Consider the following 57,671-nt stretch of genomic DNA (forward strand, 5'->3'; position numbering starts at 1 on the left):
CGGGCGCTCTGGTGGCGCCCGGCCGGAGCGGGTGTCAGACGGCCGTGCTCACCCCGCCGTGGTGGCGAGCACGGTCGCCCGCGCCTCGTCCCACGGGGCGGGCGTAGCGATCGCGGCCCGCAGGGCGCGCACCTGGCGCGGCGGCAGTCCGATCGCGAGCACGCCGGTGGCCTGCCCGTCCCGGCCGTACAGGGCCACCGTGCGGCGCGTCTCCGCGTCCAGCACCGTGACCCGCACCCGGTCCGCCCCGGCGAGGAGCCCGTACGCCTGGAGCTTCAGGCCGTACTGGTCGGACCAGAAGTACGGGACCGGGGCGAAGGGACGCCGCTCGGCCCCGTCCGCCTCCGCCTCCGCCGCCAGTTCGGCGAGGAGGTTGCGGGCGGCGGCCATGCCCTGCTCGGTGGCGTTCGTCCGGTGCTCCACCCGGAGCGGACGCCCGTAGACCGGGTGGTGCCAACGGGCCACGTCCCCGGCCGCGTAGACGCCGGGGGCCGCCGCGCAGTACGCGTCGCAGCCCAACCCGTCCGCGGTGTCCAGACCGGCCGCGCCGTCCAGCCAGCCCACGCCGGGCACCGAGCCGATGGCCACCAGCACCGTGTCGGCGGGCAGCCGGGTGCCGTCGGTGAGGCGGACGGCGGTGACGGCGCGGGTGCCGGGGGGCGTGGCGTCCGTGCCTTCCGCGCCCTCGGCCGTGCTCTGGGCTGTGCCCTCAGTCGTGCTCTCGAAGCCGTCCACCGTGCCGGTCAGCAGGCGGACGCCGCGCGCCCGGTGCTCGGCGGCGAGCAGTTCGCCCACCTCGTCGCCGACCATCCGGGCCATCGGGACCGGCTCACGCCCGACGAGCGTGACCTCGTGCCCCAACTCCCGCGCCACGGCGGCGGTCTCGCAGCCCAGCACCCCGTTGCCGACGACCACGACCCGGCCGCCGGGCCCGTTCAGCCGGGCGCGCAGTGCCAGCGCGTCCTCCAGGGTGCGCAGGGTGTGCACGCCCTCCAGGCCCGTCGCGCCCGGCAGCGTCCGGGCCGCCACACCGGTCGCGACGATGACGCCGTCGCAGGCCAGTTGCTCGCCGCCCTCCAGGGTGACGGTGCGGGTGGCGGTGTCCAGCGCGGTGGCGCGGGTGCCCAGTCGCAAGTCGAGGTCGAGCGCGTCGAGCTGTTCGGTGGTGCGCAGGCCGAGCCGGTCGGCTTCCCACTGTCCGCCCAGCAGTTGCTTGGACAGGGGCGGCCGGTCGTACGGGAGGTGGGGTTCGTCGCCGACGAGGGTGAGGGCGCCGCTCCAGCCGAAGCGGCGCAGCGCCTCGGCGGCGGCGAGCCCGGCCGCGGAGGCGCCGACGACGGCGATGCGTCCGGTGGTCACTCGTGGACCTGGATCGCGGCGGCCGGGCAGATGGCGGCGGCCTCGCGGACCGCCTCGTGCTGCTCGGCGGGCGGCGCGGCGTCCAGCAGGACGACGACGCCGTCCTCGTCACGCTGGTCGAACACCTCGGGGGCGACCAGGACGCACTGACCGGCGGCGCAGCACTTGTCTTCTTCGAGGGTGATCTTCATGTCAGGACTCCGTGATCTGAGAGGGGGTGAAGGGTGGTTGCTCGGGGGCCGCGGGCCCCGAGAGGCCGACGGGTGTCACCAGGTGACGGGCAGGGCGTGGCAGCCGTAGATCGCCATGTCGGTGCGGAAGGGGATCTCCGCCAGGGGGACGGCGGGCCGCAGCGTGGGGAAGCGGCGCAGCAGCGTCCCGATGACGACCTGGAGTTCGACGCGGGCCAGCGCCTGACCGAGGCACTGGTGGATGCCGTAACCGAAGGCGACGTGGTGCTGGGCGTTGGGGCGGCACACGTCCAGGCGGTCGGCGTCGGGGAAGACGGTCTCGTCGCGGTTGGCGGAGGGCACCGCCACCACGACGCCCTCACCGGCGCGGATCACCTGCCCGGCGATCTCGATGTCCTCGGTGGCGACCCGGCGCGGACCGTTGCGGATGATGCTGTGGAAGCGCAGCAGTTCCTCGACGGCGCCGCGGATCAGGGCCGGTTCGGCACGCAGCCGGTCGGCCGTCTCCTGGTCGCCCATCAGCGTGAGGGCGCTCAGGCCGATCATGTTCGCCGTGGTCTCGTGCCCCGCGACGAGCAGCAGGGCGCAGAAGGCGACCACCTCGTTGTGCGTGAGCTCCCCCGCGGCCTGCTGCTCGGTGATCAGACGGCTCAGGATGTCGTCGCCCGGCGCGGCCTCCTTGGCGCTGACCAACCGGTCCAGGTACGACCACAGTTCGCGCCGGGCCACGTCCCGGTCGGCCTCGTCGATGGTGCGGGACAGCAGCTTGCCGGTGAGGTCCTGGAAGACCGCGTGGTCGTCGTACGGGACACCGAGCAGCAGGCTGATGACGAGCGAGGGCACCGGCAGGGCCAGCGCCTCGACCAGGTCCACGCCCTGCTCACCGGAACCGGCGCGCTCCATCGCGTCGCACAGTTCGTCCGTGATCCGCTGGATCTCCGGGCGCATCGCCTCGACCCGCTTGACCATGAACTCCCGGGTGACCATGCGGCGCAGCCGGGTGTGCTCGGGCGGATCCATGCGGATGAAGCCGCGGTTCTCGGTGTTCGCGCCGCCGGTCATGCCGCTGAGCGGGTAGCCGGGCCGGGTGGTGTCGGAGCTGAAGCGGGTGTCGCCGAGGATGGCGCGGATGTCGGCGTACCGGGTGGCCAGCCAGGCCCAGCTGCCGTCCGGCAGCGAGATCTTCGTCAGCGGCTCCTCGATGCGCAGCCGGCCGAACTCGGCGGGCGGGTCGAAGGGGCAGCCGCTCGGCGGCTCCACCGGGAGGGGCGCGGGGGCAGCGGGGGAAAGTGTCATGTCGCTCCTTGTGAGCACGCCGGCAGGGGGCGCACGCCATGGATCGCGTTCGCCTAACGCCCGTAAACTTACATGTGTAATGCGCAGGTAAACGGGGTGGGGGTGCCCGACGTGACGCACCGTCAGGCGCCCGGCCGTCGACCGGAAGACCGGTGTGGGGATGTACGCGCATGAGGTGTCTTATGCGGTGCATTTCCAGAAATGAGAGCACTGGCCGGACTTAAGCCCTAATCGACGGCAGAACGGTGATATTCGGGCGAATGGCCCGCCCCCGAGGGCTGCCCTGTCAAGCCGGAACCCGCCTCCTGGGTTGCACGCGTGAGGGCCTGGCGTCGGGCGGGATGGCGGAGGTGGTCGACACAAGGGCAGCCGGACAGCGGGCGACCGACCCCCACCAGTCAGCCGGATATATCAGTGTATTTCCGGCACCACAGGCACCTGCGGGGCCTCCCCCACCCGCCCGGCTCACCTCTCCAGCAACAGCCCCAGAATCTCGTCCACGAAGCGGTCCAACCGCCGGGTGTCCTTGGGGCTCGGCATGACCTGCCAGATCATGACCCGGCCGTGCACCGCCGACCACAGCATGTAGGGCGCCTCCGAGCGGGAGCAGCGCACCCGCCAGCCCGCCTCCTCGCAGGCGGTCAACGCGTCGTGCCAGCTCCGGACGACCATCCCGGCCGGGTGGCCGGCCAGCCGCTCCGGCCCGACCGGGGTCTGCCGGGTCTCGTACAGCAGCCGGTACTTCGCCGGGTGGCCGATGGCGTACCGGCAGTAGGCGCGCAGCTGCGCCCGCAGCCGCTCCACCGGTTCGTCGTCGCCCGCGGCGACGGCGGCGGCGTCCGCCTCGGCCATCGCCGCGGCCAGCCGCTCGTAACTGACCTCCAGCGTCGCCCAGACCAGCTCGGTCTTGTCGGCGAAGTGCCGGTAGATGCTGGGCGCGGCGACACCCGCCTCGCGGGCCACGGCCCGCAGCGACAGCGCGTCCTCGCTGCCGACCTCCTCCAGGAGGCGCTCGGTGGCCCGCAGCAGCTCCTCCCGCAGGCGCTCGCCCTGCCCGCGGGGGTTGCGGGACCGTACGGCCGCACTCTCCTTCACCGCCGTCATGTCCCTTTCGCGCTCCGACCGGGGTGGGTCACCGGTCCCGTGACCAGGGTTTCACACTCCGGAAACGGATCACCGTACGGGAGGTGACCCGCGCCTTCCGGCCGCCGTCCGGACGGGCCCGCCGCTCGGCTCGGGGAGGGAATGCGGGGGGTGACGGACGAGGTGACGGACGGGAGGGAATGCGGGGGGTGACGGACGGGAATGGCGGCCCCCACGAGAGGCCCCATCAGCCCCCCATCGTCAGCCCGTCCTTCGCCGCGCCGCGGCTGAGCACCGCCTTGCGGATGCCCTCGCGCACGTCGTCGTACCCGGAGGTGGCGGTCAGATCGACCATCCTCAGCGGCGGCCCGACATCGCTGAGCTGCGGCAGGAACTCCGCCTTGGTGACCCGCCACCGCCCCTCCCCCTCCGTCGGCGGGGCGAAGGTGAACCGGGCCAGGGAACCCCAGTTGCCGCGCGGGCTCAGCAGGCGCCCGGCGACCTGGTCGCCCATGCCGTACACGACCCAGGTCCCGTTGATCTTCTCGTAAGGCTGCGGCGTGTGCGCGTGCGTGCCGACGATCAGATCGATGTCCGGGCGGCCGGCGGTCCGCGCGGCGGTCAGGGCGCGGGCCAGGTGGAGTTGCTGCGCGTCCGGCTCGGTCTGGTACTCGGTGCCCCAGTGCGGACTGACGACGACGATGTCGGCGCCCGCCCGCCGCGCCGCCCGCGCGTCCGCGATGATCTTCTTCTCGTCCAGCAGGTGCACGGCCCAGGGTTGGCCCTCGGGCCGGGGAATGCCGTTGGTGCCGTAGGTGTACGAGAGTTGGGCCACCCGTGCGCCCCCCGGCGCCGTGAGCAGGGCGGGCCGGGCGCTCTCGGCGGCGCTGCGGGCCGAGCCGACGTGCCGCAGCCCGGCCCGGTCCAGCACGTCCAGAGTGCGGCCGACGCCCTCGGCTCCGTCGTCGAGGGTGTGGTTGGAGGCGGTGGAACAGGAGTCGTAACCGGTGGCCTTCAGGGCGTCGGCGATCTGGGGTGGTGCCTTGAAGGTCGGGTAGCCCGTGAAGGGTCCGTCGGGCGCGCCGATCGGCGTCTCCAGGTGACAGATGGCCAGCCCGGCCGCCGAGACGACGGGCCGGACGCCGTCCAGGATCGACCGGTACTCGTAGCCGGACCCGCCCGCGTCCTGCTGGGCCGTGCGCAGGACCGAGGGGTAGGAGGGGATGACGTCCCCGGAGGCGACGAGGGTGAAGGGCGCGGCGGCCGGCGATCGGGCGGAGGAGGCGTCGGCGCGCGCGCCGGACGCGGGCTCCCGGTGCCGCGCCGTGTCGTGCCGGGAGCCACAGCCGGCGGTGGTGAGCGCGGCCAGAGCGGCCAGGGCGGACAAGGTGAGGAGCGGGACGGCCACTGCGCGCCGTGGATGCGTCATGAGGAAGACATAACATCCTTATCGTCGGAAAAGATGACTTAATCGGAAGTGTCTTCGCTCATCGCTCGGATGGACGGGACGCCGGCCGGAGAGGAAGGCCGACAAGGGCTTGACCTGCCGCCTCCGCCGTCCACCACCGGCGCGCGTCGATGCTTTCGGGGCCCGAGGCCATCAATTCCAGCCCGTCCGGCGATTGAGGACACGGTGACGGGACCGAGCACCCGTCGCACTTGCCCCACGGCGTCAGACGGCAGGGCCCCTCTCCGGACCGGGCTCGCCCATTCCAGCCCGTCCGGCGCTTGAGGACACGGTGACGGGACGGACGACCCGCCGCACTTGCCCAACGGCATCAGGAGGCAGGGCCTACCCTCGTCCAGGCCGGGCTCGCCCATGCCAGCCCGTCCGGCGATTGAGGACACCCCGGTGAGCGCGCGGGCGGGCTCAGGGACGGGCGGCGGGTGATCTTTGGGCGCCGGTGAGGCTCGCCCATTCCAGCCCGTCCGGCGATTGAGGACACCCCGGTGAGCGCGGGTACGGGCTCCGGGCGGGTGGCGGGTGATCTTTGGGCGCCGGTGAGGCTCGCCCATTCCAGCCCGTCCGGCGCTTGAGGACACCCCGGTGAGCGCGGGTACGGGCTCCGGGCGGGCGGCGGGTGATCTTTGGGCGCCGGTGAACGCCAGAGACGTTGTCCTCAATCGCCGGACGGGCTTGAAATTGCCGGGCCACCGTCCATTGGTACGGGCCGCACGGACTTGATTTGCCGGGCTGCGGCTCATCAGCCGGGCCGGACGGGCGCTCCTGGCTCCTCGGCCCGGGGCCGTTTTAGGCTGCCCGAATGGCGTATACGTACGACGATCTCCGCGACGAGCGGCATACGGGAGGACCGGCTCCCGACGACCGGTCGGACGGTCAGTCGGACGACCGGTCGGACGGCCTCTTCCCGCCGGATCTGCCGGTGTTCCGCGAGATGGGGCGGACCGCCGCCGGGTGCGCCTGGCTGGACCGGCTGCCCGGCATCGTCCGCGACATCCGGGACGCGTGGGACCTGCGGCTGGACCCGCCCCTGCACGGCGGAAGCTGCTCCTGGGTCGCCCCGGCGCACCTCCCCGGTGGCGGAGTCGCCGTGCTGAAGGTGACCTGGCCGCACCGCGAGGCCGCCGGGGAGGGCACCGGACTGCGGCTGTGGGGCGGGCGGGGCGCGGTGCGGCTGCTGCGGCAGGACCGTGAGCGGTACGCCCTGCTGGTCGAGCGGTGCGACCCCGGGACGCCGTTGACGGAGGCGCCGTCACCGCCCGCCGAACGGTTGCGGTCCGCGGCGGCGGTGCTGCGCGAGCTGTGGGCGGCGCCGCTGCCGCCGGACGGTGAGCTGGAGCGGGTGGCGGACGTGTGCGCGGAGTGGGCCGACCTGCTGGAGGAGCGCCTGATCCGGCTGCGTCCGGACTACGACCCCGGGCTGGTGGCGCTCGGCGCCCGGCTGCTGCGCGAACTCCCCGCGACCGCCACCCGCGAGGTCGTGGTGCACGGCGACTTCAACCCCGGCAACGTCCTGGCCGCGCGGCGCCGTCCGTGGCTGGCCATCGACCCCAAACCCATGGTCGGCGACCCGGCCTACGACCCGTGGCCGCTCCTGGAGCAGGTGGACGACCCCTTCGCGTACGACGATCCGCGCCCGGTGCTGCGCGAGCGGTTCGGCCTGGTGGCCGAGGCGCTGGACGAGCGGCCGGAGCGGCTGGCGGCGTGGGCGGTGGCGCGCGTCGTCGAGAACGCGCTGTGGTGTGCCGACCACGACGACACCGAGGGTGGCGCGGAGGAGATGGAGACGGCCCGGGTGCTCGCGGAGGTGGCGGGGCTGTAGCGCGGAAGCGGCTGGGGCTGTGAGCGTGCGAATGACGGGCCCGCAACGCGGCCACCGGGACCGGCCGGAGCCCGGGCGGGTGCTCAGGGGCGCCCGCCCGGACGCGGCCGGGGCGCGCCCCTCGTGTGGGCGCGCCCCGTGGCAACACTGCCGGTCACTCGGGCACTGCCGGTCACTCGGGCCGGAGGGCGGCGAGTTGCTGGGCGAAGGGGACGACCGTCTCCGGCTCGTCCACCGTGGCCGGACGGCCGCGCAGGAGGGCCGCCAGCTCGCCCGCCGCGCGGTTCACCCGGTCGGTGAGGCCGCCGCCGGTACCGCCGTTCGCCCCGGAACCGTTCCCGGACGCCTCCGATCCCCAGTCCTCGGCCGCCGCGTAGACGGCGGTGGGCACCACGACGGTCCGCAAATAGGAGAAGAGCGGGCGCAGGGCGTGCTCCAGCGCCAGGGAGTGGCGCGCGGTCCCGCCGGTCGCCGCGATGAGGACGGGCTTCCCCACGAGGGCGGTCGGATCGATCACGTCGAAGAACGACTTGAACAATCCGCTGTAGGAAGCGGTGAAGATCGGCGACACGGCGATCACGCCGTCCGCACCCGTCACGGCCTCGATCGCGGCGCCCAGGGCGGGGGCGGGGAATCCGGTCACCAGGTTGTGCGCGATGTCGGTCGCCAGCTCCCGCAGCTCGACGACCTGGACGTCGACGGGACGCCCGTCCCCCGCCAGGTCCCGCGCGGTCGCCTCCGCCAGCCGGTCGGCCAGCAACCGGGTGGTGGACGGCTGGCCCAGCCCCGCCGAGACGACGGTCAGCTTCAGGGGCTCCATGTTCGTTCTCTCCCTCTGTGGTCCTGCGATGGTGCGCGTGCGGCCGACGGCGGGGGCGGCCCGCCGCCGGCCGGGTGGGGTCAGGCCGCGCTCGGCGTTCCGTCCACCGTCGTGGTCCCGTCCGCGTCCGCCCCGGCGTCCGCCTGCTTGCGGGCGACCAGCGCCGCGTGCGTGGGGCCGTCCGGCACCTCGGCGGGCCGGCCGGCGGCGAACTCCTTGCGCAGCACGGGCACGACCTCCTCGCCGAGGATGTCCAGCTGCTCCAGCACGGTCTTCAGCGGCAGTCCTGCGTGGTCCATCAGGAACAGCTGCCGCTGGTAGTCGCCGAAGGACTCGCGGAAGCTCAGCGTCTTCTCGATGACCTCCTGCGGGCTGCCGACCGTCAGCGGGGTCTGCGCCGTGAACTCCTCCAGCGAGGGTCCGTGGCCGTAGACGGGGGCGTTGTCGAAGTAGGGGCGGAACTCGCGCACCGCGTCCTGGGAGTTCTTCCGCATGAACACCTGTCCGCCCAGGCCGACGATCGCCTGCTCCGGGGTGCCGTGCCCGTAGAAGGCGAAGCGCTCGCGGTACAGGCCGATCAGGCGCTGGAAGTGGTTCTTGGGCCAGAAGATGTTGTTGGCGAAGAAGCCGTCACCGTAGTAGGCGGCCTGTTCCGCGATCTCCGGGCTGCGGATCGAGCCGTGCCAGACGAACGGGGGGACGCCGTCCAGCGGCCGGGGCGTGGAGGTGAATCCCTGGAGCGGCGAACGGAACCGGCCCTTCCAGTCCACCACGTCCTTGCGCCACAGGTCGTGGAGCAGGGCGTAGTTCTCGATGGCGAGCGGGATGCCGTTGCGGATGTCCTGCCCGAACCAGGGGTAGACCGGTCCGGTGTTGCCGCGGCCCATCATCAGGTCGACGCGCCCGCCGGCCAGGTGCTGGAGCATCGCGTAGTCCTCGGCGATCTTGACCGGGTCGTTGGTCGTGATCAGCGTGGTGGAGGTGGACAGGATCAGGCGCTCGGTCCGGGCCGCGATGTAGCCGAGCATCGTCGTCGGCGAGGACGGGACGAACGGCGGGTTGTGGTGCTCACCCGTGGCGAAGACGTCGAGGCCGGCCTCCTCCGCCTTCTGGGCGATCGTGACCATGGCCTTGATGCGCTCGTGCTCGGTGGGCGTCGTGCCGTTGGTGGGGTCCGTGGTGACGTCGCCGACCGTGAAGATCCCGAACTGCATCTTCACACCTCCATGCATTGGTTGAATCGTGAACTACATGCCCCACAACCAGATCACCTCCAGGGCTATTCCCGACCTCGCCATGCGTTGCCGGAACGCCTTCGCAGGCCCGCTGACCTGGGCCGATGGGTCAGCGGACAGGAAGCGGCAAGCTCCGGCGGCGATGCCCCTCCGGCACCCCGACGGGGCCTCCGTTGCCCCCGGCAGGCTCCGGCTGGCTCGGCGGGCTCCGGCCGGGCCACGCCGGCACCCCGCCCACTCGATCCCGGGTCTCCACGGCCGGCCGAACAGGCCGCCCGGCCCGCCCGGCCGCAACGCCCCCTCGCGGCCACCCCGCACCCTCAGCCCCGGGAGACGCACGCCACGCGCCCTTTCCCCCGCTCAGCCCCAGAGAAGCGCTCGCCCGCGCGCCACCAGCCCGAGGACGCTCGCGGCCTCGCCTCCCTCTCCCCCTCTACTCGCGCCCCACCCGAGCAACCCTCTAGAGCGCGTGCCCCGCGCCCTCAACCGGAGGGCACTCGCACCGCGCCCCCAGCCGGAGGGCGCCCTCTCCCCCGCTCCACTCACGCCCCGCCCTCTCGCCACCCTCTCGGCCCTGGAGAAGCGCTCGTACCCCGCGCCCTCAGCCCCGTATCACTCGCCCCGCGCGCGCCCGAGCCCATACGAGCATCAGCGCGGCCAGCACCCAGCACCCCGCCACGGCGCCCCAGCCCGGGCCCGCGCCCAGCAGGACGGTCAGGCCCGTGACGGCCACCACCGTGCCGATGCCGTACCAGACCGCCACCACCAAGGGCGCGGACTCGGCGCCGCTGGCCAGGACCCACATCGGCACCGGGGAGCGGTACGCGTTCAGCAGCCCGCCCGCGACCAGGACCGGCACCGCCGCGACGCCGTACAGCAGCGCCCGCGGCCCGTACCCGGGCACGGCGGGCAGGGATATCAGCGCGGCCATGGCGGCCAGGACGACGGCGGGCGTCGCGGCGTGCGCCACGGCGTGCCGGCCGTACCGGAGCGGGGACCAGGACGTGCGGCGCGGGTCGTCGGCGTCCAGTCGCGCGCTCTCCAGGAGGTGTCCGGCGGCGAAGCTGCCCAGGAGCGCGCACAGCGCGGTGAGCCCGTACGCCGCGCCGCCCCGCGTCCCCGCGCCGAGGGCCGCGACCCCGGCCGCCGTCACCGACAGCAACAGGGCCAGCCCGGCCCTTCGCGGAGCGTGCAGCAGCCCCACCGCGTCCCGCCAGGGAACCAGCAGCCATGGCGAGCGAGGCGGCCGGAGCCGGGCGGCCCAGCGGACCGCGCGCCCCGGCCGGGCGCCGTCCGCCGCGCGGCCCGCCCCTACGGCACCGGCCGCCGTCAGCCGGACGGCACGCGGGTTCATCGTCATCACGCCGGTGGCGACCCCGCCCGCGGCGCGGGCGCGGGCCCGCAGGGCGGCGGCCGGGATGGTGGTCACGACACGGACCGCGCACAGCGCCGCGGCAAGTGTGGCCACGGCCAGCAGCCCGAGGGCGAGCGGCCAGTACGGGGCCGGACCGCCGGCCGCGGCGAGCGCGGGCTGCGCCGCCCATCCCCAGGGCCCCAGCCACAGCTCGGCGCTCTCCAGCCACCGCACCCGGTGGCCCCTCGCCGCCAGCGCCGTCTGCGCCGCGAGCGGCAGGAGGACGACGAGGACGGCCGGTGTCCCCCGGCGGACCAGGCGGGCGAGCCGGGCGGACCGCTCGACGGCCGCCGCGCCCACCGTGCCGAGCACCGCCAGGCACCCGGCCGGGACGCAGCACGCCGCGGCCAGCCCGCCCAGGTCCCCGAGCCCGGCTGCCGTCAGCAGCAGCGCGCCCAGGAACCCGGCCAGCACGGCCGCGGCGACGGCTATCCCGAGGGAGAGAGCGAACCAGGGCAGGAGCAGGGGGCCGCGCCGGACGGGCAGGGCGAGCAGCCAGTCGGCGTCCGCCCGGGGCGGCGTGACCGGTCCGCGCCACAGGGCGTCCCGGGCGGCGAGCAGCCCCACCGCCAGGACGAGCAGCGCCGCTCCCGAGGGGAGGGCGGACAGCAGGCGGTCGGCGTACGCGGCGAGCGGGTGGCCTTCCTGGATGCGGACGTAGAGCCCGAAGGCGAAGAGGCCGTACCAGCCCGCGACCATGACGACGCCGAGGTAGGCGGCGTAGAGCACCTTGCCGGTCCGCCCGGCGCCGCGCCGCTCCCGCAGCCAGGCGGTCGTCCGCCGGGTGACCGCCGAGTCGTCGTAGGCAAGGGGGGCGGGCGGAAGCCGCTCGTCCTCGGCCCCGTGGCCACGCGCCTGCGGGGTCGCCCTCTGAGCGCCGCGCGCCGGGGCGGTCATCGGTGGGCCTCCGCGCCCACAACGAGATCAACCGGGCCGCAGGGGCCACTCCGGCGGTATGAGGGGTGGCTCGGGGGCCTCACAGCTCCACCCCCGCGAGCACGCTCTCCGGGCCGCCCTCGGCGATGACCGCGCCGTCCTCCAGGACCAGCACGCGGTCGGCGGCCTCGCGTGCCAGTCCCTGATGGTGGGTCGCGAAGAGGACGGTCGTGCCGCGCTCCCGCTCGGCGTGCAGCAGGTCGCGCAGGCGGCGCCGGGCGGCCGGGTCCAGGCGCTGCTCGGGTTCGTCCAGTATCAGCAGGTCGCGCGGGCGTATCAGGGCCGCGGCGAGCAGCATGGCCTGGAGCTGGCCGGAGGAGAGCGCGTCGGGGCGGGCGTCGCGGTGGTCGGTGAGCCGCTGCTCGGCCAGGGCCCGTTCGACGCGGGCGGCCGGGTCGGGCAGTCCGTGGCCGACGGCGACGAGTTCGAGGTGCTGGCGCACCGTCAGATCCGGGTAGCAGTGGAGGATGTCGCCGACGACGGCGACCCGGCGGCGCAGGCGGGGGTCGTCCTCGTTCATCGGCAGGCCGTCGAACTCGACGGTCCCCGTGGTCGGCCGCTCCCGGCCGGCGGCGATGCGCAGCAGCGTGGACTTGCCCGACCCGTTGTGCCCCAGCAGCGCCAGGCACGCCCCGTCGGGCACCTCCAGGTCGAGGGGGCGCAGCGCCTCGCGCTCCCCGTAGATCCGGCTCACTCCCCGCATGCGCAACATGCTCAGGAGACTATCCGTGACCACTGACAGCCCCGCCGCCGCCCGGACTCCGGGCCTTCCCCTCCCCTGGTGGTGCGTCTCCGCCGTGCGTCGCGGCGCCATCGCCGCTCCGCGCTCCTATCCTCAGGGGACATGAGCCACCAAAAACGCGACGAAAGCGGAAACGACAAAGGCAAGGAGCAAACAGGGAGTGACAACAGCAATCAAAAGGCAGCGGGCGACCCTCGGGCGGAGCACGCGGACATCCTGCGCAAGCATGGTGAGGCCATCGCCCTCTTCGGTACGCGGGTGCACGCCGTGCGGCCCGATCAATGGGACGCGTCCACCCCGTGCACGGACTGGTCGGTGCGTGACCTGGTCAACCACCTCACCGTGGAACAACTGTGGGTGCCCCGGCTGGTCCGGGACGGAGCCACCATGGAGGAGGTGGGCGATTCCCTGAACGGTGACCAACTCGGTGACGACCCGGTCGCGGCGTGGGACCGCGCGGCGGCGGGCGCGGTGGCCGCCTTCCGCGAGCCCGGCGCGCTGGACCGCACCGTCCACCTCTCGTCCGGCCCCGGACCCGCCGCGCCCTACTGCACCCAGATGACGATGGACGCCGTGGTGCACACCTGGGACCTGTCCCGGGCCATCGGCGCGGAGGAGGAGCTGCCGCCCCACCTGGCCACGGCCGCACTGCGCGAGGTCGAGCCCTACGCGTCCGAACTGAGTGATTCCCCGATGTTCGCCGACCCCGTCGAGCCCCCGGCCGACGCCGACGACCTCACCCGGCTGCTGTGCCTCCTCGGCCGCCGTCCGTAGGACGATGACGAGGGCGGGCGGGGGCGCACGTACGCGCGCGACCCCGGACGAGGGCCTCACGTGTACACGGCTCCCGGCGCACGCCGACGGCCGCCCGCCGCACCGGGCCGGACGGCCGTCAGGGATGGCTCCTGCGTCACCGCTCAGTCGATGCCCCGGAAGATGTGCGGCTCCGCCGGGTCGTCCTCGCAACCGGCGAGCCGGACCGGCACGCACCGGCCCCATACCTCCAGATTGCGGACTTCTCTGATACGACCCGGTCGCTCACGCCGCTTGGGACGGGGCTGCTCGCGCTGCGCGTTCTCCACTGCCACCACGCACTCCTTCATCGAGGGACACGTCCGACGCGGTGGCGCCGTATTCACAAACCGGGAGGTCGGCCAAGGTTTGTGGCGTTTCCCGCGACGGGCCGGGGTGTCGGCGTCTCCCAGACAGGTCGTCCGTCCCTTTCACCATAACGACCGTTCTCGTGGTGCGCGCGTCAATTACTCGTCAATTACTGGACAATTACTTGTGATAAGGACAAGAAACGGAAACCGCAGGAACCAGGATGTTTTCCCTGCTCAACGGGCGGTGAAGAACCCCACCCGCCCCAGGGCTGCCCGCGGCTCGCCGGCTCACTTCAGGAAGCGGGAGGTGCGGCGGTCGGCGAGCGGCTTGCCACCGGTCTGACAGGTGGGGCAGTACTGCAACGAGGAGTCGCTGAAGGACACCTCAAGGATGGTGTCCCCGCACACGGGGCACGGTTCCCCGGTGCGCCCGTGCACCCGCAGCCCGGTCTTCTTCTCCCGTTTCAGCGACCCCGCGGCCAGCCCCCGGGAACGTTCGACGGCGTCACGCAGGGTGTTCCGTACCGCCGCGTACAGGTGCGCGGTCTCCTCCGCGCTCAGGTTGGCGGCCGGTTTGTACGGGGACATGCGGGCGGCGTGCAGGATCTCGTCGGAATAGGCGTTGCCGATCCCGGCCACCACGTTCTGATCCCGCAGCACGCCCTTGATGCGGCGGCGCTCGCCCTTCAGGAGCGTCGCGAACGCCTCCTCGGTGAAGTCCGCCGCGAGCGGGTCCGGGCCCAGCCGGGCGACGCCGGGCACCTCGACGGGGTGACGCACGCAGAAGACGGCCAGGCGTTTTTGCGTACCGGCCTCGGTGAGGTCGAAACCGGGCCGCCGGGCCTCGTCCGCCTCGTCCCCCGCGGACCGCTCCCCCAAGTGGACCCGCAGCGCCAGCGGCCCCTTCCCCGGGCGGGGCGGCGCCTCCGGCAGCTCGTCCTGCCAGCGCAGCCAGCCCGCGCGGGCCAGGTGGATCACCAGGTGCAGGGCTCCCACGGTGAGGTCCAGGAACTTGCCGTGCCGGTCCACCGCCGTGATCACGCCGCCCTCCAGATCGGTCAGCGGCGGGTCGTACGTCTTGAGCACATTGATCGCCACCGGTTGGACGCGGACCACGGGGCGGCCCCCGGCCCGCTCCACGAGGAATTCCCGCAGCGCTTCCACTTCGGGCAGTTCGGGCATGCTCCCAGCCTGCCCGGCGGCCCGCACGGCCGCGACCGCAGCCGCCACCAACGGGCCGAGCCGCGGGACCGTCCGACGCGGAGCGTCCGTGGCGCAGCGGAACACCCGGGCCGGAAAAGCGGGCGCCACGCCCATGTCCCGCATGGCCCCGCCACGCCGCGCCCCCGCGCTGCGCTCCGCGCGGGCGGTCGCGGTGCTACGGATAGGGCGTGGAGTGGTTCACGGAGTCCTCTTACTGGCTGAGCCGCCTCGTCTTCCAGCGCGCGCTCGCGGTGCTGTACGTGGTCGCGTTCGTGTCGGCGGCGCGGCAGTTCCGGGCCCTGATCGGGGAGCGGGGGATGCTGCCGGTGCCGCGGTTCCTGCGGCGGGTGCCGTTCCGTCAGGCGCCGGGGGTCTTCCACCTGCACTACTCGGACCGGTTCTTCGCCCTGTGGGCGTGGACGGGGGCCCTCCTGGCCGCGGCCGTCGCCGCCGGGGCGGCGGATGCCGTGCCCCTGGGGGCGGGGATGGCGATGTGGGCGGTCCTGTGGGCGATGTACCTCTCGATCGTCAACGTCGGGCAGCTCTGGTACGGGTTCGGCTGGGAGTCCCTGCTGCTGGAGACGGGGTTCCTGGCGGTGTTCCTCGGCAACGACGCGACCGCGCCGCCGGTGCTGGTGCTGTGGCTGCTGCGGTGGCTGCTGTTCCGGGTGGAGTTCGGCGCGGGCCTGATCAAGATGCGCGGGGACTCCTGCTGGCGCGACCTGACCTGCCTGCACTACCACCACGAGACCCAGCCGATGCCCGGCCCGCTGAGCTGGTTCTTCCATCACCTGCCCGGGCCGCTGCACAAGGTGGAGGTGGCCGCCAACCACGTCGCCCAGTTGCTGCTGCCCGTGCTGCTGTTCACTCCGCAGCCGGTGGCGAGCTGGGCGGCGCTGGCCATCGTGGTCACCCAGCTGTGGCTGGTCCTGTCGGGCAACTTCGCGTGGCTGAACTGGCTCACGATCGTCCTGGCGGTGCCGGCCGTGGACTGGTCGTCGGTGGCGGGCGACCGCGCACAGCCCGCTCCGCCGGTGTGGTTCGAGGTGCTCGTCCTGGCGGTGGCCGTCCTCGTCGTCGTCCTGAGCTACCGGCCCGTACGCAACCTCCTGTCGCGCCGCCAGGTGATGAACACCTCCTTCGACACGCTGCACCTGGTGAATTCCTACGGGGCGTTCGGCAGCATCACCCGCGTGCGCCGGGAGATCGTGGTGGAGGGGTCGGCCCAAACCGGGAACGGGCCGGACACCGAGTGGCGCGAGTACGGCTTCCGGGGCAAGCCCGGTGACGTGCGGCGGCTGCCGCGCCAGTACGCGCCCTACCACCTCCGGCTCGACTGGCTGATGTGGTTCGCCGCGCTCTCCCCCGCGTACGCGCGCAGCTGGTTCGGCCCCTTCGTGGAGCGGCTGCTGACGAACGACCCGGCCACGCTGCGGCTGCTGCGGCACAACCCGTTCCCGGACACGCCGCCCGCGCAGGTGCGCGCCCGGATCTTCCGGTACCGGTTCACCACCTGGCGGGAACTGCGCGAGACCGGCGCGTGGTGGCACCGGGAGTACGTACGCGACCTGGCCCCTCCGGTTGGCCTCGCCTCACCGAACGAGCCGCACACGCGAACCGGAACTGAATGAACCAACCCCCGGCACCAGGTGCCGGACAGCCTCGGTGGATCTTGACTACAGGTTTTTCACCATCACCGAGTACAAAGGCGCGTCCTCGAAGGGCCTCGATTCGGCGATCTTGCGGTACCCCCAGCGCTCATACAGAGCTTGAACCTTCGGGTGAGACGAGTCCACGAACAGCGTCACGGCGTCAGCCTCCAGGTCCCTGATCAACTCGGCATGAATCTGCTCCGAGGCCCCCGTTTTGCGCCACTTCGGAACGATCATGAGTTCGGACAGGGCGAATACCCGAGTCTCCTCCGTGAGCCAGTCAGGCGTTTCGACGCCGCGCCACCATCCACCAGGACCGAACAACGCACCATAGGCGAATCCGACCGGTTGCCCCTTAGCGAAACCGACGACACAGGACCATGCCTCCTTGCTCGACCACGCGTCAACGAACTCGGCAAACCGGTCGCGTGCGTGGAATTCGTCGGGGTCGTCGGCGTACGCCTCATCGTGTATGTCCAGGAGCATGGCCCTGATGTGCCGTGCATCTTCATGACCATAGCGTGTCAATTCCACTGCCGAGATCTCTCAATCCATTCCGTGATCGCGTGCACCTTTGATCCGGACGCGACCAGAATCTTCCGCACATTCCCCAGCGTGTCGACAGTCCGCTTCGAGCCGGCCCCCTCTGGCAGCAGCTCGTATGCGGACAGACCCGTGGCGCAGGCAAGCTCAAGCTCACCTTGGTTCGCCTGGGACAGCGCCAGATGCGCTGAGTACAGCGCTCGATTCCGAACCATGTCGGGCCGGATACCGGAAAGCGCGCGATGAAAGAAGGATTCGGCTCGATCATAGGCTCCCAAGCCGAACCAGACACTTGCCGCCAAACCATTCACTTCGCTCTGATCGTAGAAAGCCAGCCACGCAGGACGCCCCTTGCCTTCCGCCCGCGCGAAAGCACTCTCCGCCACGGACAGGGCCCGAAGGGTGTCGCTCCGCAGGTTCGTCTTGACCAAGCACCGAGCGTTACGCATATGCGCAAGAGACGCGTACAGGGGGTCCCTACGGGCGACGGAGGAAGCCTTCATGATCTCCGCGGCCGCTACACCCTCACTGAAATCCTTACGCTGGCATGCCGTCATGGCAAGGTGGTTCCACACATGGAATTGCGTCTCGCTGTCCCCCGAAAGACCGGCGAACGTCACTGCTCGGTCGAGATGATCGCGGGCCCGCTCGGTCGACTTGGCGTCGATGGCAGCGAAGGCCGCCGAGCACGACGCGTCCGAGGCCAGGCAGAGAAGCCTTTTGCGAACACGGCTCGATGCCGTTCCCATGGACAGGGCCGACCGAACCCTCAGGGCTAATTCGGCAGCCCGGTTCTCCACGGATCTCATACCGCCTACGCGCCAGTCCTGCTCAAGGATGCGCTCATACTCCGCATGGAAGCGGTGAGCGTCACTCATACCGAGTTTGCCGCCGCCGGAACCGACAACAGCCAGCACGGTACCGCCTGCGGCGGTGACAAACTTACGGCGGTGCACAGACTCGCCCTCCGGGAATGCGGTTGCACTTCGCTTGCGCCGAGGAATGAACCCTAGTTCTTCGGACGTCGCATGAAGAACCTTCTCGGCGCAAAGCCTGATGCGGTCCTGCGGCCATTTCGTCTCACCACGAAGCCAGCGCCGGATGTCACGGTCGGCGAGGCACCCAGGCGAGCCGGTCAGCACTTCGATCTGGCCGTTGATCTGCCGCGCCAACTCGACCTGAGAGAAGCCCAGTTCTTCAATACGGGCCGCCAACTTGATGTTCTCGGTCACATCACAACGGTAGCGCGGCGCGATCACCTGACGAGAGTCCGAAGGTAAAAATCACCGGGGTCACGCGACGACGCCCCCACTTGATTCACCTGTTACCCGACCCGCGCGTGTCGTTCACTTGGAGTCACCGGACCCGGTCCAAGTCCACCTCAGGAAGGAACTACCCCTTTGCCGCAGGGGCCTTGCCGACAGCCCTGTACTTCCGAGGGCAGCCATGAAGAGCCTCCCGTCCCCTGACGGCCAGTGCACCGGAACGCTCCTGGCGTTCTGTGTGATCGGAACAATTCTGGGCGTGCCGACCGCGATCGCCTTTCCGGCCAAGACACCCGAGCCTCGGTGGTCCACAAGGCCCGTCCATCGGGGTTCGGGGCAAACTCCCAGCTTCTTACTGGATGGCTCCCACCCCCACCGAGGAGCTGGGCCAACCCGGTTCCATCCCATCAGAGGAGCGATGTGAAACTGATCGAGGCACTTCCACTCGGGCGGCCGTCCCCGGTCGCCGCCCGCCCTGTGGGCCTGCGTCCGTACGCGCTGGAAGGGGCGAGGTATCACAGCATCGCCTTGACGCATCCGCGTACGGAGACCCGCGTTTACGACCCGGTGACGCAAACCGCCTTCTCGGAGGACGGAACGCCGCTGGTGGCAATGGCCACCAGCCAGAAGACCAACCCCGATGGCGACCCGAAGAACCCTCCCCCGCACGACGAGGGCGACGACCCCGGATTCATCGAGTGACCGTGCTCGTAGTGGACGGCCCGTTCGATGCCGGCACCGACCTCATCGTCGGTGAGCTGGCTTCGGCGGGCCTCCCCGTCTTCCGGATGGACACCGCTCGGTTCCCTGTTGAACTGGAGTTCCGCGCGAGCTTCAACGACGGCCGCTGGGAAGGTGCCCTCGCCAACGCGCACCGCTCCGTCGAACTGGCGAACATCAAGGCTGTCTACTGGAACCGTCCCGGCACGTTCCGGTTCCCCGGCCTCTCAGAGGCCGACGAGCACTTCGCGCGTGGGGCTGCTCGGATCGGTTTCGGTGGGGTTCTGGTGAGCCTCGACGCTCCCTTCATGAACCACCCCTCCCAAGCGTCCGCTGCCGAGTTCAAGCCCCGGCAACTCCAGGTGGCCGACATGGCCGGCTTCGCGACTCCGCGGACTTTGGTCACGACGGACGCGCAGGCCGTCAGGCGCTTCGCCGAGCTCATCGCCGCGCCTCTCGTCACCAAGCCGCTGGGCATTCCCGTCGTGTCCCATGAGGACGGCTACGAGCAGATGTTCACGAGAGCCGTGAGCCTTGACCATCTTGCCGGGGTGAACGTGACCACCCACTTGTTCCAAGAGCGGATCGTCAAGGACTACGAGGTTCGCACCATGCTCATTGGACAGCGCTGTTGCAGCGCCCGAATCGATGCTGGAAGCGAAGAGGCCCGCATCGACTGGCGAACCGACTACGACGCGCTCGCGATCACACCGATTGAAACGCCGGGCTCAGTCGAGTCCTCGCTCAGGCGCTACGCCGCCGTCATGGGGCTTTCCTACTTGGCGGCCGACTTCATCGTCCAGCCCTCTGGGGAGTGGGTCTTCCTGGAGGCCAATCCTTCCGGCCAGTGGGCCTGGCTCAACTCTCCCGGCCTCCCCTTGGCTGCCGCGATCTCCCGCACTCTGGAGGACTGGTGCACAACGTGAACTGGGAACGCCACGCTCGCATGCTCGCCACCACACTCGAAGAATCCGGAGACTTGACGTCATCGCGGCTACGAGAGGCTGTGATCAGCACGCCTCGCCATGTCTTCCTGCCCCACTACTTCGAGGCCTCCGGGGGATCGCCAACTCTCTGGGTGGAACGAAAAGACACCGACGGCGACGCCTGGCTGTCACCGATCTACTCGAACACGACTCTGGTCACAGAACTCGACCCGAAGACCGCCAAGCAGGTGGAAGGCGGCTGGAACGGGCACCCCACCTCTTCAAGCACTCAGCCTGGTCTCGTCGTTCGGATGCTCGAAGCACTCGGCATCAGGCCGGAGCACGATGTCCTCGATGCCGGCCTGGGAACGGCATACCAGGCTGCTCTGATCGCTCACTGCCTTCGCGACTCTCATCAGTTGACCGCCGGCGATATCGGTACCACCGAGCCGGCTCACAAGCGCTTGGACGAGTTGGGGTACAGCCCCACGGTGATCCGGGCCGATGCCACGAAGTGGGACTGGAAAAGGCAGTTCGACAGGATCGTCTTCTCCTTCGGCCTGCCACGAGTGACGGACTCGATCCGGTGGGCTGTAGCTCCGGGCGGGCGAATCATCGCGAACATCTTCGGTCCGATCAGCTCGGGACTGGTGGTTCTGGACGCCAAGAAGAAAGGAGCCCTTGAGGGCCCCTTCCTGAAGCGTGGCGGCTCCTTCATGCCTGCCAGGCACGAGCAGCAGGACATGCCCCAGGCCGACCTGTCATCGACGGCCGAAGGGTGGACGGACGTGCCACTGGCCGACTTCGGCAACCACCACTTCCTGTTCCTGCTCGCCGCGCACCTGCCCGGTGTCAACCTCCAGTTCGGCACCGATGGCGGCCGGACAACGCGTCGCCTGGTGCTGCCCGATGGGCGCTGGGGGGAAGCCGTGTACACGCGGCAGGAGGGGGCTCGTCCCGTCTTCCGTGAGCAGGGCGAGAGCGTCTGGGAAGACGTCGAGAGGGTTTGGACCTGGTGGGCTGACAACGGTCGGCCGCACTGGGACAAGTTCGGACTTACGGTCGGCAACGACGGGACGCATCGCCTCTGGTACCGGAGCCCTGAGGGCGATTCGTGGGTCTTGCGCTGATCTGGCAATACTGCCGCCGATATCGCGATCGGCACGCTGAGACGCGGTGCCGTCGTCCTGCGCGGCGGGGCCGCCGTCCGGCGACTCGTCGCGCTGCGCGCAATTCATGTGGGGGCTCTTGTCCCGGGTGAGCGTCCGGGCCACCCTGTCTGCCACGTCCACGACAAGCGAGGCCCGGAAAACAAATTTGACGGGGTGTGGCATGAGCAGGGCAGCACGCACGTGGTTCGACCGCCGGCGCTTCCTCGGGACGCTGGCGGCCGGGGCCCTGGCGCCGGCCGTGGTCGGGGACGCGGCGCCCGCGCAGGCGCGCCCTGTCACGTCCCCGGTCCCGCCGCGCCGGGACCGGCCGCTGTTCCTGGGGACGTACACCTCGGGTCCCGGCGCCGGCACCGGGGTGGGGCTGGGCACGTACGACGCGGTGACCGGGGAGATCACCGCCACCGGTGTGCTGACGGGCGTGCCGGACCCGTCCTACCTCGCCCTGTCCGCCTGCCGCCGGACCCTTTACGCGGTCAATGAGCGGGAGGAGGGCACGGTCACCGCCATCGCGCTGCGCGCGGACGGCCGGCATCGGGTGCTCGGCAGTCGTTCGACCGGTGGTGGCGGGCCCTGCCATCTGTCCGTCCACCCTAGCGGGCGGTGGTTGCTGAGCGCCAACTACGGGTCCGGCAGCGTCGCCGTGCACCCCATCGACGTGCTCACTGGGGCGTTGGGAGACCGGACGGACCTGGTCGCGCACACCGCTCCGCCGCCCGGCCCTGGGCAGAGCGGGCCGCACGCCCACCAGATCGTCACCGCGCCTGACGGGCGGTACGTGCTCGCCGTCGATCTGGGCAATGACACGGTCTACACCTACTGGTTGCACGGGCTGAGCGGGCGGCTGCGCCGGGTGTCGGCGGTGACGCCGCGGCCGGGGGCCGGTCCCCGGCACCTCACCTTCCACCCGTCCGGGCGCTACGCGTACCTGGCCAACGAGGTGGACAACACGGTGGTGGTCTGCGCGTACGACCCTGCCAACGGGCGGCTCAGTCCGGGTGAACCGCAGTCCACCGGGACCGGGCCGGGGACCAGTTACCCCGCCCAGTTCCTCGTCACCCGCAACGGGCGGTTCGCCTTTCTCGCCAACCGCGGTGACAACAGCCTCACGCGGTACGCGGTGGAGGCGGGCGGCGGCCGGTTGCGGCTGCTGGGCACCGTCCCGGTGGGCGGGGACTTCCCGCGGCACCTGGCCTTCTCGCCCGCGGGCGACCTGCTCTTCGCCGGGAACCAGCGGTCGGGGACGGTGACCGTGTTCGCGGTGGACCCGAAGCGCGGCGAACTCCGGCGGCTGGGCGAGCCGTTCGCGGCGCCGTCGCCGGTCTGCGTGGTGCCGCTGTGAGGCATACGCCGGTCCAAGACGTGGGCCGGTCCGAAGCGTGTGCCGGCGGCTCACTCCCTCCGCGTGGCGACGAACTGGGTGGCCGCCACGAACACCACCAGGATCACCGCCGCGATCAGCAGCATGCCGGCCGTCGGCCCCAGCAGCTTCGCCGCGTCGGGGGTCGTCGCCATGAGGGTGAACAGGCGGTTCACGGGCGGCATGCCCTTGGCGAAGAGGGCGGCCATCACCAGCGCGAGTGCGGCCACCAGGGCGTAACCCTGGCGCTTGAAGAGCAGCCGTGAGCACGGCACGCCGATGGCGATGCCGACGAGGGCGCAGGTGAGCTGTGCTTCGACGCCCAGCAGGAGATCGTTCGCGGTGACGTCGTAGCTTCCGATCAGCAGTGGGAAGACGAGGCCGAAGACCATCAGGACCAGGCAGCTCAGCAGGGCGGTCGCGATGGCCGCGAGCAGGACCTTCAGGGATCGGCCGCCGGAGCTGACGACGACGATGGCGCGCTGGGGCGGGTCGTCCAGGCTCATCAGGGCGATGGTCAGCCACGTCGAGCAGACGAACAGCGCGCCGCCGGACGAGGCGTAGGCGGGGGGCAGCGGGCCGCTGCCGTTGACCGTGAGGATGCCCAGGAAGCCCATGAACAGGAGCAGCGGGGCGACGTAGCGCTGGGTGTGCAGCACGGTGGCGAACGTGTAGCGGATGAGCGCGATCACCGGGTGCCTCCCTGGGCGACGACGTCCGGTGTGCGGTGGTCCGCCGTCGTTCCCGTCGTCCGTGTCACGCGTTCGACGGACCAGCCGTGTCGGAGTGCGGTGAACAGGAGGGTGTCGCTTCTCTCGCGGGCCACGGTCATCCTGATCGCCGCCTTCTCGCGGCGCACCGTCAGCACGCCGTCCATCCGCGCCCAGTCCAGGTCCCGGGGCGCGGCGCCCGTCCGGGCCGGGGTCAGCACGATGTCGGACGAGGGCCGGGGCGCGGTCCGCTCGGGTTCGGGGCCGCGCAAGGAGACGCGTCCCTCGCTGACGGTGTAGGTCCGCGTGGCCCGGGCCCGGGTCACCGATTCTCGGTGGTCGGTGAAGACGACCGTGCCGCCGGCGGCGGCGACCTCGGTCATGATCTCGGCGAGGACTCCGTGGGCGTCCGCGTCCAGGCCCGACCACGGTTCGTCCAGCACGAGCAGCCCGGGCTCCACCAGCAAAGCCTGGGCGAGCGCGACCTTCTGTGCGTTGCCCTTCGACAGGCTCCGCAGCGGGGCCTGTCTGCCGCCCACCAGGGCCAGCCGGTCCAGCAGCCGGTGGGCGCGCGTGGCGGCTTCGGAGGTGGTCAGTCCGCGCACCCGGCCCATGTGGGTCAGGTAGGCCACGGCCGACATCCGTTCGTTCGGGGAGAAGCGGTCGGGGACGTAGCCGACGACCGGTGGCCGGGCGGCCACCTTGCCGCCGGTCGGCCGGGACAGCCCGACCGCGATGCGCAGCAGGGTCGACTTCCCCGAGCCGTTCCCGCCCGCGAACGCCACGACGTCTCCCGCCGGGGCCTCCACGTCGACGTCCTTCAGAATCCAGTCGCCACGGCCGTAGCGCTTGCTCACTGCTTCAAGTCGTAACAAGTGAACTCCTTTGTCCGTGCGGAGGGCGCCGAGTGGGGTGCAGATTACGGCGCCCGTCCTCCGCTCGGCACAAGCCGCGGGGGCGCGGTGCGCACACGGCCTCGCACCGCGAAGAGGGCGGCGAGCCGGTCCGGCCCGTCCTCGATCCGCGCGCCGGCGAGCGAACCGACCGAGGGTGCGCCCCCGCGACGCCGCCCCGCACGACCGCAACACTGCGGCAACAGCCCCGCAGGATTACCGGATTAGCCTCGCCCCACATGAGTACCGGAACGTCACCCCAGGCCCCGGCCGCCGTACCGCCCCGGCCCGCCCCCGGCGAGCTGCGCCAGGGCCTCAAGCGCCGCCACATGAACCTGATCGCGCTGGGCGGGGTGATCGGCGCCGGCCTGTTCGTGGGGAGCGGCGTGGTGGTGCGGTCGGCCGGGCCCGCGGCCGTGCTGTCGTTCCTGGCGGCCGGGGCGCTCACCGTTCTGATCATGCGGATGCTGGCGGAGATGACGGTGGCGCGCCCGGCGCTGGGCTCCTTCTACGCGCACGTGCGCGAGACGCTGGGCCACCGCGCGGGCTTCACGGTGGGCTGGCTGTACTGGTACTTCTTCGTGATCGTGGTGGCCGTCGAGGCGGTGGCGGGCGGGCGGATCGTCCAACTGTGGCTGCCGGGCGCGCCGTTGTGGGCGGTGAGCCTGGTCCTGATGGCGCTGCTGACCGCGACCAACATGGTGTCCGCCCGTTCCTTCGGCGAGTTCGAGTACTGGTTCTCGTCCGTGAAGGTGCTCGCCATCCTCGTCTTCCTCTTCCTCGGGGCGCTGTACGTGCTGGGGCTGTGGCCCGACTCCCCGGGCGGCCTGGCGAATCTGACGGCGCACGGGGGCTTCGCGCCCGCGGGTGTCGGGGCGGTGCTCGCCGCCGTGGTGCCGTGCATCGGGTTCTTCACGGGGGCGGAGATCGTCACCATCGCGGCGGCCGAGTCCGCCGAACCGGAGCGCGCGGTGGCGAACGCCATCCGGTCCATCGTGCTGCGGGTGGTGGCCTTCTACGTCCTGTCGGTCTTCCTGGTGGTGGCGGTGGTGCCGTGGACGTCGCGGGCCATCGAGGTCAGTCCGTACGCGGCGGTGCTGGAGCGGCTGGCGGTGCCCGCGGCCGGGACGGTGATGAACGCCGTCGTCCTGGTCGCCGTGCTGTCCTGCCTGAACTCCGCGCTCTACACCTCGTCGCGGATGCTGTTCGCGCTGACCCGCAACGGTGACGCGCCGCGGGCGTTCACCGCGGTCAGCCGGAGCGGGGTGCCGCGGCGGGCACTGCTCGCGGGGACGTCGGTCGGCTACCTGTCGGTGATCGCGGCGTGGGTGTCGCCCGACGTGGTGTTCGAGTTCCTCATCAACTCGTACGGGGCGATCGCCCTGTTCGTGTACCTGGCGATCGCCGTCGCCCAGGTCCGGATGCGGCGCACGCTCGAACGGACCGAGCCGGAGCGGCTGACCCTGCGGATGTGGCTGTTCCCGGGGCTGAGCTGGGTGACCATCGCGCTCATGACCGCCGTCATCGGCGCGATGGCCTTCCTTCCGGACAGCCGTACGCAGTTCTGGCTGAGCCTGCTGACGGTGGCCGTCGTCCTGGCGGGGTACGAGCTGCGGCGGCGACGGGGGACGAGCCTCCGGGGGCCGAGGACGGGGCGGAGTGGGGCTGCGGTCGGCGAGGCGGACGGATGTGGCCCGGTGGCCGAAAAGCGGTGAAGTCGGCGGGAAAACCCGACAAGGGATGCGAAAAGCCGCCTCGGAATTCCTCCGGAAAGACGGTTTCACGGTGCGCCACCCGCGCATTGCATGCCCTTTCCGGGCGCCTGCCGTACTCTTTCCAGGAACCTGCCATGCCCTTTCCGGACATCGCGGAACCGCCGCACGCCGGTCGTCGCGGGACTCGGAATAATCCCGGCGAAGGCGTGCGGCGGATTCACCCGCGCGGACTCAGAGGACGCCCGGAACGATGATGCGCACGCCCGGCAGGATGATGTGCGCATTCACTCCGATCAGCCGTCGGTTCAGCCGGTGGAGTTCCCGCCAGTCGACGCCGTGCGCGGACGCGATGCCGCTGAGGGTGTCACCGGGCTTGATGACGACGTGAATTCCGGACGGCTTGGTGAATGCCGCGTGGCGCTCGTGCGTCGTTCCGGTGTGCGAGCGCCGGGCCGGCGCGTCGGTGCCGCGCGCGGCCGACGCGACCTCGGCCGCGGCCGGCCGCGCGCCGGCCGAGCGCAGGCCCAGCCTGGCCGAGCAGGCCGGCCAGGCACCCCAGCCCTGACGGGCCAGAACGCGTTCGGCGATGCGGATCTGCTGGCTCCGCGTCGCGTGCGCCGCACGCCTCGCGTACGCCCCACCGCCGAACGCCCGCCAGGTGGAGTGGCTGAACTGCAGCCCGCCCGAGAAGCCGTTCCCGGTGTCGATGTGCCACCTGCCCCCGCTCTCGCACACGGCGAGCCGGGTCCAGATCCCGCCCCCGCGGGCTTCGGCCTGGTCCCCGGCCACGAGGGTCAGCGTCCCCGCCCCCGCGAGGACGGCCAGCGCGGCGAAACCGCTGAGAACGCGATTTCCGTATTCGCCTCGGACAGTCGGTTCCGTTACCTGGTTTGATGTCATGCAGGTACTCCCTGTCACTCGCCGTTCAGTTTCCTGACGGCAGTTCGGAAACGCGGCGGTGCCGTTTTCCCGGACGCCCGCATTCGCCGTCCGGTGAGCCGCCGCGAATTCTCGACGAGTAAGAGACAAGCACGCACCGATATGGCATCGGGAGAGCGCGCGGAAGCGCCATGGACAGCCGACCTGCCTCCCCCCGCCGGGATGGCGGACAAAGGCGTCGCATGACGCGCCTATCGACGGGAAGGGGCGCACCTTTTCCGCGAAGGCGCACACCGGAGTTCCCCTTCACGGCCATCCGGAACGCCCACCGCCGGACACCCCGAATGAGCCGGGTGGTCCGCCGCGTTCGTCCGCCGGACCCGGTTCACGCGCGGCGGAGGTGCGCACACACCGCGCGCGAGCCCTACGCGGTGGCGGCTGCGCACCGGTGGGTGCGGGCCCGTCTCGCCGCGCGCGGAAACTGTCGCACGGGGGCCGGGTCCCCGGGCCGTACCCCTCATCCGACGTGTCGCGCACCGGGGCCGGGGGCCGTCGCGGCCAGCGGACGCGCGCGCCCCGGGCGTCCCCCGCACACGCCGTATCGCGTTCCCCCGGGCGCCCCCGGGCCGGGCGGGCGGCGTGCCTCCGCCGGAGGTTTCCCGAGCGGCGGCTCGGCGCGGCCGTCGGGGGGCTGGAGGTCGGGGCGGGGCTTCGGGGTTCGCGTCCGGGTCGTGGGCCGGGGCTCGTGAGGGGCTCGGGGCTGGCGAGTTGGGCTCGGGGCTCGTGCCCGGGCCATGGGCTCAGCCCTTGTGACGTGCGCTCGGGCCGTGGGCTCAGCCCTTGTGACCTGCGCTCGGGCCGTGCAGCTCACGCCCGGCTTCTGACCTCGGCCCCGAGCGTCGCCTCACACCGGCACGAGCGTGACCTCGGTGGCCTTGGCGCTGATCCAGACCTCCATGTCCTCGCCCAGGCGGAGTTCGGCGGCGGCCTGCGGGGTGACCTCGGCGACCAGGTCGGGGACCTCGGACGAGCCGACGAGCACCCGCAGGCGGCTGCCCAGCGCGGTGATCTCGCGGATCTTGCCCGGCCAGACGTTGCGCGGACTGCCCGACGGGCGCTCGCGGTGGACGGACACCGCCTCCGGTCCGATGACCGCCAGCGCCTCGGTGCCCTCGGGCAGCGGATCGGCCGCCACCAGACGGCCGCCGCCGGCCACCTCCAGACCGTCCCCGGTGGCCGTCCCCGACCAGGCGTTGCGTCCCAGCATCCGGGCCACCCAGGGAGAACGGGGGTGCCGGGTGACCTCGGCGGGCGCCGCGTCCTGGAGGGGACGCCCGCCGTCCAGGACGAGCACCCGGTCCGCCAGCGACACCGCCTCCACCGGGTCGTGGGTGACGATCAGGCACACGCCGCCGAAGCCGTCGAGGTGGCGGCGCAGGGTGTGGCGCACCTGGGTCCGGGTGGTCTGGTCCAGTGCGGCGAGCGGCTCGTCGAGCAGCAGCAAACGCGGACGCGCGGCCAGCGCGCGGGCCAGCGCCACCCGGCCTGCCTGGCCGCCGGAGAGCTGCGCGGGACGGCGGTCCGCGAGGTGCCCGACGCCGAGCCGGTCCAGCCACCCCTGCGCCTCCCACCGGGCCTCCGCCCGGGACGTCCCGTGCGCGCGCAGCCCGTACGCCGTGTTGCCCAGCGCCGTCAGGTGCGGGAAGAGCGCGCCGTCCTGGGGGACCCAGGCGATGTCGCGGCGGTGCGGGGGAAGCACCGTGACGTCCCGTTCGCCGAGGGTCAGCGCGGCGTGCGCCCTCGGGGTGAGGCCGAGCAACGCCCGCAGCAACGTGGTCTTGCCCGCGCCGTTGGGCCCGACGACCGCGATGGTGGTGCCGGGTTCGGCGTCCAGCGTGAGCTGCGTGAACCCGGTGACGTCGGCGTGCAGGGGCCGGCGCGCGGCGGCGGCCTCGTCCGTGCGCCCCCGGTGCGGGACGGACGGCCGCGGACGTGCGGGGGTGGGCGGGTTCGCCTCAAAACCGTTCGCCTCGGGGCCGTCCGCGTCGGAGTGACCGGCACCCGGCTGATCCACGGGACCGCCGGTCGTGGTCCGCACGGCCGTCGCCGTCCCGTGCGTCCGCACCCCGGCGTGGTGCCTCCCCGCACCGGCGTCGTGCGCCGATGCCCCGGATTCCGCCCCGTTCCCGGCCCGCTCCGCGCGGCCGTCCGTCCGGTCGTCCCGGGCGTCCATCAGGACGCCCCCGCCGCCCGCCCCGCCGTCCCGGCTGTCCGGGGCGCCGCTGCGCGTGCGCCCCTTGAGGGTGCCGCCGACGGCCCACCGGCCGCGCAGCGCGACGAGCACCGCCATGGCGATGGCCAGCAGGAGGAGGGAGACGGAGGTGGCGGCCTCCGGACTGTCCTGGAGGAGCAGGTAGACCTGGAGGGGCAGGGTCTGGGTGGTGCCGGGGAGGTTCCCCGCGAAGGTGATCGTGGCGCCGAACTCCCCCAGCGCCCGCGCCCAGGTCAGCGCCGCACCGGCGGCGAGCCCGGGGGCGACCATCGGCAGCGTGACGGTGCGGAAGACCCGGACCGGTGAGGCGCCGAGCGAGGCGGCGGTCTCCTCGTACCGGCGGTGCAGCCCGGCGAGCGCCCCCTCCAGGCTGATGACCAGGAACGGCATCGACACGAAGGTGGCGGCGACCACCGCGCCGGCGGTGTGGAAGGGCAGTTGGAGGCCGAACCAGTCCTCCAGCCACCTCCCCAGCAGCCCCCGCCGCCCGAAACCGAGCAGCAGCGCCACGCCGCCCACCGTCGGCGGCAGCACCATCGGCAGCAGGACCAGGGACCGCACAAGCGCCTTGCCCGGGAACTCCGCACGGGCCAGCAGCCACGCCAGCGGCACCCCGAGCAGCAGCGAGAGCCCCAGCGCCCAGAACGACACCACCAGGGAGACCCGCAGCGCCTCCGTGCTCTGCGGCGCGGTGAGGTGCGCCCCCAGCTCCCCCCAGGAGGTGTGGGTGAGCACCCCGGCCATGGGGATCAGCAGGAACGCCACCGCCACCGCGGCGGGCAGCGCGAGCGCGAGCGGGGCGCGGCGTTTCGGTGCGGTCCTGCGGGTGCGGGGTTCACGGGTCATGACGGGCCGTGCCTTTGGGTGTGGGCCTTGGGGTGCCGGGCTTCGGGTCAGGACTTGACCGAGCTTGATCAGGATCGGTCAGCGCTTCTCTTCCGTTCGTCGTAAACGATCTGAAACGGACGGAGGGCGCCGGGGCGCTCACGACGGGCGCCAGGGGGCGCGCCGACCGGGCCCGGCGCCCAGGGGCCGGCGGATCAGGGCTTCTGGAACCCGGCGTCCCGCAGGATGCGCTGCGCCTCCGGGCCGCCGAGCCACTTCACGAACGCCTCGGCCTTCTTGCCGTGCTCGGAGACCTTGAGGGTGGCCGCCGGGTACTCGGCGACGGCGTTCTGGCTGTCGGGGATCTTCACGGCGTCGACCTTGCCGGGGGCCGTCATCGCGTCCGTCGCGTACACGATCCCGGCGTCCGCCTCGCCCAGCTCCACCTTGCTGAGCACCCCGCGCACATCCTGCTCCTGGGAAAGCGGCTCGACGTGGAGGCCCTGCTGGTCCAGGACCTTCTTGCTGTAGCGGCCCACGGGGACGGCGGGCGCGGCCAGGACGACCTTGAGGTCCTTGTCCGTCAGGTCCTTCAGGCTCTCGATGTGCTTCGGGTTGCCGTCGGCGGTGGCGATGACCAGGCGGTTCTTGGCGATGACGGTGGGTTCGGAGGTCTTGGCCGCGAGCCGGTCCATGGTCTTGGTGTCCGCGGTGACCAGGGCGTCGGCCGGGAAGTCCTGCTTGACCTGCGCGGCGAGCTGCTGGGACCCGGCGAAGGAGAACTTCACGACGGTGTCGCGGTGCTCCTTCTCGTACGCGGCCCCCGCCTTGGCGAAGACGTCGGTGAGCGAGGCCGCGGCGAGCACCTTGATGGTGGTCTTGCCGCTCTCCTTCCCGGCGTCGTCGTCCCCGCCGCCGCACGCCGTGGCGAGCGGCAGGATCAGCGCGGCCGTCACCACAGCGGCGGCTGCGCGCCGCCGGGCGGACACGCGTGGGCCGAGGACACGGGCGGAGGTGCGGAACATGGAACGGCTCCTTTGGGACGAGCGAATGAGCGGACGAGCGAAGGCCGTCCGGCCCCATGCGGGGAAGGCGTCACCCTCATTGCGGGGGAAGGCGTCACCCCCATGCGGGGGAGGCCATCACCACCCATGCAGGGGGCATCACCGTTCGGGCACGGCGCCGCACGCCGGAGCGCGGAGCAGGCACGGAGACGGCGCCGCGTCAGACGCGGTCGATGTGGACGTTGGTCGACTTCACGCGGGCGGTGGCCCGCATCCCGACCTCCAGCCCCAGTTCCTCCACCGCTTCCCGGGTGAGCAGGGAGACCAGCCGGTGCGGCCCCGCCTGGATCTCCACCTGGGCCGCGACGTCGCCGAGCTTGATGGCCGTGACGATGCCGGGGAAGGCGTTGCGGACGGAGGTGACGGAGGCGTCCTCCTCACCGTTGCCGTTCCGCGCCAGTTCGGTCGAGAAGGCGGCCAGGTCACGGCCGTCGATCAGCCGGCGGCCGGTCTCGTCCCTGAGGGTGGGGATCTTCCCGGCGTCCGCCCAGCGGCGGGCCGTATCCGGACTCACGCCGAGCAGACGTGCCGCCTGACCGATGGTGTAGGACTGCATGTGCGGCACCGTAGGGCAGATCACCGCTCATCTGCAATTAATCAGGTGGAACACACCTGGCAGGTGCGAGGGGGCTTGGAGGAAGTGCCAAAGCGCTGGCTCGGACCTGTTCCCTGACCGAGGGTCTTGGTGTGCGCCATGACGGGCGTCGTCCCCGGCGTTGCCCTCACCGTGCGGTATGCCCCATGACGGGCATCGTCCCCGGTATGCCCCTTACGGCGCGGTGTACCGCCGCAGCGACTCCCCCAGCTCGGCGGCGAACGTGTCGTAACGGGAGCGGAGTTCGTCCCCCGGCCAGTCGGCGGGCAGCAACGGCTCGGGGAGCAGCGGGTCGGCGACGAGGTGGCGCAGCGCCGCCGCCGCGACCGTGAACCGCTCGGGCAGAGGGCCGTCCCCGGCCAGCGCATCGGACAGCGCGTGCGCGCGCCGGGCCCACCCGGCCAGGTCCCACAGGCCCCGCGCCAGTTCCGCCGGGTCTCCCTCCGGGGCGGCGGTGAACCAGGTGCACGAGCCGCTGACGACGGCGGGCCGGGCCCGGTCCAGGTTGGCCGGACGCAGCCACGTTCCTTCACGCAGTTCGGCGAGCCGCAGGTCGGACATCGCCTGGCGGAGCGCGGTGCGCTCGGCGGCGGGACGGCGTTCGGCGGTGACCACGGCGACCTCCCACTCCCCGCTCCAGTGGCGGACCCGGGGCGCACGGCTGTCGTCCTGGCGGGCCTGCCGCTCCCGCAGGCGGGCGGGGAGCGCGTACGCGCCGTCGTCGTACCGGAGGTCTCCCGCGGCGACCATCCGCGACAGGGCGACGCGGACGGTGCCCTCGGCGACGCCGAAGAGCTCGCCGACCCGGACCAGCGCCCGCGCGGGCAGCCGGGGCGGATGGTGGCCGAGCAACGTGCTCAACACGATGGAGCGCGCGGTGAGCGGCCGGAGCCCCAGGGACTCGCCGTCGTCCGGCGGCTCGTTCCCCCGGGCGAGCGCCCGCTCCGGGGCCGGTTCCCGCCCACTGCTCCGCGGCTGCTCCCGCCCGCTGTCCTTCAGCCGCCCGCCCACGTACCCCTCACCCTCTCCCCCGGCATCGCCTGTCCCCCTCCGCCCCGCCACTTTCGGGTGCACCCGAACCGGTACGGCCGGGGAGGGCTTCCGGCCGCGCGCCTCGCCGGTCCCGTTCCGTTCCGTCCGCTCGCGAGCTCCGTTCCACCGGCTCGCCGATCCCGTGCCGTCCACCGGCCGGTCCCATTCCGCCCGGGGGTCGCAGGTCCCGGCCCCGGACGGACCCGCGTCACCCGCCCGGAATCCTAGCCATTACAGCCTTTCCACGCCTGTCGGCTTTCTGTAACGTCCACCATATGACCGTCACCCACGGAGGCCGTCCGACCGGCCACATGACCGTCACTCCCGAAGGCCACCCGACCGGCCGCACCACCGTCACCCACGAAGTCCTCAACCAGGCGCCCCCGCTGACCGGTTTCAGCACCGCGGACGAACCGGCCCTCTTGGAGGCGCTGCGCCGCGAGGGCGCGGGCTGGGGCGAGCGGGAGCTGCGCGAACTCGGCGCGCTGGCCGGTACGGAAGCCGTGCGGGAGCAGGCCCGCATGGCGGAGGAACAGCCTCCTCGGCTGCGCACCCACGACCGGTTCGGGCACCGGATCGACGAGGTCGAATTCCATCCGGCGTGGCACCAGTTGATGACCGCCGCGGTCGAGAACGGCCTGCACGCCGCGCCTTGGGCGGACGCGCGGCCCGGCGCCCACCTGCTGCGCGCGGCCAAGTTCTACGTGTGGTCGCAGGCCGAGCCGGGCCACGGCTGCCCGATCTCCATGACGTATGCCGCCGTGCCCGCGCTGCGCGCCGCGCCCGAGCTGGCGGCGCGGTACGAACCGCTGCTGTCGGCCCGCACGTACGACTACGGCCTACGGCCCCCGCTGGACAAGGCCGGGCTGATCGCGGGCATGTCGATGACCGAGAAGCAGGGCGGTTCGGACGTCCGGGCCAACACCACCCGCGCGGTGCCCGCCGGCGACGGCACGTACCGGATCACCGGTCACAAGTGGTTCACCTCGGCGCCCATGAGTGACGTCTTCCTGCTGCTCGCCCAGACGGAGGAGGGGCCGAGCTGCTTCCTGCTTCCCCGCGTGCTGCCCGACGGCACCCGCAACCCGATGCACCTGATGCGCTTGAAGGACAAGCTGGGCAACCGTTCCAACGCGTCGGCGGAGATCGAGTACGACGGGGCGGTGGCCTGGCCGGTCGGTGAACCGGGGCGCGGGGTGCGGACCATCGTGGAGATGGTGAACATGACCCGGCTGGACTGCGTGCTCGGGTCGGCCGCCGGGATGCGGGCGGGCCTGCGGCAGGCGCTGCACCACACCGCGCACCGCCGGGCGTTCGGCCGCGCGCTCGCCGACCAGCCGCTGATGCGGGCCGTGCTGGCGGACCTGGCGATCGAGTCGGAGGCCGCCACGGTGCTGGGGCTGCGGCTGGCGGCTGCGGTGGACCGTTCGCTGGCCGGGGACGCCGCCGAGGCCGGGCTGCGCCGGCTGGGCCTGGCCGCCGGCAAGTACTGGGTGTGCAAGCGGGGCAGCACGCACGCGGCCGAGGCGCTGGAGTGCCTGGGCGGCAACGGGTACGTCGAGGAGTCCGGGATGCCGCGCATCTACCGGGAGGCGCCGCTGCTGTCCATCTGGGAGGGCTCGGGCAACGTCTCCGCGCTGGACGTGCTGCGCGTGCTGGCCAAGGAACCGGCCGCCCTCGACGCCTTCTTCGCCGAGGTGGACGCGGCGGCGGGCGCCGACCGCCATCTGGACGCCGCGGTCGCGGGGCTCCGCACGGCACTGGGGCACGCCACCGACCCTGAGCGGGCGCAGTTGATGGCCCGCACGCTGGCGGAACGCATGTCCCTGGTGCTCCAGGGCTCCCTGCTCGTCCGGCACAGCCACCCGGCGGTCGCCGACGCCTTCTGCGCCTCGCGGCTCGGCGGCGAGTGGGGGCACGCCTACGGCACGCTGCCGACCGGGGCCGATCTGACGGCCATCCTGGAGCGCGCCCAAACCACGTCACCTGAAGAGACGGCCCGAACCGCGTCCCCTGAAGGGACAGCCCGCGTCGCGCCCTCTGAAGAGACGGCCCGTATCGCGCCCTCCGAAAAGACGGCCCGGTGACCTCCGTACGCGTCGAGCGGGCCGGGCCGGTGACGACGGTGGTGCTGTCCCGGCCCGCCGCCCGCAACGCCGTGGACGCGGACACCGCCGCGCGGCTGGCCGACGCCTTCCGCGCGTTCGACCGGGACGAGGGGGCCCGCGCGGCGGTGCTGTGGGGCGAGGGCGGGACGTTCTGCGCGGGCGCCGACCTCAAGGCCGTCGCCGCCGGGCGCGGCAACCGCGTCGCCCCGGACGGGGACGGGCCGATGGGGCCGACCCGGATGCGGCTGGCCAAGCCGGTGATCGCGGCGGTGAGCGGCCACGCCGTCGCGGGCGGCCTGGAACTCGCCCTCTGGTGCGACCTGCGGGTCGCGGAGGAGGACGCGGTCTTCGGGGTGTTCTGCCGCCGCTGGGGCGTGCCGCTGATCGACGGCGGGACGGTACGGCTGCCCCGGATCGTCGGCACCGGCCGGGCGCTGGACATGATCCTGACCGGTCGGCCGGTTGCGGCCCCGGAGGCCCTGGACATGGGCCTGGTCAACCGGGTCGTGCCGCACGGCGAGGCCCGGGCGGAGGCCGAGCGGCTGGCGGCCGGGCTCGCCCGCCTGCCGCAGGCCTGCCTGCGCAGCGACCGGGCGGCCGTGCTGGAGCAGGAAGGGCTCCCGGAGGCCGAGGCGCTGGCGGTCGAGTTCCGGCACGGAAGCGGGGTGCTGGCGGAGGCGGCCGAGGGCGCGGCGCGGTTCAGTGCTGGAGCGGGTCGGCATGGGGCCGCGGACGAGTGAGGGACGCCAGCCATGCCCCCGCCTTGTTCCCCCAACCCCTCGGCCCGTCAGCCCCTCGGCCCGTCAGCCTCCCTCACTCCGCGAACGACCCGGTCACGACCTCGCCGGCCGGTTCGTACGTCCCCATCACGACGCCGCTCGCGAAGACCTCGTGGTGGACGAGTCGCAGACCGGCGGGCTGGGTGCCGTCCGCGAACAGGCGCTTGCCCGTCCCGAGGACGAGCGGGAAGATCCACAGGCGGTACTCGTCGATGAGGCCGTGCGGCAGCAGCGTCTGGATCAGGTCGGCGCTGCCGTGCACCTGGAGTTCCGGGCCGTCCTCCTGCTTGAGCGCCGCGATGCCCTCGACCACGTCCCCCTCGATCAGCACCGAATTGCTCCACGACAGCGCGGGGCGGCTCCGCGACGCGACGTACTTCGTGGCGTCGTTGAGCGGCTTGGCCTCGGCGGCGTCCCCGGCGTGCGGCCAGAAACCGGCGAAGATGTCGTAGGTCCGGCGTCCGAGGACGAGGGCGAACGGCCTGGACAGCGCCTCGATCATGAGCTGCTGCATCCGCTCGTCCCAGTAGGGCACCGTCCAGCCGCCGTGCGCGAAGCCACCGCTGACGTCCTCCCGCGGCGCGCCCGGGGCCTGCATGACCCCGTCGAGGGACAAGAAGGTGTTCACGGCGAGCTTCCTCATCTTCCGCGTCCTTCCGCTCGGGTTCTCCGCTTGGTGCGTGGTTGCGTTGTTAGCGGCAGCGTGGGGTGGGCGGAAGGGGCCCGGACGCGCGACACGCGAAAAGCGGACACGGCGTCTTCCCTTCCTGATCCCGGCGCTCATCGCCCTTCCGAACGACCGTTTTGATCGTTCTTCGCGCACCCTTGAGCGTTCGCGCCCCGTCGGGTTTCATACGGGCACGCCGCGTCCGTCGGCGCGCTCCCCCACCTCCCGTTACGGAGGCCCCATGACGCGTCCGTGGTCCCGCCGTTCCCTCCTGTTCACCGCTGTGCCCGTCCTCGTCGCCGCCACCCCGGGGCTCTCCGCCGCGGCTTCGGTCCGGCGGGCGCCCGGGCCCGACGCGTTCGCCGCCCTGCGTGCCAAGTGGCGCGGACTCCTGCTCGGCAGCGGGTTCGGCCCCACCGAACAGCCGTTCAAGGACCGGCTCGCCGCGCTCGGCGCCGAGGCCGCGCGGCTGCGCGCCGCCATGGCGCCGGTGCCGGGGTCGCTGTGGCCGGACGCGGTGTTCGCCGACCCCGAGCCGGACACCGATCCGGAGTCCTTCGCCCACTCGGAGAACCTGCAGCGCAGCTACGTCCGGCTGCGCACGATGGCCGAGGCGTACGCCCAGCCCGGTACCGGTCTGACGGGTGCCCCCGCGCTGGCCGAGGCGCTGCGCACCGGCCTGGACCACCTCTACGAGCAGGTCTACAACGAACGGACCACCCGCTACGGCAATTGGTACAACTGGCAGATCGGCGCGCCCCAGGCGCTGCTGGACGTCTGCGTCCTGCTGGACGGGGCGCTGCCCGCCGACCGGCTGACGCGCTACCTCGCGGCGGTGGACGCCTTCGTCCCCGACTCCGCCGTCGGCTCCTACACGGGCACCAGCACCGGCGCCAACCGCGTGGACCTGTGCCGGGTCCTCGCCCTGCGGGGCCTCCTCGGTGGCGTCGCCGCGAAGGTCGCACTGGCCCGCGACGCGCTCTCCCCGGTCTTCCCGTACGTCACCTCGGGTGACGGCCTCTACGCCGACGGGTCGATCGTGCAGCACACCTGGGTGCCGTACACCGGCTCGTACGGAGCGGTCCTGATCGACGGCCTGAGCAGGCTGTTCGCGCTGCTCGACGGCTCCCCGTGGGCCGTCGCCGACCCGAACCGGAGCGTCGTCCTGGACGCCGTCGAGCACGCGTACGCGCCGTTCCTCTTCAACGGCCTGATGATGGACGGCGTGTCCGGACGGGCCGTCAGCCGGGGCGTCTCGGCCTCCGGCCCGGCCTCGGTGCGCACCAGCGACCACACGCGCGGGCACCCGGTGATCGCCTCGATCCTGCTGCTCGGCGAGGGCGCGGACGAGGCGGCCCGGGCCCGCTGGCAGCGGCTGGCCAAGGGCTGGTTCCAGCGCGATCACTACGCCCCGGTGCTGGAGAACCCCACGCTGTCGATCGCGGCGCTCGCCCGCGTCAAGGGCGTGCTGGACGACGACGCCGTGACCGCCCTCCCCGAACCGATCGCCCACCGGCAGTTCCCCGGCATGGACCGGGTGACGCACCGCCGCCCCGGCTGGGCCGCGTCCCTGTCCATGGCCTCCCGGCGCATCACGTACTACGAGCACGGCAACGGCGAGAACGTCCGCGGCTGGCACACCGGCGCCGGAATGCTCTATTGGTGGGGCGATACGTTCGCCAACGGTCAGTACAGCGACGCGTTCTGGCCCACCGTGGACCCCTTGCGGCTGCCCGGCACCACCGTTTCGCGCAAGCCGCTCGCGGACGGCGAGGGCGGCGCCTGGGGTGTGCCCCGGCCGGACGCGGCCTGGGTGGGCGGCAGCGACGACGGCACGTACGGCTGCGCCGGGCAGCACCTCAAGGGGCTGTCGAGCACGCTCGAAGCCCGGAAGTCCTGGTTCTTCCTGAAGGACGCGGTGGTCTGCCTGGGCGCGGGCATCTCCGCCCGCGATGGTCGTCCGGTCGAAACGATCGTCGACAACCGCAACCTGGGCTCCTCCGGGCGTGCGGCCCTGACGATCGACGGGCGGCCACGCCCCACCGCCTACCCGTGGTCGGCCACGCTGCCCGGCGCCCGCTGGGCGCACCTGGCCGGGCACGCCGGGTACGTCTTCCCGGGCGGCACGACGTTGACGGCGCTCCGCGAGCGGCGCACCGGCGCGTGGCGGGATATCAACCAGGGCGGTTCGCCGGCCCCGATCGAACGCCGCTACCTGACCCTGCTCACCGGCCACGGCACCGATCCGGTCGCCGGTTCGTACGCGTACGTGCTGATGCCCGGGGCGAGCGCCGCCCGTACGGCGGCACGGGCGGCGGACACCCGCTGGCTGCGCGTCCTGGCCAACACCGCCGCGGTCCAGGCGGTGGCGGTGCCCTCGCTCGGCTTCGCCGGCGCCAATTTCTGGGAGGCGGGCACGGTCGGCGGCACCGCGGGGCCTCTCGCCGCCGGATCGCCCGACGGCGGATCACTCAATGCCGGATCGCCCGACGCCGGATCGCTCAATGCCGGATCGCTCGACGCCGGATCGCTCAGCGTCGACGGTCCCGCGAGCGTCATGGTGCGCGAGCGGGGTGACGGCACCGCCGTGGTGTGCGTCAGCGATCCGACGCGCTCCCGCACCGGTCTGCGGCTCACCTGGAGGCGCCCGGTGACCGCCGTCCTGGCCCGGCCCGCCACCCTCCTCACGGCGGCCACCGGCTCCCGGTTGTCCCTGACCTTCGGCGATCTCACCCGCACGGCGGGGGTGACCCAACGGGTCGTCGTACGGCTGGCTCAGGCGCACGGACCGGCCCGAGTACCTGCCGGTCCCTGACGCCGCGAGGCATTCCCAGGACGCGTACCGTCGGACGTACCGACCGCTGTACGAAAAGGCGTCCGCACACGCCCGGCGTACCACAAGGAGCAACCGCCATGACCGACGCGCCTCCGGGCCACGGCCCCGCCCTCACGTACGCCGAGGAAGGGGCCACCCGGCGCTCCCCGCTGCCGCCCGGTTACCACCACATCCATGAGGCGACGTGGATCGGGCACGGCCGGTCGGTGTTCGAGACCGCGGGCGAGGCGGTCACCGCCTTCCGGATGCACCGGGCGGCCGGGCTCCGGGTGAGCCCGGCCGGGGCGCGGGCGGTACCCGGCGCGGTGGTGGAGTGCGCGCTGGGCATCGGCCCGTTCCGCGTGACCGCGCCGTGCCGGGTGGTGTGGTCCGTGCACGAAGACGACCGCATCGGCTTCGCGTACGGGACGCTGCCGGGCCATCCGGAGTGCGGCGAGGAGTCGTTCGTGGTGACGCTGCGGGCGGACGGCTCGGTGTGGGTCACCGTCACGGCGTTCAGCCGACCGGGGCTCTGGTACACCCGGCTCGCCGGACCCGTGGGCCCGGCCTTCCAACGGGGCTACGCGCGCTACTACGGGAAGAGCCTGCGAAGGCTGGTGGGCGGCTGACTTGGTGGGCGGCTGATCCTGATGGTGCCGCCGGACGAGTGACCAGGTCGCCGAGCGTGACGACGGCTTTCACTCGCGCCCCGTCCCCACAGGGGCGCAGGCGCTCGCGCCGCGCCCGCACCGCCCGGCGCACGGCGTCGCCACCCGCCCGTCGTCCACGCGCACCGTGCACCCATCCGCCCGTGCACCCACCCGCCCGTCCGCCCGGACGAAGGAGGGCAACAACGCCCCCTCCCGGCCGTCCACCGGCCCCGCCACCCCACCGCGTGCCGCCCCAGCGGCGAAGTGCGCAGGTCGAACCCCCGGCCTATGGTGAGCCCAGGGTCGCTCGGCGGCTGAGATCCCCGCCGGCCGGCGACTCGCGACCGCTTCCGCCGCGCGGTTCCGGCACCCGGACGCGCGGTACGGGTGGCGACCCCGCCCCGGAAGCGGCCGACCCGCCTCTCCCGGGCCCGTACCGCCGGTCGCCCCCGGCAGCGCCCGCGACGGCGGGAACCACCGAACGGAGGGGCAGCGCGCCATGACGGAACGGGACGGCAGGCCGCCGGGCGGCGGCCACCCGAGCGGCCCCCGGCCGCCGGGTGAGCCACGCCCCGGGCAGCCCGCGCCCGGCACACCGCGCCCCGGCCGGTGGGACGGCGGCGCCCCTCGGCAGGGCGACCGCCCCTCCCCCGACCGTCCCCCGCACGGCCCCGAGCGCCGCCCCATCCCCCTTCAGGAGCGGCTGGTCCTCAACCGCATGGGCACCTTCGACTGGGACCTGGTCCGCGGCGTCATGGAGCTCGACGCCGGCGCGCTGGAGGTCTTCGACGTGACGGAGGACGAGTTCGACGGGTCACCGCTGTCCCTCTCCTCCCGGGTCGAGCCCGAGGACGGCCAGCGGCTGGACTCGGCGCTCTCCCGCGCGCTCCACGAGGAGTTGCCCACCTACGCGTCGTACTTCCTGGTCCACCGCCGGGACGGCTCCGCGCAGTGGTCGCACACCCAGGGCCGGGTGCTGCGGGACGAGCACGGCCGTCCGTACCGCGTCGTGGGCATCGTCCGGGAGGCGGCGGCCGAGCTGACCGACTCGCCGGTGCCGCGCGGGGTGCGCGAGGACCGGGAGCGGCGGACCGTGCTGGTGCAGCAGACGACCGCGGAGCTGTCCCGGGCGCTGTCCGTCGAGGACGTGACGCAGGTGCTGACCGGCATCGGCGGGGCCCGGCGGTTCGGTGCGGACGCGCTGATCCTGGGGCTGTCGGACCACCTGACCTTCCAGGTCATCGCCGCGACGGGGCTGCCCGCCGAGCCCCCGGACGAGGTGATGCGGGCCCCCATCGACCCCACGTACCCCCTGTCGGACGCCGTGCTGACGCGGCGCCCCTTCTTCGCCACCTCGCGGGACGAACTGCTCGACCGCTACCCGCGGCTGCGTCCGCACGCGAGCTGCCTGCCCGCGGGGGCCGCGGCCGTTCTGCCGCTGGTGGCGCAGGACCGGGTGGTGGGCGCGCTGGGCCTGTTCCACAACAAGCCGCGGGCGCCGTCGGTGGACAACCGCAACCTGGCGCTGGCGCTGGCGGGCGTGGTCGCGCAGTCGCTGCAACGGGCCATGCTCTTCGACCAGGAGCGCGAGTTCGCGCGGCAGCTCCAGGAGACGATGCTGCCGCGCCGGGTGGCCTCCGTGGCGGGCGGCCGGGTCGCGGTGCGCTACCACGCGGCGCGCACCGGCCGGGACATCGGCGGCGACTGGTACGACGTGATCCCGCTGCCGCAGGGCCGCATCGGCCTGGTCATCGGTGACGTGCAGGGCCACGACACCCACGCGGCGGCGGTGATGGGCCAGTTGCGCATCGCGCTGCGCGCGTACGCGACGGAGGGCCACACCCCGGAGACGGTGCTCGTCCGCGCCTCCCGCTTCCTGGCGGAGCTGGACACCGAGCGCTTCGCCACCTGCACCTACGTCCAGGCCGACCTGGAGTGCGGCGCGCTGTACGTGGCGCGGGCGGGCCACCTGGGGCCGATGATAAGCGACGGCGACGGGCGCTACGACTGGCCGGCCACCCGCGGCGGCCTGCCCCTGGGCCTGGCCTCCTCCTTCGGGCACGACCACTTCCCCGAGACACAGCTGTTCCTGGAGCCCGGTTCGACGCTGCTGCTGTGCACCGACGGCTTGGTGGAACGCCCCGGCGAGGACATCTCCGTCGGCATCAAGGCGCTGACCACCGCCGTCCAGAACGGCCCCGCGGACGTGGACGCGCTGGCCGACGAGCTGTCGGACGACCTGTGGGCGCGTTCCGGCTCGGACGACGACATGGCGCTGCTCCTGCTGCGCCGCTCGCCGTGCCCGGGCGAGAACGGCCAGCCCCGCCTGCGGCTGCGCGTCCACCAGGCCGACCCGGCGGGCGCGGCCGAGGTCCGTTCGGCACTGCGCCGGACGCTGGACCAGTGGCGGGCGGGCGAAGTGGCGTACGACATCGAGGTCGCGGCCACCGAACTGATCACCAACGCGCTGACCCACACCGAGAGCGGCGCGCTGGTGTGCATGGAGCTGATGGACTGCACGCCCCGCCGCATCCGGCTGGAGGTCGAGGACCGCTCCAGCGAACTCCCCCAGGTCCGCGCCCCGGGCGAGACCGCCACCTCCGGTCGCGGACTGCTCCTGGTGCAGGCGCTCTCGTCGGACTGGGGCGCGGAGCCGCGGGGCGCGGGCAAGGCGCTGTGGTGCGAGTTCGAGGTGCCGGACAACGGGGAGTGAGCGGGGGGCGCCTTATGGGCGGAGGGCGGGGGTGACGGCCCGGGGCTCACTTACGGGCGGGGCAGGCGCGGCGGCGGGCGTGACGGCCCGGGGCTCACCCGCCGCGACGAACGGCCGACGGCCCCGGCGCCTCCCCGAGCACCGCCGGCCGAGCACCGTCACGCTCCGTACCACACCGTCGTCACGTTGCAGAACTCCCGGATGCCGTGCGCGGACAGCTCGCGCCCGTAACCGGAGCGCTTGACGCCGCCGAACGGGAACGCCGGGTGGGAGGCCGTCATCCCGTTGAAGTAGACCCCGCCGGCCTCCAGGTCGCGCACCAGGCGCCCCTGCTCGGCCGTGTCCTGGGTCCAGGCGTTGGAACTGAGCCCGAAGGTGGTGTCGTTGGCGACCTCGATCGCCTCGTCCAGGTCCGCCACCCGGTAGACGGCGGCCACGGGGCCGAACGCCTCCTCGTGGTGGATGCGCATGTCCCGGGTGACGTCGGTCAGGACGGTGGGCTCGTAGAACCAGCCGGCTTTGAGGTCCGGTGGCCGCTGTCCGCCGCAGCGGGCCGTGGCGCCCCGGCGGACCGCGTCGTCGACCAGTTCCTCCAGGTCCGCGCGGCCCTGCTCACTGGCCAGCGGGCCGACGTCGGTGTCGCCGTGCATCGGGTCGCCCACCCGCAGCGCCGCCATCCGCTCGGTGAACCGCTCGGTGAAGGCGTCGTAGACGTCCGTGTGGACGATGAACCGTTTGGCGGCGATGCAGGACTGGCCGTTGTTCTGGACGCGCGCCGTGACGGCGGTGGACGCGGCCCGGTCGACGTCGGCCGAGGGCAGGACGAGGTAGGGGTCGCTGCCGCCCAGCTCCAGCACCGTCTTCTTGATCTCGTCCCCGGCGACGGCGGCGACCGAGCGCCCCGCGCCCTCGCTGCCGGTCAGCGTGGCCGCCGCCACCCGGCGGTCGCGCAGGATGTCCTCGATGGCGCTGGACCCCACCAGCAGGGTCTGGAAACAGCCCTCCGGATAGCCCGCCCGGTGGAACAGCCCCTCCAGGTAGAGGGCCGTCTGCGGCACGTTCGACGCGTGCTTGAGCAGGCCGACGTTCCCCGCCATCAGGGCGGGCGCGGCGAACCGCATCACCTGCCACAGCGGGAAGTTCCACGGCATCACCGCGAGGACCGGGCCCAGCGGCCGGTAGCGCACGTAGGCCCGTTCGGCGCCGGAGTCCTTGACGTCCTTGGGGTCGGGGTGCTCGTCGGCCAGCAGGTCCGCGGCGTGCTCCGCGTACCAGCGCATGGCCTTGACGCACTTGGCGGCCTCGGCGACGGCCGCGCCCAGCGGCTTGCCCATCTCGGTGGTCATGGTGCGGGCGATGTCGTCCTGGTCGGCCTCCAGCAGGTCCGCGGCCCGGCGCAGCAGTTCGTTGCGCTGGGCGAAGGACGTGCCGCGGTAGGCGCGGAACGCCTCCTCGGCCCGGGCCAGGCGGTCTTCGATCTTCCCCGCGTCGTACGCGTCGAAGGTCTTGAGCGTCTCGCCGGTGGCCGGGTTGACCGTGGCGATGGCCATGGGAGCACCTCCTGAGGGAAGCGGGTGGCCGGGCCGGTTGCCCGGTGGCTTTCAGGGTGACGGGAGAACGGGCGGCGCGTCTTTAGGGGCGCGGGCAGGTGGACGCGTCCATATGGGGCGCGTCCTGGTGGGCGCGTCCATAGGGAGCGCCCATAGGGAGCGCGTCCTTTGCCGGCGTCCTTGGTGCCGGTGCCTTACGTGGGCGGGTGCCTCGCGTCAGCGGGTGTCTTACGTGCGCGGGTGCCTTACGTCAGCGGCCCCGGTGCCGGGGAGGGATCGGGGATCGGGTCCGGGTTGGGTGTCGGCGGGCGCGGCACCGGGGGCGGCGGCACGGGATCGGGCGGGCCGGGCATCGGCCCGGGCGCCGGGCCCGGCTCCGGGCCTCCGGGACCCGGCGGCGGGGTGGGCGCGGGCGGCACGGGCGGGGCCGGTTCGCGGTGCCGGGCGGGTGCCGAGGGGGCGGGCCGCACGTCCTCGCGGGGCGGGATCGGGGCGCGGGGCGGGCCCGGTTCGGGGGCCGGGACGGGCGTGCGGACGGGGGCCTGGCCGGGGCCCGGGGCGGGCGTGCGGGCCGGGACCGGCTCCGGGGCCGGGCCGGGCGTGCGGGTCGGGCGCGAACGGTGTTCCACGGCGGCAACCTCCGGAACGTGACGAGGGATGAACGGCTCCTGCCCCCGTACCCGGGTTTCGCCGCTCTATCGCACCGGCGTGCGAAAGATATCCGTGAGCTGGTGCCTCCCGGCGCCGCGCCCGTGTGTCCACCCGGAGCCGGTGCGGCGGGGCCCGGCGGCGTCCGGCTCACCCCGCCCGGCGCCCGGCTCACCCAGCCCGTCGTTCGGCGCGGCACACCCGCATAACCGCTCGTACGGTGGAGAGGCGATCCACGATCGCCGAACGCCGCTGCCGTACGGAGGCCCCATGGACTCCCCCCAGCCACTCACCGAGAGCGACCTGCACCAGCTCGACGCGCACTGGCGGGCCCTGAACTACCTCGCCGCCGGGCAGATCTACCTCACCGGGAACCCGCTGCTCACCGAGGAGCTGCGCCCCGAGCACATCAAGCCCAGGCTGCTGGGCCACTGGGGCACCTGTCCGGGGCTCAACCTCGTCTACACGCACGTCAACCGGCTGATCAGCGAGCGCGGCCAGGACGCGGTGTGCGTGTGGGGGCCCGGGCACGGGGGGCCGTCCGTCTTCGCCGGGGCCTGGCTGGAGGGCACCTACGGGGAGCTGGACCCGGATCTGGGGCGGGACGCCGCCGGGATGGCCCGGCTGTTCCGGCAGTTCTCGTTCCCCGGCGGAGTGCCCAGCCACGCCGCGCCCGACGCGCCCGGCTCCTTCCACGAGGGCGGCGAGCTGGGGTACGCGCTCGGGCACGCGTACGGGGCGTCGCTGGACAACCCGGACCTGCTGGTGGTCTGCGTGATCGGGGACGGCGAGGCGGAGACGGGGCCGCTGGCGGCCTCCTGGCATGCCAACAAGTTCCAGGACCCGGTGCACGACGGCGCCGTCCTGCCCGTCCTGCACCTGAACGGCTACAAGATCGCCAACCCCACGGTGCTCGCCCGGCTTCCGGAGGACGAACTCGACGCGCTGCTGCGCGGCTACGGCCACGAGCCCCTGTACGTCGGCGGCGACGACCCGGCGGCGGTGCACCGGGCGCTGGCCGCCGCGATGGACACCGCCCTGGACCGGATCCACGCGATCCAGCGCGCCGCGCGCGAGGGCGGCGAGCGGACCCGCCCCCGCTGGCCCCTGATCGTGCTTCGCACGCCCAAGGGCTGGACCGGACCGTCCGAGGTGGACGGCAAGCCCGTCGAGAACACCTGGCGCGCCCACCAGGTCCCGCTGTCCGGGGTGCGGGAGAACGAGGCGCACCGGCAGCAACTGGAGGCCTGGCTGCGCTCGTACGCCCCGCAGGAACTCTTCGACAGGGCGGGGCGCCCGCGACCGGACGTCCTGGCCTTCGTCCCCGAGGGCGACCGGCGGCTCGGCTCCTCACCGCACGCCAACGGCGGGCGGCTGGCCCGCACGCTGCCGCTGCCCGAGCCGGAGCGGTACGCCGTCCCCGTCGACCGGCCGGGCGCGCGCTCCCACGAGCCGACCCGGATCCTCGGCGGCCTGCTGCGCGACCTGATGGAACGCACCGCCGACCGCCGCGACTTCCGCCTCTTCGGCCCGGACGAGACCGCGTCCAACCGGCTCCAGGACGTGTACGACGCCACCGGCAAGGCGTGGCAGGCGGACGTGCTGCCGACCGACGAGCACCTGGCGCGGGACGGACGCGTGATGGAGGTCCTCTCCGAGCACCTGTGCCAGGGTTGGCTGGAGGGCTACCTGCTCACCGGGCGGCACGGCCTCTTCTCGTCCTACGAGGCGTTCGCTCACATCGTCGCGAGCATGGTCAGCCAGCACGTCAAGTGGATCCGGACGGCCCGCGAGATCCCCTGGCGGGCCCCCGTTCCGGCGCTGAACTACCTGCTGACCTCGCACGTCTGGCGGCAGGACCACAACGGCTTCTCGCACCAGGACCCCGGCTTCGTCGACCACATCCTGAACAAGAGCCCGCACGAGGTGCGGGTCTACCTCCCGCCGGACACCAACACCCTGCTCGCCGTCGCCGACCACGTGCTGCGCACCCGCGACGTGGTCAACGTCGTCGTGGCCGGCAAGCAGCCCTGCTTCGACTGGCTGGACATCGAACAGGCGCGGGCCCACCGCGCGCGGGGCGCCGGTGTCTGGGAGTGGGCCGGCACCGAGCGGCCCGGGCAGGGGCCCGACGTGGTGCTCGCCTGCGCCGGCGACGTTCCGACGCAGGAGGTGCTGGCCGCCGCGTCGCTGCTCCGGACGCACCTGCCCGACCTGGCCGTACGGGTCGTCAACGTCGTCGACATGACGCGGCTGCTGCCCCACGAGGAGCACCCGCACGGCCTGACGGAGCGGGAGTTCGACGCGCTGCTGCCACCGGACACGCCGGTGATCTTCGCGTACCACGGCTACCCGTGGCTGATCCACCGCCTGGCGTACCGGCGGGCCGTGCACCCGAACCTGCACGTCCGCGGCTACAAGGAGATGGGGACGACGACCACGCCCTTCGACATGGTCGTCCGCAACGACCTGGACCGCTACCGGCTGGTCATGGACGTCATCGACCGCGTCCCGGGCCTGTCCGTCCGGGCCGCCGGCGTGCGCCAGGCGATGGCGGACGTCCGCTACCGCCACCACGGCTGGATCCGCGCGCACGGCACGGATCTGCCGGAGGTGGCGGAGTGGCGCTGGCCGGGGTGACAGGGCCGGACGGGGGCGGGGCTCCGGCCCGGATTGGCCGCGGAGCGCGGTGAGGGTCCCGGCGGGGCGGGGCGACGGGTCCCGGGGGAGGGACCGGCCTTGGGCACCGCAGGCGCGGTGAAGGGCCGCCCGTCGTCCGCTCAGTGCCTCAGGGCTTGGGGTCGCGGGCGTCGTAGCGCAGGAAATCGCGGCGGCCGAGGCCGAGCAGCGCCACCACCAGGACACAGGCGAGACCGCCGCCGACGATCGCCACGGCCGGCGAGGCGAGGTCGGCCGCCGAACCGGCCAGGAAGTCCCCCAGCCGCGGCCCGCCCGCGACCACGACGATGAACACGCCCTGCAGTCGGCCGCGCATCTGATCGGGCGTGGCGGCCTGGAGCATGGTGCTGCGAAACACCATGGAGATGGTGTCCGCGCACCCCGCCACGGCCAGGAAGAACAGCCCCAGCCACAGGTGCCGGGCGAGCCCGAAGGCGGCGATGGCGGCGCCCCAGGCGGCGACGGACAGCATGATGGCCAGCCCGTGCCGGCGGATGCCGCCCAGCCAGCCGGAGAACAGCCCGCCCAGCACCGCGCCGAGCGCCGGGGCCGCGACGAGCAGGCCGACCGTCTTGGCGTCGCCCCCGAACCACAGGGCCGCCACCGCCGGGAACAGGGCGCGCGGCTGGGCCAGCACCATGGCCGCCATGTCGGAGAAGAAGGTCATCCGCAGGTTGGGACGGGTGGCCAGGAAGCGCAGGCCGTCCAGGACGGAGGCGCGGCGCCGCGGCCCGTCACCGTCGTGCTCGGGGCGCATGGCGGGCAGCCGCCACATGGCGTAGAGGGAGCCGGTGAAGGCGGCGACGTCGATCAGGTACGCCGCCTGGTACCCCCACAGCCCGACGATGACCCCGCCCAGCATCGGACCGCCCATCAACCCGAGGTTGCTGGTCAGGGAGTTGAGCGCGTTGGCCGCGGGGAGCTGCTCCGGGGGCAGCAGGCGCGGGATCATCGAACTCCGGGCCGGGGAGTTCATGGCGAAGCAGACCGCCTGGAGCGCGACGACCGTATACAGCAGCCAGACCTGCCGGAAGCCGAGCAGCGCCGCGCCGGCGAGGACGACGGACATCAGGGTGGCACCGCCCGCGCTCACCAGACCGAGCTTGCGGCGGTCCACGGTGTCCGCGATGGCACCGCCGTACAGCCCGAAGACGATCAGCGGGACGAGCGAGCACAGGCCGACGAGTCCGACCGAGAAGGTGGACCCGGTGATCGCGTAGACCTGCAGGGACACCGCCAGGGCGGTCATCTGCTGGCCCATCCAGGAGACGGTGTTGCCGAACCACAGACGCCGGTAGTCGGGGGAGGTCCGCAGCGGCGTGATGTCGGCGAATATTCGGGATCGGAGTGGTGGGCGGGGTTGATCAGTCACGGTTGGAGGCACGCGGCAGTGTAAAGCACGTCCAGCGCAAACGGTCCTTACGGATAAGGGCCGGGGGGCGGCAAAATCAAGCCCGTCCGGCGATTGAGGACAACGCCCCCGGCGTTCACCGGCACCCAAGAATCACCCGCCACCCGCCACCGCGCCACCGGCGACGACCGACGGTCCGGCAGGCGGCGGACCGGCCGACGGACCAGCAGGCAGGGGGACCGGCGGGCGCGACCTGCCCGAACCCTCAGTCCTCCCCGAGGCCGTACACCCGGCGCGCATTGCCGGCCGCGATCAGCGCGCCGACACGCCCGGCATCCGCGGCCGACCAGGCTCCGGAGCGGACCCAGCCGCTCAGCACCCCGCCCAGCGCCGTACGGAAGAGCGCGGCGCCGATGACGTACCGCTCGGGGAGGCCGTGCGCGTCGGTGGAGAACAGGAGCTTGCCGAACGGGGCCAGCTCCAGGAACTCGGCGAGCACCTCCTCGGCCCGCGGGCCCGTGTGGGAGACGGCCAGGCCGACGTCCGCGTAGGCGTGCGGGAAGACGCTCGCCAGGTAGGCGGCGTGGCGGTGGTACGGGTAGCCGTGCAGCAGGATCACGTCCGTGCCGGTGTCGGCCGTGGCCCGCAGGAAGTCCGTCACCAGCGCGGGGTCGGCCTGGTGCAGCCGCAGGTCCGGGTCGCCGAAGCCGGTGTGGAGTTGCAGGGGGCGGCCGGTGGCGACCGCGAGCCACAGCAGGTGGCGCAGCAGCACCGGGTCGGTCAGGCGCCGCCCGCCGGAGGCGAGCCACCGCGCGGCGGCGGCCGTGACCTCGCCCCGGTCCGGGGGATCGGGCGCCAGGGCCAGCCCGTGCCGGTAGGCGGCGACCGACTTGAATCCGGCGGCGCTCCCGGCCGCCTCCCGCACGGCCTCGGCGATCCTCGCCGTCCACACCTCGGCGGCCTCCCCTGACGCGCCCGGTCGCGAAACGGCCTTCCCCGACGCCCCGTGTCGCGAAACGGCGTCCCTTGGCGTGCCCGGTCGCGAAACGGCCTCCTCTGACGCCCCCTGTCGCGAAACGGCCTCCCTTGGCGCGCCCCGGACCGGCCACGCTCCTCCCGTCCCCTCCCCGGCCACCGGCCCGGGCGCGCCCGGCACGACCTCGCCGCTCGGCACCCTCCGCGCTTCCCGCGACGCGCCCCGGCCCGACCGCGTCCCTCCCGCGCCTTCCCCGGACGCGCCCGGTCCGGCTTCCGCCGGGCTCGCGCCGCCCGCTCCCCTCATGACCTCGGCGGCCAGCCGCTCGGCCAGCCGCTCCAGCCGGACGATCTCCAGGCCGCTGCCGCCGCCGGCGTCGGCCGTCTCGCGAGGGCCGGTGAGGACCCCGGGGAGCCCGGTGTCGACGAGGTAGGTGCCGATACCGGTGGCCCGGAGCAGCCGCCGCCTGGTCTCCGGCTCACCCAGTTCGCGGCGGCGGGCGAGGTAGTCCTCGGGTGGGCAGTGCGCGGGCAGGCCGAGCAGCGGAGGACACCAGCGGCGCACCGCGAAACCGGCCTGGGTGTCGAAGTACGTCGTCCCCCTCGCGGCCGGGCGGTCGGACTCCGACAGCAGCGCCTCGAAACCGGCGGGTCCCGGCGCCTCCCGCAGCACCCCGTGGCAGTGGTGATCCACCAGCGGCGGCAGCTCCGGGCCCAGGGCGCCCCACGCCGCCGAGCCCTCCATCGCGCGATCGGCCGTCCCCGGCATCAGTACCTCCAGCGCGTGGCGGCGGCGATCTCCCCGGCCGCGCTCCCGGCGAACCGCGCCGCCTCGGCCCTGCGGACCGCGAGGACCGCCCCGAGCAGCACCTCCCCCAGCGCCTCGGCGAGCGGCGCCGACTTCTCCAGGTGCTCGACGGCCTCGGGGAGGGAGGCCGGGAGCCGGACGATGCCGCGCCGCGCGCGTTCGCGCACGCCCCACAGGCCGGGGTCGCCGGTGACGGGCGGCGGCAGCGCGGCTCCCGCCGCCATGCCGTGCAGTCCGGCGGCGATGACCGCGCCGACAGCCAGGTACGGATTGGCGGCGGCGTCGAAGCTCTTGACCTCGGCGTGGCCGCCCTCCGGGTCGTCGGGGTCGCCGGTGACCAGGCGCAGCGCGGCCTCGCGGTTCTCCACGCCCCAGCACTGGTAGGCACCGGCCCACCGGGAGGGGGCCAGCCGCAGGTAGCTCGCGGGTGAGGGGCAGCCGATGGCGAGCAGCGCGGGCAGGGCGTGCAGCACACCGCCCAGGAACCGTACGGCGTCCGGAGCCAGCCCCCACTGCGCCCCGGCCTCGCGGTGCAGGCTGTCGTCCGAACGCCACAGGCTGAGGTGCAGGTGGCAGCCGTTGCCGACTTCGCCCGCCACGACGGAGGGCGCGAACGAGGCCCGCAGCCCGTGGCGGACGGACACCGCCCGGACGGTCTCGCGGACCAGGACCACCTCGTCGGCGGCCCGCACCGGGTCGGCGGGAGCGGTGGACACCTCGAACTGTCCCGCCGCGTACTCCGGGTGCAGTTGGAGCACGTCGATGCCCTGGAGCGCCAGCGCCTCGGCGATGTCCCGCAGGTAGTCGGAGAGTTCGACGACGCGGGTCATGCCGTACGCCGGTCCGGCACACGGGTACTCCAGCGCGTCCGCCCCCTCCGCCGGACCGGCCGGATCCGTCCCGGCCGACGCCGTGGTGTTTGCGGGGGCCGGGGCGCGCGTCACCACCCACTCGGTCTCGAACCCCATGCGCAGCCGCAGCCCGGCCGCCTCGGCCCGGTCCGTCATCCGGCGCGCGAACTGGCGCTGGCAGGCCGGGTGCGGGGCGCCGAGCTGCTCGTAGCGGTCCACCGGGGCCCAGGCCCACCCGGGCTGCGCCGCGAGAACGGTGATCCGGTCGAGGTCGGGGAACAGCCGCAGGTCACCGTCCGGACCGCCGAGGTGTGCGGAGGGTGCGGTGGCGTCCTCGGACGTGTAGGCGTCGAAGACCGGGGACATGCCGACGCCGCGCCGCACGGCCTGCGGCAGCCGCCGCACCGGAACGGCCTTGACCCGGGTGATGCCCGCGTTGTCCACCCAGGTCAGAGCCACGGTCCGCACCCCTTCGGCATCCAGCCGAGCCGCCACCTGCCGCGCCTCGGCCCACTGCTCCGGGTCCCTTGTTCCCATCGTGCCCGTCCTCACATCGCCGCTGTCCGACCACTCCCTGACGATCCGTCAGCCGCTCGCGCCCCGCCCGCCCGCGGCGCACCGCCGACCGGTCACGGACCGTCGAACTCGCACCCTACGCATTCTCCTCCGGGGCGCCCTTCCACACCCGGGGCCCGTCACCCCGATGCCAACGGCGATCCACCGGACGTGACGGTGCCTCCGAACCTTCTCCGGCGTCGAGCGGAGGAAGCCGAGGAATCAGGCCGAGAGAAGGAAGCGCAGAGGAAGGGAGCACAGAGGGCCGAAGAGGAAGAGAGAGCGGAGGACGAAGAGAACGCCGAGGCAGAAGTCATGACGCACACGATGCCTGTTCACCCGTCCGCCGCCCTCCGGGAACACCCTGACTTCCTCCCGGATGCGACCCTGAAGGAACCCCGACACCGTGGAACCGGCCGAAGGTGACGGGAGATCAACGGCACCGGAAGACCGAAAGCGACTGGAACCGACCGAAGGCGAGAAAAACATGGCTCCCCTGGGACACCGCATCGACATCGAGCAGGGCTCGGAGCACGTCCGCGTGGTGCGCGACGGACAGGTCGTCGCCGACAGCCGCCGCCCGTTGCTCCTCCGCGAGACCGGGCTGCCGGTCCGCTACTACCTCCCGCCCGAGGACGTCCGCACCGACCTGCTCACTCCTTCCGACACGCACACCCACTGCCCCTTCAAAGGCACGGCGTCCTACTGGTCGCTTCCCCACGGCACGGACGACGTCTGGGCCTACCCCGAACCGAAGCCCAACGTCGCCGCGATCAAGGACCACTTCTGCTTCTACGAGGTCGAGATCGCGAGCGACGACCAGGAGCACTGAGGGGGACCAGGAGGACTGAGGAGGCCGGTCGCACCGCGAACCCGGCGCGACCGGAGGGGAGAAGCCCAAGCCCCAATCCAACGCGACCGGAAGAGCGAAGCCCGAGCCCCCAACCCAGCCCGACCGAAGGGCAGGAGACCGACCCGATCACCCGACTCCGTCCGGGCGAGGGGCAATCGGCCCACGAGCCCGGACGTGACGCGCATGGATAAGCCCAGGTCCCCCAGGTCGCCCACACCAGGAAGGAAAGTTTCCTAACAATTTTCCGCTCGTCCATTGACGCGTACATGGCCGCTCGTCACGATGCCTGGGACGGCATCCCCAGCCGACCCAGGAGACGGACATGACGCTCTTCCCCCGCGCCAAAAGACCGCTCGCCACTTCCGGCCCCGCCCCCGACCACGAAGGCCGACGCGCCACCGGCACACACCGCAAGGGCCTGCGCAACCCCCGCGTCGGCCTCCCGGCCGCCGGCTGCGCGGCGCTCGCCCTGATCGGCGGCGCCCTGCTGTGGTCGCCCGCTGACCGGGCGGACGCCGCGCCCACGGCCCGCGCCGCCGGGTTCACGGTGGTGGCCGCCGGGGACATCGCCGAGCAGTGCACCGCGAGCAGCAGTTCCTGCGCGCACCCCAAGACGGCCGCCCTGGTCCAGAAGATCAACCCGAGCTTCGTCCTGACCATGGGCGACAACCAGTACGACGACGCGCGCCTGAAGGACTTCCAGAAGTACTACGACAAGACCTGGGGCGCCTTCAAAGCCAAGACCCGCCCGATCCCCGGCAACCACGAGACCTACGACCCGGCCGGTTCGCTGGCGGGCTACAAGGCGTACTTCGGGGCCATCGCCTACCCGAAGGGCACCAGCTACTACAGCTTCGACAAGGACAACTGGCACTTCATCGCCCTGGACTCCAACAGCTTCGACAAGCGGGCGCAGATCGACTGGCTCAAGGCCGACCTCGCCGCCACCACCAAGAAGTGCGTGGCCGCCTACTGGCACCACCCGCTGTACTCCTCCGGCGAGCACGGCAACAATCCGGTCGGCCGCCCCGTGTGGAAACTCCTGCAAGAGGCCAAAGCCGAACTCGTCCTCAACGGGCACGACCACCACTACGAGCGGTTCGCCCCGCAGGACGCGGACGGCAACACCGACGAGAACGGCCTGGTCGAACTGCTCGGCGGAATGGGCGGCGCCAGCCCGTACAAGATCGAGGAGGTGCAGCCCAACAGCCAGAAGCGGATCACCAAGACCTACGGCGTGGTCAAGCTGAACTTCACCGACAACGGCTTCTCCTGGGACCTCGTCGGCACGGACGGTTCGACGAAGGACACCAGCCCGTCCTACCAGTGCCGCTGAGCGGGCCGGATCACCAAGGATGTATCTCGCGACCACGGACGCCACCCGCGCGACACGCCAGTTGTCGCGCGGGCGCGTCACCGGACCGGTGCTCGCCCTGGGCACCGTCAGCCTCGTCACGGACATCTCCTCGGAGATGGTCACGGCGGTGCTGCCCCTGTACTTCGTCCTCCATCTCGGCCTGAGCCCGCTCCAGTTCGGCTTCCTGGACGGTCTCTACAACGGCGTCACGGCGCTCGTGCGCCTCCTGGGCGGGCACGCCGCCGACCGCGGCAACCGGCACAAGCTCGTCGCGGGCTCCGGTTACGCGCTGTCCGCCCTCTCCCGGCTGGGCCTCCTGCTCGCCGGTGGCGGAACGCTGGGCATCGGCGCCGCGCTGGCCGCCGACCGGATCGGCAAGGGCGTGCGTACCGCCCCGCGCGACGCGCTGATCACGCTCAGCAGTCCGCCGGACGCGCTGGGCCGGGCGTTCGGCGTCCACCGCGCCATGGACACCACGGGCGCCTTCCTCGGGCCGCTCGCCGCGTTCGCGCTGCTGTGGCTCACCGCCGACGCGTACGACGCCGTCTTCGTCGTCAGCTTCTGCGTCGGGCTCGTGGGCGTCCTGCTGCTGATCGCCTTCGTCCCCGGGCGCGACGCGCTGCCGCCGCTCCCGGCCGCGCCCGCCGCGCCCCGCGCCGGGCTGCTGGCACCACTGCGCGACCCCGCCTTCCGCCGGGTGCTGGGCGCGGCGGCGCTGCTGGGCGCGGCCACCATCGGGGACGCGTTCCTGTACCTGATGCTCCAGCGGCGGCTGGACTTCGCGGTGAGCTGGTTCCCGCTGCTTCCCTTGGGGGCCGCAGGGGTGTACCTGCTGCTGGCGGTGCCCGCCGGGCGGCTGGGTGACCGGATCGGCCGCCGCGTGCCCTTCCTGGCGGGCCACGCGGCGCTCCTCGGCGCGTACGTCCTGCTGCTGGTCACCGGCAACGGCCTCGTGCTGCTGGCCGGCGTCCTGCTGCTGCTCGGCGTCTTCTACGCGGCCACGGACGGCGTGCTGATGGCGCTCGCCGGGCCCCTGCTGCCGGCCGCCCGGCGGGCGAGCGGGCTGGCGCTGCTGCAAACCGGTCAGGCCCTGGCCCGCCTGCTGGCCGCCGCCGGGTTCGGCGCGGCCTGGACGCTGTGGGGCGTCGGTCCCGCGCTCGGCGCCGCAGCCGGGGCGCTGACAGTGGCCCTGATCTGCGCGACCGTCCTGCTCCCTGGCCCGCGAAAACGCGCGGGAGGACATCCGGGAAGACGCCCGGAACGCCCCTCGGAAACCTCCTCGGAAAGGCAAGGGTGACCCGGATGCGTACGAAACAGCCATCCGCCACCAGGAAGACGGGCACGAAACAGCCATCCACCATCAGAGAGACCGGCACGAAACAGCCATCCACCACCAGCGACACCAGCACAAAACAGCCACCCACCACCAGCAACACCGGCACAAAACAGCCACCCACCACCAGCAACACCGGCACAAAACAGCCACCCACCACCAGCGAAACGACGCTCGTGCAACAGGACGCCACCCCACCCAAGAAGGCGTTCCCCGCATCCCTCTCCCCACGGATGCGGATCCTCGCGATCGCGGTCGCCACCACCGTGCTCACCACCGTCGCCGTGGTCTACACCGTCGGCGCCGCCCGGCGCGCCGAACCGGCCGATCCGCCCTCCGCGTTCGGCCTGGAACACGGTCGGCTCTACTTCCGCAGCACCCAGGAGGGGCACGGCCGCGTGGCCCACCTGCCCGCCGCGGCGAGCGGGCAGCGCCGCACCACGGGCGGCCCCGCCTGCGAGCGGTTCTACGCGGCGGGCGGCACCGGCCTGTGCCTCCAGCGCCGCCCCGGCATCCCCCCGACCGCGTACGCCGTCGTCCTGGACGAGCGGCTGCGGCCCACCCGCCGGATCGCGCTGACCGGCATACCCAACCGGGCCCGCGTCTCGGCCTCCGGACGGATGCTCTCCTGGACGATGTTCGCCACCGGCGACTCGTACGCCGGGTCCTCCTTCTCCACCCGCACGTCCATCCTGGACACCCGCACCGGCTACCTCATCAAGAACATGGAGGAGATCCCCCTCACCCTCGACGGCCGCCGGTACCACTCCCCCGACGTCAACTACTGGGGCGTCACCTTCGCCCGGGACGACAACCGCTTCTACGCCACCGTCTCCACGAAGGGGAAGACCTACCTCGTCGAGGGCGACATGCGGACCTGGTCGGCCCGCGTCCTGCGGGAGAACGTCGAGTGCCCCTCCCTCTCCCCCGACAACACCCGCATCGCCTTCAAGAAGCGCGTCCGGGAAGGCACCCGCGACCCGTGGCGGCTGTACGTGCTGGATCTGCGCACCCTGCGAGAACGGCCACTGGCCGAGCGGCGCAGCGTCGACGACCAGGCGGCCTGGCTGGACGACCACACCCTCGCCTACGCCCTTCCCGGCGACGACGGCCGCGCCAGCGACATCTGGACCGTCCCCGCCGACGGCGGCGGCGCCCCCGCCCTCCGCGTACCGGGCGGCTCGTCACCGGCACCGGTGCGGTGAGGGACGAGCCGCACCACCCCGGCACCGGCCCGCACGAGCGGCACCGGCAACGGCTCCGCCTCACCCCCACGTGTCGCACAATCAGGACATGAACGACGCGACGCAGCCCATCGACCCGTCCCCGGACCGGCCCACCGGGAACCCCGCCGCCGGCCGGCGCGGCGAGCGGGACCGCGACCCGCAGGGCCGGGCCCGCAACGCCCGGCCGCGCGACGGTCTGGGCCGTCCGCTGCCGTACGGCTCGCCGGGCGTCGCCCGGCAGCCCGAAGGCGTACCGCGCACCCCCGCGGAGGCGCTCGCCGAGGCGCAGCGGCTGCTGGACGCGGGGATGCCCTTCCACGCCCACGAGGTGCTGGAGGACGCCTGGAAGGCGGCCCCCGGCCCGGAGCGGCACCTGTGGCGGGGCCTCGCCCAGCTCGCCGTGGGCCTGACGCACGCGGCCCGGGGCAACGCGACCGGCGGCGCGTCCCTGCTGCTGCGGGGTGCGGACGCGATCACTCCGTACGAGGACGCGCCTCCGCACGGCATCGACGTCCCCGGCCTGTCCCGCTGGGCCCGCACGCTGGCCGGGCGGCTCGCGGACCCGGCGCGCCGCCCGCCGGACCCGGTACCGGCCGCCGAATCCGCCCCGCGTCTGCGGCGGCAGGCGGTCTCCCAGCGCCACGAGGACTCCTGACGGCCCGCACACGGGCCTCCCGCACGGCCCCTCAGCTGCTCCCCGACCCCCCGTCCTCCTCCACGCGCCGCTGCCCCCGTACGTGCATCCGCCACGCCAGGACGGCGCCCGCCGTCAGCGCCCCGGCGACGGCGACGCTCGCCCACACGCTCGCGGCCGACCGGTGCGGCTCCGCGTGCCGGACCTCGGCCGCGACCGGCCGCGCCGCGACACGCGGTCGCTGATCGTCATGGGCGCGCGGCACGCCGGTCACCCGCTTGAGGTTGAGGGTGCCGATCGGCCGGGCCGCCGCCCCCGTGGCCCCGAATCCCCAGTCGAGCAGGGAACGCGCCTCCTGGTAGACGGCGTTGGGAGCACCGCTCTGCGGATTCATGACGGTCACCAGGAGGGTCCGCCCACCACGCCGGGCGGCGGCGACGAGCGTCTGGCCCGCGTCGCTGGTGTAACCGTTCTTGACCCCGATGACCCCGGGGTAGGGGTCCAGGCCGGGGGCTCCCAGAAGCAGCCGGTTGGTGTTCTGGATCTCGTAGGACGAGCGTCCGCCCCCGCTGGGGAACCTGGCCGTCCTGGTGGAGCAGTAGTCCGCGAAGTCGGCGTACGCCAGCCCCGCGCGGGCGAACACGCTCAGGTCGTAGGCCGAGGACACCTGGCCCGGCGCGTCGTACCCGTCCGGTGAGGCCACATGGGTGTCCCGGGCCCCGAGTTGCCTGGCCTTGGCCTGCATTTCCTTGGCTGTGGCGGACCAGCCGCCGTTCATCGAGGCCAGCACCCGCACCGCGTCGTTGCCGGAACTGAGGAAGACACCGCGCCAC

45 protein-coding genes (1 of these 45 running past the window's edge) are annotated in these 57,671 nt (G+C 73.0%); 19 read left to right on the top strand and 26 right to left on the bottom strand.

Annotated features, from left to right (window positions below):
• Positions 1-48: 48 nt before the first annotated feature.
• The 5 genes from ABZX96_RS27290 to ABZX96_RS27310 form a co-directional block, all read right to left on the bottom strand.
• On the bottom strand, positions 49-1,359 hold the full coding sequence (locus ABZX96_RS27290; protein ID WP_355549469.1) for an FAD/NAD(P)-binding oxidoreductase: 1,311 nt from the start codon (positions 1,357-1,359) through the stop codon (positions 49-51).
• Positions 1,356-1,550: a ferredoxin gene (locus ABZX96_RS27295; RefSeq protein ID WP_355549471.1), complete on the bottom strand. Its 195-nt coding sequence runs from the start codon at positions 1,548-1,550 to the stop codon at positions 1,356-1,358. The genes ABZX96_RS27290 and ABZX96_RS27295 overlap by 4 nt, the downstream gene beginning before the upstream one ends.
• 75 nt (positions 1,551-1,625) lie before the next feature.
• Positions 1,626-2,846 carry a cytochrome P450 gene (locus tag ABZX96_RS27300; RefSeq protein WP_355549473.1) on the bottom strand — a complete coding sequence of 407 codons (1,221 nt, stop codon included), beginning with the start codon at positions 2,844-2,846 and terminating at the stop codon, positions 1,626-1,628.
• A 465-nt stretch (positions 2,847-3,311) separates the two neighbouring features.
• A complete protein-coding gene (locus ABZX96_RS27305; protein WP_355549556.1) occupies positions 3,312-3,941 on the bottom strand; it encodes a TetR/AcrR family transcriptional regulator in 630 nt (209 codons plus the stop codon).
• 235 nt (positions 3,942-4,176) lie between these two features.
• Positions 4,177-5,358 carry a CapA family protein gene (locus tag ABZX96_RS27310; protein ID WP_355549475.1) on the bottom strand — a complete coding sequence of 394 codons (1,182 nt, stop codon included), beginning with the start codon at positions 5,356-5,358 and terminating at the stop codon, positions 4,177-4,179.
• A gap of 835 nt (positions 5,359-6,193) precedes the next feature.
• Between ABZX96_RS27310 and ABZX96_RS27315 the strand changes: the two genes are divergently transcribed.
• On the top strand, positions 6,194-7,213 hold the full coding sequence (locus ABZX96_RS27315; RefSeq protein ID WP_355549476.1) for an aminoglycoside phosphotransferase family protein: 1,020 nt from the start codon (positions 6,194-6,196) through the stop codon (positions 7,211-7,213).
• 172 nt (positions 7,214-7,385) lie between these two features.
• Here ABZX96_RS27315 and ABZX96_RS27320 read toward each other — a convergent pair whose 3' ends face one another.
• The 4 genes from ABZX96_RS27320 to ABZX96_RS27335 all read right to left on the bottom strand — a co-directional run bounded on the left by ABZX96_RS27320 (position 7,386) and on the right by ABZX96_RS27335 (position 12,330).
• Positions 7,386-8,033: an FMN reductase gene (locus ABZX96_RS27320; RefSeq protein ID WP_355549478.1), complete on the bottom strand. Its 648-nt coding sequence runs from the start codon at positions 8,031-8,033 to the stop codon at positions 7,386-7,388.
• Between the two features lie 80 nt (positions 8,034-8,113).
• Positions 8,114-9,247: an LLM class flavin-dependent oxidoreductase gene (locus ABZX96_RS27325; RefSeq protein ID WP_355549480.1), complete on the bottom strand. Its 1,134-nt coding sequence runs from the start codon at positions 9,245-9,247 to the stop codon at positions 8,114-8,116.
• 622 nt (positions 9,248-9,869) lie between these two features.
• Complete coding sequence (locus tag ABZX96_RS27330; RefSeq protein ID WP_355549482.1) at positions 9,870-11,579, bottom strand: hypothetical protein; 1,710 nt, start codon at positions 11,577-11,579, stop codon at positions 9,870-9,872.
• A gap of 79 nt (positions 11,580-11,658) precedes the next feature.
• Positions 11,659-12,330 carry an ABC transporter ATP-binding protein gene (locus tag ABZX96_RS27335; protein WP_355549484.1) on the bottom strand — a complete coding sequence of 224 codons (672 nt, stop codon included), beginning with the start codon at positions 12,328-12,330 and terminating at the stop codon, positions 11,659-11,661.
• Positions 12,331-12,462: 132 nt separating this feature from the next.
• Between ABZX96_RS27335 and ABZX96_RS27340 the strand changes: the two genes are divergently transcribed.
• A complete protein-coding gene (locus ABZX96_RS27340; protein ID WP_355549486.1) occupies positions 12,463-13,134 on the top strand; it encodes a TIGR03086 family metal-binding protein in 672 nt (223 codons plus the stop codon).
• A 143-nt stretch (positions 13,135-13,277) separates the two neighbouring features.
• On the opposite strand, the gene ABZX96_RS27345 is transcribed toward ABZX96_RS27340, so the two are convergent.
• Together ABZX96_RS27345 and ABZX96_RS27350 are read right to left on the bottom strand one after the other, a co-directional pair.
• Positions 13,278-13,448 carry a hypothetical protein gene (locus ABZX96_RS27345; RefSeq protein WP_355549568.1) on the bottom strand — a complete coding sequence of 57 codons (171 nt, stop codon included), beginning with the start codon at positions 13,446-13,448 and terminating at the stop codon, positions 13,278-13,280.
• Between the two features lie 303 nt (positions 13,449-13,751).
• Positions 13,752-14,645, bottom strand: coding sequence for a DNA-formamidopyrimidine glycosylase family protein (locus ABZX96_RS27350; protein WP_355549488.1), 894 nt, complete (start codon positions 14,643-14,645; stop codon positions 13,752-13,754).
• A 209-nt stretch (positions 14,646-14,854) separates the two neighbouring features.
• On the opposite strand from ABZX96_RS27350, the gene ABZX96_RS27355 reads away from it, so the two are divergent.
• Complete coding sequence (locus ABZX96_RS27355) at positions 14,855-16,297, top strand: lipase maturation factor family protein (RefSeq protein WP_355549490.1); 1,443 nt, start codon at positions 14,855-14,857, stop codon at positions 16,295-16,297.
• Between the two features lie 45 nt (positions 16,298-16,342).
• On the opposite strand, the gene ABZX96_RS27360 is transcribed toward ABZX96_RS27355, so the two are convergent.
• Positions 16,343-16,804, bottom strand: a complete 462-nt coding sequence (locus ABZX96_RS27360; RefSeq protein WP_355549492.1) for a GNAT family N-acetyltransferase — start codon at positions 16,802-16,804, stop codon at positions 16,343-16,345.
• A gap of 38 nt (positions 16,805-16,842) precedes the next feature.
• The gene (locus ABZX96_RS27365; RefSeq protein WP_355549494.1) at positions 16,843-18,093 is read right to left on the bottom strand and encodes an XRE family transcriptional regulator; all 1,251 of its coding nucleotides are present in this window, start codon (positions 18,091-18,093) and stop codon (positions 16,843-16,845) included.
• Between the two features lie 453 nt (positions 18,094-18,546).
• On the opposite strand from ABZX96_RS27365, the gene tgmA reads away from it, so the two are divergent.
• The 4 genes from tgmA (at position 18,547) to ABZX96_RS27385 (ending at position 22,283) form a co-directional block, all read left to right on the top strand.
• Entirely contained in the window at positions 18,547-18,828 is a 282-nt protein-coding gene (gene tgmA, locus ABZX96_RS27370; RefSeq protein WP_355549496.1) for a putative ATP-grasp-modified RiPP, read from the top strand.
• Positions 18,825-19,772: an MvdC/MvdD family ATP grasp protein gene (locus ABZX96_RS27375; protein ID WP_355549498.1), complete on the top strand. Its 948-nt coding sequence runs from the start codon at positions 18,825-18,827 to the stop codon at positions 19,770-19,772. Before tgmA ends, ABZX96_RS27375 begins: the two co-directional genes overlap by 4 nt.
• The gene (locus tag ABZX96_RS27380; protein WP_355549500.1) at positions 19,760-20,902 is read left to right on the top strand and encodes a protein-L-isoaspartate(D-aspartate) O-methyltransferase; all 1,143 of its coding nucleotides are present in this window, start codon (positions 19,760-19,762) and stop codon (positions 20,900-20,902) included. The genes ABZX96_RS27375 and ABZX96_RS27380 overlap by 13 nt, the downstream gene beginning before the upstream one ends.
• Positions 20,903-21,104: 202 nt before the next feature.
• Entirely contained in the window at positions 21,105-22,283 is a 1,179-nt protein-coding gene (locus ABZX96_RS27385; RefSeq protein WP_355549501.1) for a lactonase family protein, read from the top strand.
• A gap of 50 nt (positions 22,284-22,333) precedes the next feature.
• Here the strand turns inward: ABZX96_RS27385 and ABZX96_RS27390 are convergent, their stop codons facing one another.
• Both ABZX96_RS27390 and ABZX96_RS27395 read right to left on the bottom strand, forming a co-directional pair.
• A complete protein-coding gene (locus ABZX96_RS27390) occupies positions 22,334-22,993 on the bottom strand; it encodes a hypothetical protein (RefSeq protein WP_355549503.1) in 660 nt (219 codons plus the stop codon).
• A complete protein-coding gene (locus ABZX96_RS27395; protein ID WP_355549505.1) occupies positions 22,990-23,886 on the bottom strand; it encodes an ABC transporter ATP-binding protein in 897 nt (298 codons plus the stop codon). Before ABZX96_RS27395 ends, ABZX96_RS27390 begins: the two co-directional genes overlap by 4 nt.
• Before the next feature lie 257 nt (positions 23,887-24,143).
• On the opposite strand from ABZX96_RS27395, the gene ABZX96_RS27400 reads away from it, so the two are divergent.
• Positions 24,144-25,619, top strand: a complete 1,476-nt coding sequence (locus tag ABZX96_RS27400) for an amino acid permease (RefSeq protein ID WP_355549507.1) — start codon at positions 24,144-24,146, stop codon at positions 25,617-25,619.
• A 231-nt stretch (positions 25,620-25,850) separates the two neighbouring features.
• Here the strand turns inward: ABZX96_RS27400 and ABZX96_RS27405 are convergent, their stop codons facing one another.
• The 5 genes from ABZX96_RS27405 to ABZX96_RS27425 form a co-directional block, all read right to left on the bottom strand.
• A complete protein-coding gene (locus tag ABZX96_RS27405; RefSeq protein ID WP_355549509.1) occupies positions 25,851-26,519 on the bottom strand; it encodes a transglycosylase family protein in 669 nt (222 codons plus the stop codon).
• Between the two features lie 883 nt (positions 26,520-27,402).
• Complete coding sequence (locus ABZX96_RS27410; protein WP_355549511.1) at positions 27,403-29,616, bottom strand: ABC transporter permease; 2,214 nt, start codon at positions 29,614-29,616, stop codon at positions 27,403-27,405.
• 194 nt (positions 29,617-29,810) lie between these two features.
• A complete protein-coding gene (gene modA / locus ABZX96_RS27415) occupies positions 29,811-30,620 on the bottom strand; it encodes a molybdate ABC transporter substrate-binding protein (protein WP_355549513.1) in 810 nt (269 codons plus the stop codon).
• 199 nt (positions 30,621-30,819) lie between these two features.
• Positions 30,820-31,215 carry a helix-turn-helix transcriptional regulator gene (locus ABZX96_RS27420; RefSeq protein WP_355549515.1) on the bottom strand — a complete coding sequence of 132 codons (396 nt, stop codon included), beginning with the start codon at positions 31,213-31,215 and terminating at the stop codon, positions 30,820-30,822.
• A 213-nt stretch (positions 31,216-31,428) separates the two neighbouring features.
• Complete coding sequence (locus ABZX96_RS27425; RefSeq protein ID WP_355549558.1) at positions 31,429-32,151, bottom strand: PaaX family transcriptional regulator C-terminal domain-containing protein; 723 nt, start codon at positions 32,149-32,151, stop codon at positions 31,429-31,431.
• A 446-nt stretch (positions 32,152-32,597) separates the two neighbouring features.
• Here ABZX96_RS27425 and ABZX96_RS27430 point away from each other — a divergent pair, with 446 nt between their 5' ends.
• Positions 32,598-34,373: an acyl-CoA dehydrogenase family protein gene (locus ABZX96_RS27430; RefSeq protein ID WP_355549560.1), complete on the top strand. Its 1,776-nt coding sequence runs from the start codon at positions 32,598-32,600 to the stop codon at positions 34,371-34,373.
• Positions 34,370-35,134: a crotonase/enoyl-CoA hydratase family protein gene (locus ABZX96_RS27435; protein WP_355549517.1), complete on the top strand. Its 765-nt coding sequence runs from the start codon at positions 34,370-34,372 to the stop codon at positions 35,132-35,134. Before ABZX96_RS27430 ends, ABZX96_RS27435 begins: the two co-directional genes overlap by 4 nt.
• 73 nt (positions 35,135-35,207) lie before the next feature.
• Here ABZX96_RS27435 and ABZX96_RS27440 read toward each other — a convergent pair whose 3' ends face one another.
• Positions 35,208-35,816, bottom strand: coding sequence for a dihydrofolate reductase family protein (locus ABZX96_RS27440; protein WP_355549519.1), 609 nt, complete (start codon positions 35,814-35,816; stop codon positions 35,208-35,210).
• Between the two features lie 265 nt (positions 35,817-36,081).
• Between ABZX96_RS27440 and ABZX96_RS27445 the strand changes: the two genes are divergently transcribed.
• The 3 genes from ABZX96_RS27445 (at position 36,082) to ABZX96_RS27455 (ending at position 42,018) form a co-directional block, all read left to right on the top strand.
• Positions 36,082-38,655, top strand: coding sequence for a polysaccharide lyase 8 family protein (locus ABZX96_RS27445; RefSeq protein WP_355549521.1), 2,574 nt, complete (start codon positions 36,082-36,084; stop codon positions 38,653-38,655).
• 98 nt (positions 38,656-38,753) lie between these two features.
• Entirely contained in the window at positions 38,754-39,284 is a 531-nt protein-coding gene (locus tag ABZX96_RS27450) for a DUF1990 domain-containing protein (RefSeq protein ID WP_355549523.1), read from the top strand.
• Between the two features lie 520 nt (positions 39,285-39,804).
• On the top strand, positions 39,805-42,018 hold the full coding sequence (locus ABZX96_RS27455; protein ID WP_355549525.1) for a SpoIIE family protein phosphatase: 2,214 nt from the start codon (positions 39,805-39,807) through the stop codon (positions 42,016-42,018).
• Positions 42,019-42,176: 158 nt separating this feature from the next.
• On the opposite strand, the gene ABZX96_RS27460 is transcribed toward ABZX96_RS27455, so the two are convergent.
• Positions 42,177-43,568, bottom strand: a complete 1,392-nt coding sequence (locus tag ABZX96_RS27460; RefSeq protein WP_355549527.1) for an NADP-dependent succinic semialdehyde dehydrogenase — start codon at positions 43,566-43,568, stop codon at positions 42,177-42,179.
• Positions 43,569-44,486: 918 nt separating this feature from the next.
• Here ABZX96_RS27460 and ABZX96_RS27465 point away from each other — a divergent pair.
• Positions 44,487-46,856 (top strand): phosphoketolase family protein, encoded by a 2,370-nt coding sequence (locus ABZX96_RS27465; RefSeq protein WP_355549529.1) that lies wholly within the window; start codon positions 44,487-44,489, stop codon positions 46,854-46,856.
• Positions 46,857-47,004: 148 nt separating this feature from the next.
• Here the strand turns inward: ABZX96_RS27465 and ABZX96_RS27470 are convergent, their stop codons facing one another.
• The 3 genes from ABZX96_RS27470 to ABZX96_RS27480 form a co-directional block, all read right to left on the bottom strand.
• Positions 47,005-48,267, bottom strand: a complete 1,263-nt coding sequence (locus tag ABZX96_RS27470) for an MFS transporter (protein ID WP_355549530.1) — start codon at positions 48,265-48,267, stop codon at positions 47,005-47,007.
• A gap of 244 nt (positions 48,268-48,511) precedes the next feature.
• Positions 48,512-49,966, bottom strand: coding sequence for an amidohydrolase family protein (locus tag ABZX96_RS27475; protein WP_355549562.1), 1,455 nt, complete (start codon positions 49,964-49,966; stop codon positions 48,512-48,514).
• Between the two features lie 23 nt (positions 49,967-49,989).
• The gene (locus tag ABZX96_RS27480; RefSeq protein ID WP_355549532.1) at positions 49,990-51,417 is read right to left on the bottom strand and encodes a glutamine synthetase family protein; all 1,428 of its coding nucleotides are present in this window, start codon (positions 51,415-51,417) and stop codon (positions 49,990-49,992) included.
• Positions 51,418-51,922: 505 nt separating this feature from the next.
• Here ABZX96_RS27480 and ABZX96_RS27485 point away from each other — a divergent pair.
• The 5 genes from ABZX96_RS27485 (at position 51,923) to ABZX96_RS27505 (ending at position 56,859) form a co-directional block, all read left to right on the top strand.
• Positions 51,923-52,267: a DUF427 domain-containing protein gene (locus ABZX96_RS27485; protein ID WP_355549534.1), complete on the top strand. Its 345-nt coding sequence runs from the start codon at positions 51,923-51,925 to the stop codon at positions 52,265-52,267.
• A 343-nt stretch (positions 52,268-52,610) separates the two neighbouring features.
• Complete coding sequence (locus ABZX96_RS27490; protein ID WP_355549536.1) at positions 52,611-53,624, top strand: metallophosphoesterase; 1,014 nt, start codon at positions 52,611-52,613, stop codon at positions 53,622-53,624.
• Positions 53,625-53,643: 19 nt separating this feature from the next.
• Positions 53,644-54,942, top strand: a complete 1,299-nt coding sequence (locus tag ABZX96_RS27495; RefSeq protein WP_355549537.1) for an MFS transporter — start codon at positions 53,644-53,646, stop codon at positions 54,940-54,942.
• Positions 54,943-55,211: 269 nt separating this feature from the next.
• A complete protein-coding gene (locus ABZX96_RS27500; RefSeq protein WP_355549564.1) occupies positions 55,212-56,183 on the top strand; it encodes a hypothetical protein in 972 nt (323 codons plus the stop codon).
• 88 nt (positions 56,184-56,271) lie between these two features.
• On the top strand, positions 56,272-56,859 hold the full coding sequence (locus ABZX96_RS27505) for a DUF309 domain-containing protein (RefSeq protein WP_355549538.1): 588 nt from the start codon (positions 56,272-56,274) through the stop codon (positions 56,857-56,859).
• A 31-nt stretch (positions 56,860-56,890) separates the two neighbouring features.
• Here ABZX96_RS27505 and ABZX96_RS27510 read toward each other — a convergent pair whose 3' ends face one another.
• Positions 56,891-57,671, bottom strand: partial view of a serine hydrolase gene (locus ABZX96_RS27510; protein WP_355549566.1) — the 3' portion only. Its footprint extends 422 nt past the window's final position; only the last 781 of its 1,203 coding nucleotides appear in the window; its start codon lies beyond the right edge, outside the window — the gene reads right to left on this strand; it ends in the stop codon at positions 56,891-56,893.

The sequence above is a fragment of the Streptomyces sp. NPDC003077 genome, assembly GCF_040611095.1.
Taxonomy (GTDB): Bacteria; Actinomycetota; Actinomycetes; order Streptomycetales; family Streptomycetaceae; genus Streptomyces.

Bases quoted from the DNA above. Each gene is read 5' to 3' on its own strand.
- ABZX96_RS27295 (WP_355549471.1), bottom strand. From the start codon at position 1,550: ATGAAGATCACCCTCGAAGAAGACAAGTGCTGCGCCGCCGGTCAGTGC.
- ABZX96_RS27300 (WP_355549473.1), bottom strand. From the start codon at position 2,846: ATGACACTTTCCCCCGCTGCCCCCGCGCCCCTCCCGGTGGAGCCGCCG.
- ABZX96_RS27310 (WP_355549475.1), bottom strand. From the start codon at position 5,358: ATGACGCATCCACGGCGCGCAGTGGCCGTCCCGCTCCTCACCTTGTCC.
- ABZX96_RS27315 (WP_355549476.1), top strand. From the start codon at position 6,194: ATGGCGTATACGTACGACGATCTCCGCGACGAGCGGCATACGGGAGGA.
- ABZX96_RS27320 (WP_355549478.1), bottom strand. From the start codon at position 8,033: ATGGAGCCCCTGAAGCTGACCGTCGTCTCGGCGGGGCTGGGCCAGCCG.
- ABZX96_RS27325 (WP_355549480.1), bottom strand. From the start codon at position 9,247: ATGCAGTTCGGGATCTTCACGGTCGGCGACGTCACCACGGACCCCACC.
- ABZX96_RS27330 (WP_355549482.1), bottom strand. From the start codon at position 11,579: ATGACCGCCCCGGCGCGCGGCGCTCAGAGGGCGACCCCGCAGGCGCGT.
- ABZX96_RS27335 (WP_355549484.1), bottom strand. From the start codon at position 12,330: ATGTTGCGCATGCGGGGAGTGAGCCGGATCTACGGGGAGCGCGAGGCG.
- ABZX96_RS27340 (WP_355549486.1), top strand. From the start codon at position 12,463: ATGAGCCACCAAAAACGCGACGAAAGCGGAAACGACAAAGGCAAGGAG.
- ABZX96_RS27350 (WP_355549488.1), bottom strand. From the start codon at position 14,645: ATGCCCGAACTGCCCGAAGTGGAAGCGCTGCGGGAATTCCTCGTGGAG.
- ABZX96_RS27360 (WP_355549492.1), bottom strand. From the start codon at position 16,804: ATGCTCCTGGACATACACGATGAGGCGTACGCCGACGACCCCGACGAA.
- ABZX96_RS27385 (WP_355549501.1), top strand. From the start codon at position 21,105: ATGAGCAGGGCAGCACGCACGTGGTTCGACCGCCGGCGCTTCCTCGGG.
- ABZX96_RS27400 (WP_355549507.1), top strand. From the start codon at position 24,144: ATGAGTACCGGAACGTCACCCCAGGCCCCGGCCGCCGTACCGCCCCGG.
- ABZX96_RS27405 (WP_355549509.1), bottom strand. From the start codon at position 26,519: ATGACATCAAACCAGGTAACGGAACCGACTGTCCGAGGCGAATACGGA.
- ABZX96_RS27410 (WP_355549511.1), bottom strand. From the start codon at position 29,616: ATGACCCGTGAACCCCGCACCCGCAGGACCGCACCGAAACGCCGCGCC.
- modA (WP_355549513.1), bottom strand. From the start codon at position 30,620: ATGTTCCGCACCTCCGCCCGTGTCCTCGGCCCACGCGTGTCCGCCCGG.
- ABZX96_RS27420 (WP_355549515.1), bottom strand. From the start codon at position 31,215: ATGCAGTCCTACACCATCGGTCAGGCGGCACGTCTGCTCGGCGTGAGT.
- ABZX96_RS27430 (WP_355549560.1), top strand. From the start codon at position 32,598: ATGACCGTCACTCCCGAAGGCCACCCGACCGGCCGCACCACCGTCACC.
- ABZX96_RS27440 (WP_355549519.1), bottom strand. From the start codon at position 35,816: ATGAGGAAGCTCGCCGTGAACACCTTCTTGTCCCTCGACGGGGTCATG.
- ABZX96_RS27445 (WP_355549521.1), top strand. From the start codon at position 36,082: ATGACGCGTCCGTGGTCCCGCCGTTCCCTCCTGTTCACCGCTGTGCCC.
- ABZX96_RS27450 (WP_355549523.1), top strand. From the start codon at position 38,754: ATGACCGACGCGCCTCCGGGCCACGGCCCCGCCCTCACGTACGCCGAG.
- ABZX96_RS27455 (WP_355549525.1), top strand. From the start codon at position 39,805: ATGACGGAACGGGACGGCAGGCCGCCGGGCGGCGGCCACCCGAGCGGC.
- ABZX96_RS27460 (WP_355549527.1), bottom strand. From the start codon at position 43,568: ATGGCCATCGCCACGGTCAACCCGGCCACCGGCGAGACGCTCAAGACC.
- ABZX96_RS27465 (WP_355549529.1), top strand. From the start codon at position 44,487: ATGGACTCCCCCCAGCCACTCACCGAGAGCGACCTGCACCAGCTCGAC.
- ABZX96_RS27475 (WP_355549562.1), bottom strand. From the start codon at position 49,966: ATGGAGGGCTCGGCGGCGTGGGGCGCCCTGGGCCCGGAGCTGCCGCCG.
- ABZX96_RS27480 (WP_355549532.1), bottom strand. From the start codon at position 51,417: ATGGGAACAAGGGACCCGGAGCAGTGGGCCGAGGCGCGGCAGGTGGCG.
- ABZX96_RS27485 (WP_355549534.1), top strand. From the start codon at position 51,923: ATGGCTCCCCTGGGACACCGCATCGACATCGAGCAGGGCTCGGAGCAC.
- ABZX96_RS27490 (WP_355549536.1), top strand. From the start codon at position 52,611: ATGACGCTCTTCCCCCGCGCCAAAAGACCGCTCGCCACTTCCGGCCCC.
- ABZX96_RS27495 (WP_355549537.1), top strand. From the start codon at position 53,644: ATGTATCTCGCGACCACGGACGCCACCCGCGCGACACGCCAGTTGTCG.
- ABZX96_RS27500 (WP_355549564.1), top strand. From the start codon at position 55,212: ATGCGGATCCTCGCGATCGCGGTCGCCACCACCGTGCTCACCACCGTC.
- ABZX96_RS27505 (WP_355549538.1), top strand. From the start codon at position 56,272: ATGAACGACGCGACGCAGCCCATCGACCCGTCCCCGGACCGGCCCACC.